The sequence below is a fragment of the Kitasatospora sp. NPDC059146 genome (assembly GCF_042786665.1).
Lineage (GTDB): Bacteria > Actinomycetota > Actinomycetes > Streptomycetales > Streptomycetaceae > Kitasatospora.
The window spans coordinates 1-57,243 of record NZ_JBHZCY010000037.1 but is presented as its reverse complement, the minus strand read 5'-3'; the positions used below and the strand labels follow the sequence as shown (position 1 = coordinate 57,243).

Here is a 57,243-nt window from a genome sequence, read left to right as displayed (position 1 = left end):
GCGGACGGCGGGGGCACCGACGTCTCGGTCGAGGTCGACCGCTTCCCGGCGATCTTCGCCGCCGACGTCGACCCGGCACTCGCCCGGGTCCTCGCGGTCTCGCAACGCCCGCTCGCCGCCGCGGCCTTCGGCGAGGCCGCGCCGGTCGCCGCGTGGCGGAGCAAGCCGTCCTGGGGGCTCGTCTCCTCCGCCGACCGGACCATCAACCCCGAGGTCGAGCGGTTCGGCTACCGGCGGGCCGGGATGACCACCGTCGAGGTCGGCTCCTCGCACCTGGTCATGCTCGCCCACCCCGAGCCGGTCGCCGACCTGATCCGCACCGCCGTCCGCACCGTCACCCACTGACCGGGAGAACCACCGTGACCAGCCAGCCGCGCCTCCACCAGCACACCCCCGAGATCCAGGCCTTCGGCACCGTCACCCAGCTGCCGATCGCGCTCTCCCACGACGCCCGGCTCTACTCGTGCCAGCGGCTCAACCGCGTCCTCGCCGACACCCAGTTCCTGTACGCGCTGTACAAGAAGCACCACTGGGGCATGCGCGGCCCGACCTTCTACCAGCTGCACCTGCTTCTCGACAAGCACGCCCAGGAGCAGCTGGCCCTGGTCGACGAGCTGGCCGAGCGGGTGCAGAGCCTGGGCGGCGTCGCGGTGGGCGACCCCCGCCACGCCGCCGAGATCACCGGCGTACCGCGCCCGCCGGACGGCGTCGAGGACGCACCGGCGATGCTCTCGCGGCTCCTCGACGCCCACGAGGCCATCCTCGCGGAGGCCCGCGACGCGGCCACCCGCACCGCGCGGCTCGGCGACGACGGCACCCAGGACCTCCTGGTCTCGCAGGTCATCCGCACCGGCGAGGCCCAGGTCTGGTTCCTCGCCGAGCACCTCGTCGTCACCCCCGGGCCCGCGGCGTGAGCAGCGGGCGGGGCCCGTTCCCCAGGACGGGCCCCGCCCACGCCTGACCGTCCGGCCCCGCTCAGCCGCGGTAGGCCTCCAGCAGGCGTAGCCAGACCTCGCTGATGGTCGGGTAGGCGGGGACGGCGTGCCAGAGCCGACCTATCGGCACCTCCCCGGCGACGGCGACGGTCGCCGAGTGGAGCAGTTCCGCGACCCCGGACCCGACGAAGGTCGCCCCCACCACGGTCTCGCGGTCCAGGTCGACCACGACCCTGGCCTGCCCGCGGTACCCGTCGGCGTACAGCGCGGCCCCCGCGACGTCGCCGATCCGGTAGTCGACGGCCCGCACGCGCCGGCCGGCCGCGGCTGCTTCGGCGAGGGTGGGCCCGACCGAGGCGACCTCCGGGTCCGTGAAGACCACGTGGGGCACGGCCGCGTGGTCGGCGGTCGCGACGCTGCGCCCCCAGGGCAGCAGGTCGAGCCCACGCCCGGACGCCCGGTCGGCGATCACGGCGCCGAAGACCCGTCCCTGGTACTTGCCCTGATGGGTCAGCAGGGCGCGGTGGTTGACGTCGCCGGCCGCGTAGAGCCAGCCGCCGGTCACGCCCACGGCCAGTCCGGTGTCGTCCACCTCGATCCAGTCCCCGGGCTCCAGTCCGACCGTCTCCAGTCCCAGGTCGTCGGTCGCGGGCCGCCTCCCGGTGGCGAACAGCACCTCGTCGGCCCGCAGTTCACCGTGCTCGCCGAGGTCCAGGACGACCCCGCCGTCCCGGGCCAGGCCGGCCACCGACACCCCGAAGCGCAGCTCGACCCCGGACTCCCGGAGCGCCTCGGCCACCAGCCGGCCGGCGAAGGGTTCCAGTCGGGGGAGGAGGGCCCCGCCCCGGACCAGCAGGGTCACCCGGCTGCCCAGCGCACTCCAGGCCGTGGCCAGTTCCACGGCGACCGCGCCGCCGCCGACGACGGCCAGCCGGCCGGGGGCCTCGGGCGCGCTGGTTCCCTCGCGACTGGTCCACACACCCGTGTGCTCGATGCCCGGCAGGTCGGGCAGGGCGGCACCGGTGCCGGTGCAGACGGCCACGGCGTGACGTGCGGTCAGGGTGCGGCGGCCGGAGCCGGGGAGGTCCACCACCACCCGCCGTTCGCCGTCCAGCCGGCCGTGCCCGCGGACCAGGGTGATCCCGGCGGAGTCCAGCCAGGCCACCTGGCCGTCGTCCCGCCACAGCGAGGCGAAGTCGTCCCGGCGCCGCAGTACCGCGTCGGCGTCCGGCCCGCCGGTGACGGCGGCCCTCGCACCGGGCAGCCGCTGCGCCTCCCGCAGCGCGGCCGGCGGCCGGAGCAGCGCCTTGCTCGGCATGCACGCCCAGTACGAGCACTCGCCGCCCACGAGCTCGCGTTCGACGATCGCCACGCTCAGCCCGCCGGCCCGCGCGCGGTCCGCGAGGTTCTCCCCGGTCGGACCGGCGCCCAGCACCACGAGGTCGAACTCGTCGGTTCCGCTCATCTCTTCGCCCGTTCCCTCACACCATCTGATGGTCATTCGCCGGAAGCCCTGTGGTGAGCAGGTCCGGCTCCTGGACGACGCTAGGCATCCCGACCGCGTCGGCGTGTTCTCTGCGTGCTCGGCACCGTCCCCAGCAGGCACGGAGTGTCCTCGGCGTTCCGTCGTGCCCGGCGGCACCTCGGTTCGCAGTTGTCCGAGGGACGCGCTGTGCGCTGCGAGGCAACCGACGATGCGCTGCGAAGGCATCGGGGGCACCGCGGGCCGCCTAGGTTCGCCGGGAGGCAGCCGCACCCGCCCGCGGATGACCGCGCGCCCCTGCCTCCCCCGCACCCGCCCGTTCCGCGTACCCTCCGGAGACCTCATGGCCCCACCGGCCGCCGTAGACCTGTCCAGGTGGCAGTTCGCCATCACGGCGATCTTCCACATGTCCTTCCCGGCCCTCACGGTCGGCCTCTCCGTGCTGCTCGCCGTCGTGCAGACCGCCTACGTGCGCACCGGCAACCCGCTCTACCAGCAGATCTTCCGCTTCTGGAAGAAGATCTTCGCGGTCGGCTTCGGCCTCGGTGTCGTCGCGGGCACCGTGATGACCTTCGAGTTCGGCCTCAACTGGGGCGTCTTCGCCCATGCCGTCGGACCGGTCATCGGGGTCACCATCGGCATGGAGGTCATCACGGCCTTCTTCCTGGAGGCCGGTTTCATCGGCGTCATGCTCTACGGCGAAGGCCGGGTCCGCCCCCGGACGATGGCCTTCGCCTCCTGGATGGTGGCCTTCGGCACCCTGCTGTCCACCACCTGGATCATGTCCGCCAACAGCTGGATGCAGGATCCGGTCGGGTACACCGAGACGGCCGGCCAGTTCCGTCCGAGCGACTGGACCGAGATCCTGCTCAACCCGGCCTTCACCTACCGCTTCCCGCACATGCTGCTGGCCGTGCTGATCAGCGCGAGCTGGTTCGTCGGCGGCATCTCCGCCTGGTACCTGGTCAAGCAGCGCCGGGCGGCCCTGCCGTTCGCGCGCCGCTGCCTGTCCATCGCCCTCGGCGTGCTCGCCGTCCTGATGCCGGTGCAGCTGTACATCGGCGACGCCACCGCCATCTTCATGGCGCAGCACCAGCCCGCGAAACTCCAGGCTTTCGAGGGGAACTGGCGCACCGACAACAACGGGTACAACCTGGTCGTCGTCCCCGACACCGACCGGGGCACCAACGACCTGCGCGTCACCGTCCCCCACTTGGGCGCGGTGATCGGCCACGACCTCACCGGGGAGGCCCCGGTGCCCGGTCTGCTGGAGACCCCGCCCGACCAGCGGCCCAACATGTGGAGCGCCTTCTACGGCTTCCGCGCCATGTACTTCACCGCCCTGGCCATGTTCGCCACCGCCCTCGCGGGACTGGTGCTGCGCCTGCGCAGGCGGCTGTTCGACTCCCGCCGCTTCCTGCGCTGGATGGTCTGGATGACACCGGCCGGCGTCATCGCCATCACCGGCGGGTGGATCACCGCCGAGACCGGGCGGCAGCCCTGGGTGGTCTACGGCAAGCTGCGCACGGCCGACGCGCTGTCGCACCTGACCACCGCGCAGGCCGCCACCACCCTGGCCGCCTTCGTGCTCCTCTACGCGGCCCTGCTGGCCGTCTGGATCCGCTACATCGTCCGCACGGTCAAGGCCGGCCCGGACCTGCCCGCGGACTCCGCCGCGGTGACCGCCCCCGGAACGGAGACCCCCGTTGCTTGAGTACGCCACCTACGCGCTCGTCCTGCTCTCGCTCGGCATGTACGTCGTCCTGGGCGGCTACGACCTGGGCGTCGGCATGCTCAGCCTGTTCGCCAAGGGGAAGGACCGGCGCGAGTACGGCGAGCTGATCGCCACCGCCTGGGACGCCAACGAGAGCTGGCTCGTGCTGGCCGGCGTCGCCCTGTGGGCCGGGCTGCCCGGGGTGTACGCGACCGTGCTGCCCGGGGTCTACCTGCCGCTGATCGGCATGCTCCTGGCGATCATCCTGCGCGGCATGGGCCTGGAGTTCCAGAGCGCCGCCGCCGGCTACCGGCGCGGCTGGGCCCTCCTCTTCGGCGCCTCCTCCCTCGCCGCGACCCTCTGCCAGGGCCTGGTGCTCGGTGGTGTGCTGACCGGACTGGAGCAACGGGACGGGTCGTTCAGCGGCGGCGCCTTCGACTGGCTGACCTCCTACGGCGTGCTGTGCGCACTCGGCCTGGTGGCGCTCTACCTGGTGGCCGGCGCCGCCTGGCTGCAGGACAAGACCGAGGGCGCCGCCCGCGAGCAGGCGGGGCGGGCCGGGCGCCCGCTGCTGGCGGCCACCGCCGTGGCCGCGCTGGTCCTCGGGTTCGGCCTGGAGGCCGCCGATCCGCAGGAGTTCCGGTTCGACGAGCCGCTGCGCGCGGCGCTGTTCTGGACCGCCGTCGCCGGGGCGGCGGCCGCGGGCGCGGTGGCCTGGCACGGCTTCGGACGGCGGCCGGACTGGCGGCCCTTCGCGGGTGTGGTCACGGCCCAGGCCTGCGGCCTGCTCGCGCTGGCGGCCGCGACCGCCCCGGTGGTCGTCCCGCCCGGACTGACGCTCCACCAGGCGTCCAGCCCGGCCGACTCGCAGGCCTTCCTGGTGGTCGGCGTGGGGCTCTGCATGCCGGTGGTGCTCGCGTACAACGCGTACGCCTGGTGGGCCTTCCGCGGCAAGTTCACGCAGACCCCGGAGGAGCCCCTCGCCCCGCTGCGGGCGCGGACGGGAGGGGGCCGCCCGGTCCGGCCCGAGCCGGGCGGCTTCGTGGTCGTCCTCCGGCGCGTACTGCTCACCGTGCTGGGCGTCGGGCTGGCGGCCGTGTCCCAGGACGTCTTCGGCGGGGTCGCCGACTGGATCGACCCCGTCGGCATCGCCCTGCTCTCGACGGCGGCCCTGGTCGCCTGGCTGTGGGGCGACCGGCGGGACCAGCGGGACGGGGTCTTCGACCTCGACCCCGTCGACCCGGCGGCTCCGGCCGGTCCGGGTGACCCGGACGCGACCCGGGCCGGCGCATGAGCGCCTCGGCCGCCCTGCTGGCCGGGCTCGGTGACGAGCGCGCGGGGAGCCGGGACGACGAGGTGTCGGCCCGCCTGCACGCCTGGTCCGGGCCCGGACGCGGGGAGTTGCGCCGGGCCGGACTGCTGCGCGGGCTGGCCCCGCTGGGCACCGTGCTCTGGGCGGCGGGCCTGGCCTGGGCCGCCCAGCGCGGGCTCACCGGCCGGCCCGGCGGGGGCGTCATGGCGGAGGTCCTGGTCGGTGCCGGGCTGGTGCCGGCCGGCCTCGCGCTCCGGTCCGTGCTGCTGTCCGCCGCCGACGCGGCCGCCGCCCGCGGCGCCCGCCGGGTGCGTACGGCCCTGCGCGAGCGGCTGCTCGCCGCGGCCCTGCCCGCGCACGGGCCCGCCCGCGCCGGTGTCGACGACGCCGCCCTCGCCGAGTCCCTGACCGGCGAGGTCGCCCGGCTCACCGAGTGGCTCACCGAATACGTCCCGGCCCGGACCACGATGCTCCTGGGCAGCGGCCTGACCCTCGCCGCCATCGCGGTCCGCAGCTGGTTCGTGGCCCTGATCCTGGTCGCCGCCACCCCGTTGCTGCCCGCCAACCTGAAGGTCATCGGCCTGGGCACGCAGGTCGCCGTGCACGCGCAGCTCACGGCGGTGCGCCGCCACGGCGCACGCCTGCTCGACCAGCTGCGCGGCCTGCCCACCCTGATCGGACTGGGCGCCCGGGACACCGCCGCGAGCACGCTGCGCGAGGACGACGAGGAGCTGGCGCGCCGCACCCAGGCGGTGCTACGGGTCGCCTTCCTCTCCACCGCCTGGATCGAACTGCTGATCACCGGCACCCTCGCCGTGGTCGCGACCTACTGCGGCCTGGCACTCCTCGACTACCTCCAACTGCCTCTGGTACCAAGCAGGATGGACCTGGACACCGCGCTCTTCGTGCTGGTCCTCACCCCCGCCTACTTCGCCCCCGCGCGCGCCCTGGCGTACGGCTACCACGCCCGCGCCGAGGCCCGGGCCGCAGCCGAGCTGATCGACGGGGTCCTCGCCGGCGGCGCTGCGGATCCGGACCCGCCCGTGCCGGCCCGCCGCACCGGCGGCGCCATCGGCGTACGGCTGGACCGTGCGACGGTCCGTCACCCCGACCGTGAAGACCCGGCACTGGACGACGTGACCCTCCACCTCGCCCCCGGCACCCTCCTCGCCGTCACCGGCCCCAGCGGCGCGGGCAAGTCGACCCTGCTCGCCGTCGCCGCAGGCCTGGCCGAGCCCACCGCCGGAACCGTCGCCCACGCGTGGGAGGGCACGCTCCACCCGCCCTCACCCGCGTCCGTCGCCTGGGTCGGCCAGCCCGCGCACCTGCTGCCCGGCACCGTCCGGGACAACCTGCTGCTCGCCCGCCCCGGGGTCACCGACGCGGAACTCGCCGACGCCTTCCGCGCGCTCGGCTTCGGCGACGTGCTCGACGACCTGCCGGGCGGACTCGACACTCCGCTCGGCGAGCGCGGCAGCGGGCTCTCCTCCGGCCAGTCCCAGCAGCTCTCGCTGGTACGGGCCCTGCTCCGGGACGCCCCGCTGCTCTGCCTCGACGAGCCCACCGCCCACCTCGACCCGGTGGCGGAGGCCCGCGTGCTGACGGCCCTGCGCACGCTGACCCGCGGCCGGACCGTACTGCTCGCCACCCACAGCCCCGCGCTGCTCCCCCTCGCGGACCGCACGATCCGCCTCGACCGGGGGAGGGCCCGATGAACGCCTGGACCCTGCTGCGCCGTGCGGTTCCCCGCCGCGACCTGGCCGTCGGCATCGCGCTGGCCGCGGCGGCCGAGGTGAGCGCGGCGGCGCTGCTGGGCCTGTCCGGCTGGTTCCTGACGACCTGTGCGCTGGTGACGCTGCTGGCCGACACCACCTGGTCGTGGATGTACCCGTCGGGAGGTGTCCGTGCCCTGGCCCTGCTGCGCACCTCGCTGCGCTACCTGGAACGGCTGGTCAGCCACCGGGTCGTCCTCGCCACGACCGTGACGCTGCGCGGCCGCCTGGTCCGGGGCGCGGGCGACCTGAGCGCGCGCGAACTCCGGGCCCGACGCGACGGGGCACTGCTGGCCCGCCTGACCACCGATGCGGAGACGGTGGCCGGGCTGCCCGCCCAGGTCGTCGCGCCACTCGCCGGCTGCGCCGTCACCGCGGTACTGGTGGAGGCGCTGCTGCTGGGGGCGAGCCCGCTGCTCGGCGCGGCCGAGCTCGCGGTGTTCGCGGGCGGCACCTGGTGGGCGGTCCGCACCGGCCGCCGGGCCCGACGCCACCTCGCGAGCGCCGCCGACGCCCGCACCGGCGCCCGGACGGACCTGATCGCCGCCAGGGCCGCCTTCAACGAACTGCGCTGCCTGGACGCGGTGCCGCAGACCCGAGGCGTCGTCGCGACGGCGCTGGAGCGCGAGGAGGCGGCCACCGCCGCCGCGGCGGCCGAGCAGCGGACGGGCCGGCTGGGCCTGCGGCTGCTGGCCGCCCTCGGCCAGGGCCTCGCCCTGCTGCTCGCACTGCGGGCGGGCGGCTGGTCGCAGCCGGTGGCCGACGTCGTCGGCGAGGTGCTGCTGCTCACGGCGGTGTGGGACCTGCTGGACCGCTTTCCGCAGCTGCTCCAGGACCTGGCCGCCGCCCAGGACGCGGCCGCGCGCCTCGGCCCGCTCGCCGCGACCCCCGCCGACCGGCGACAGCCCACGCCCACGGGGGGCGCTCCGGTGCTCACCGTGGCAGGCCTCCCCACTGCCGACGGCGGACGGCCGCTCTCGTTCGCCGTCGAAGCCCCCCGCCTGGTCGTCGTCACCGGTCCCAACGGCAGCGGGAAGTCCACCCTCCTCGGGCAGTTGGCCGGACGGCTGCCGACCGCCTCCGGCCGGGTGCGGCTGGGCGGCGCCCCCGTCGCGGACCTGCCTGCCGAGGCCGTCGCCGATGTGCTCACCCTGGTCGAGGCCGACGACTGGCTCGCCGACACGACCGTCTCGGCCAACCTGTGCCTGGCCGCGCCCCACGCCGACCGAGGGCAACTGCGCGCCGCCCTGGCAGCGGTCGGCCTCGACGGCCTGCGCCTGGACACCCCGGTCGGCCCCGGCGGCCGCGCCCTGTCCCAAGGACAGCGGCGCCGCCTCACCGTCGCCCGCGCGATCCTGCGGCGTCCGCGCATCCTGCTGCTCGACGAACCCACCGCCGGACTCGATCGCCCGACCGCCCGGGCCCTGCTGCGCGAGCTGCGCCGCGCGCTGCCCGACTCGGCCCTGGTCCTCGCCGTGCAGGACCAGGACCTCGCCCTGCTCCCGTGGCGACCGGACACCACCGTCCCGCTGACCGGTGCGAGGGCTCCTCAGCCGGCCTGAGGAACCGACGGAATCCCGCGCGGACCCGGGGGCGTTCCGGATCGGGACGGGGGAACAGGTCGGCCGGGTTCTCAGTCGACGTGCAGGGTGAGCTGGGCGGTGTGCAGCTGCCCGGCCGCCTGGAACTGGAGGAAGACCCGCCAGTTGCCCGGCTCGGGGAGCAGGGCGTGGAACGTCAGCGTCGGCCCGCCGTGATCACCGTCGACCGCGTCGGCCGGGTGGAGGTGGGCCAGTGCCTGGTCGCCCTCGTGGAAGGCGCTGAGGTGGGCGTAGGCGTCCAGGTACGGCTGGAGGTCGGTCAGCGGTCGGCCGTCCCGGCTCACGGTCGCCGTCAACTGGGTGTGCGCCGGACATCGGTCGGGCGTGCAGGGAGACGGTGTAGCCGTCGACCGTGGTGGTGTCGCTCGGGGTGGGCAGGGGCACCGGGACGGCAGGGCCGGGCACCGTGACGGTGCGGCTGAGGACGAGCTCGGCGGCGTGGGCGCCGGTGTTCGGGATGAAGTCGGCGTACAGCCGCCAGCTGCCCGGGGTGAGGGCCGCCAGGTCGGCGGTCCAGGTGCCGTCCTCGGCCATCTCCGGGTGCAGGTGCTGGAAGCCGGTGAGGTCGCTGCGGATCGCGTAGAAGTGCAGCTTCTCGGTCTGGTGGACGGCGAAGTCGGTGACCGGGGCACCGCCCGGGCCGGTGACGGTGAACCGGAAGGCCGTCGGTCGCCCGGCGGGCACGCCGCAGGTCGCGGCGGAGAGCCGGTAGCCGTCCTGCTCGGCGGCGAGACCGCGGGCAGGCCCCGGGGAGGTGGCCGCCGCCGCAACCGGCGGGGGAGCGGGGGTGGCGGCCGGGGCCGACGGGGCGGGCGAGGCCGCGGCCATCCCGAGCAGGAGCAGCACGGGCACGCAGGAGGCGAGCAGCCAGCCTCGGGAGAACGGACGAGCAGGCGGAGCGGTCATGGGCAGGCCCTTCCGGTTGCGGGCGCGTCGGAACGGACGCCGTCCGAGGCCGAAGGGATTCGGCCCCGCTGCACAGGAGAACGCTGCCGCCGCGCGCGATAACCGAAAGTCGGCGTCCGCCGTACCGCCCCGCGGCCACCGGGTGACCCCCGTCCTCGCCCGACGAGAGCCCGGGCCGACGCGAACCGGGGAGCCGAGGGGTGCGGCGTCCGTTTGTGGGCGGAGCGCCGGTGGGGCCTCGCTCGTTCATGGCTCTGACCAGGGAGGATTCGGTTGCGGGGGCCTGACAGGTTGTAGCATCGGGTGCTCGCCGGACGGGTCGGGCGGACCTGAGGGGGAGTGCGTGACGGACGGTGGGCAGGGCCGGGCCCTGGTCGGGCGGCAGCGGGAGACGGAGGTGCTCACCGCGGCGCTGGTGCAGGCGGTCGACGGCCGGAGCGGTTCCACGGTGCTGCTGCGGGGCGAGGCCGGGGTCGGCAAGAGCACGCTGCTCGGCTGGGTCGAGCGGGCGGCGCGCGAGCGCGGGTTCACCGTGCTGCGGGCGGTCGGCACGGAGGCGGAGACGGACCTCGCCTTCGGCGCGCTCCACCAGGTGTTCTGGCCGCTGCTGCGGCGGTCCGGCGCCCTGTCGGCGCACCAGCGCGAGGCGCTGGAGAGCGCGTTGGGCGTGCGGTCCGGCACGCCGACCGGATTCGCCGTCGGTGCCGCCGCGCTCACGCTGCTCGACGAGGCGGTGCGGACGGCCCCGGTGCTGCTCGTCCTGGACGACCTGCACTGGATCGACTCGTCGAGCGCGACGGTCTTCGCCTTCCTGCACCGGCGCAGCGCCGACCTGCCGCTGGTGATCGTCGGGGCCGGGCGGCCGGACGGCCCGGCCGACCGGACCTGGTCGGCCGAGACCTGGTCGGCCGAGGCCCTCGACCTGCGGGCGCTGCCTCCCGTCGACGCCGCGCTGCTGCTGGGCGCCCACCACCCCGACCTCGCGGCGACCACCCGGGAGCGGGTCCTCGCCGAGGCGGCCGGCAACGCGCTGGCGCTGGTGGAGCTGCCGCGCCAGCTGGCGTCCGCACAGCAGCGGGGACTCGCGCCGCTGCCGGAGCCGCTGCCGCTGGGGCGGAAGCTGGAGCGGCTGTTCACGGACCGGCTGGAGACGATGACGCCGGAGGTCGGACGCCTGCTGCTGCTGGGCGCGCTGGCCACCGGACCGGAGTTCGGCGGGGCCGCGTGGCTGCGCGCGGTCGCGGACGACGGCGCGCGGGAGACCCTGGCACGGATCGAGGCGGACGGTCTGGCCCGGCTCGACGAGGCCGGGCAACTGGCCTTCCGGCACCCCCTGGTGCGCGCGGCGGTGGTCTCGGCGGCCTCGGACGCCGAGCGCCGGGCGGCCCACCGCACCCTCGCCGCGGTGCTCGCGCCCGACGACCCCCGGCGGCTGAGCCACGAGGCCTCGGCCGCCTGGCTCCCGGACGAGGACCTGGCACGCCGCCTGGAACGGGCCGGGCGCGAGCTGGCCGGGCGCGGGGGCGACGCGGAGGGCGCGCTCCTGCTCGAACGCGGCGCCGGCCTCAGCCCCGGCTCCTGCGACCGCGCCCGCCGGCTCACCTGGGCCGCGGTGATGGCGGCCCGCGGTGGTCAACTGCGGCACGCCGCGGCCCTGGTGGAGGAGCTGCGGACCAGTACGGTGCCCCCGGACGTCGCCCCGCTGTTCGGGTACGCGGTGGTCTACGCCGACCAGAGCCACCACGTCGACTTCGAGTCCTCCGCCACGCTGCTGCCCGCGGCCCTCGACGCGTTGACCGAGCCGGGCGCCGACACCTTCGGCGGCCTCACGGAGCAGGTCTTCTTCAAGCTGCTGCTGGCCGCCGGCTACACCGACGACCCCCGGATCTGGCGCGCCCTGGAACGGCACCGGGACGGCGTCCCGGAGGTGGGGCGGCTCTGCCTGCGGGCCTGGACCGACCCGGGGCCGGACGCGGCCGCCGCCCTGCGGCGGGCGGCCGAGGCGATGACGGAGGAACAGGAGGCCGGTGCCGCCTGGCTCGTGCTGTGGACGGCGTCGGCGCTCGACTGCCCCGAGAGCGACCTCTGGCAGCGCGTCGCCGGGCTGCACGGCTACGCCACCCAGGGCTCGGTGGCGAAGGCCAAGGCCCACCAGGACTATCTGCTCGGGCACTGGGACCAGGCCGCCGTCAGCCTGCGCGAGGCCGAGATCGCGGACGAACTGGGCTACCACACCAATGCGTTGATGTTCCGCCAGTACCATGCCCACTTCCTGGCCGGGCGCGGCGACGAGGCCGGGCTGAGGGCGGTCGACGAGGTCGTCCGGCCCGTCGCCACCCGGGCCCGGCTGCGGTACGTCCTCGACCGGCTGACCCACCTGCGCGGGCTGGCCGCGCTCGCCCACCGGCGCTACGAGGAGGCGTACGGGCACTTCTGCGGGCTCACCCCGCCCGGACTGCTGCCCGCGGGCCCGCCCTGGTACCACGCGCTGGTCCTCGACCTGGTGACGGCGGCCGTGCACACCGGCCGGCGGGACGAGGCCCGGGCCCACCTGGCGGCGGCGCGCGCGGCCCGCTCCGCGGAGATCTCCGACCGGCACGCCTTCCTGTTCGCGGCCGCGGTCGCGCTGGCCGCCGAGGACGACGAGGCCGAGGAGGCCTACCGGACCGCGTACGCCGTGCCGGGGGCGGAGCGTTGGGCGTTCGAGCTCGCCCGGCTGCGGCTCGCCCACGGTTCGTGGCTCCGGCGGCGCCACCGGGCCGGGGCCCGGGGGGTGCTGCGGGTGGCGCAGCACGTGTTCCGGCGCCTCCGGGCCGACCCGTGGACGCGGTACTGCGAGGAGGAGCTCCGGGCCGCGGGAGACCAGGTGGCGCTGCCGCCGGGCGGCCCGGCCGCGGAGCCCGGCGGCCTCACCGGCCAGGAGCTGCGGATCGCCCGGCTGGCCGCGACCGGCCTGACCAACCGGGAGATCGGGCAGCAGCTCCAGCTGTCGCCCCGCACGGTGGGAGCGCACCTCTACAAGATCTTCCCGAAGCTCGGCATCACCTCGCGGGCCGCGCTCGCGCACGCCCTCGGCAGCGGCTGAGCTCCCGAGTCGCCCGCCGCCCGCCGCAGGACGGCGGACGCCGCGGAACCGGCCCACTCCGTTCTGGGGTGGGCCGGTTCCGGGGAGGCGGGTCACCGGGCGGTGTGGACCTCCGCGAGGTAGCCGCCCGGGAACCGCACCATCGCGCTGTCCCGGCCGCCCGCCGTGACCGGTCCCCACAGCACCGAGGCGCCGGCCGCCTTCGCCCGGTCCAGGGTGGCGCCGAGGTCGGCGACGCCGTAGCCGGTCAGCTCGCGGCCGAACGGGTGCGGCAGGTGGCCGTCCGTCACGGTGACCGTGGTGGTGCCGAAGCCCGAGGTGAGGCGCAGCAGCCGGTACGTCGTCCCGGGCAGTCCGATCGCGGCGCCGTCGGCCCGTCGGTCGTCGGAGGTGATCCGGCCGCCGGTGAAGGCCAGGTAGCTGCGCAGGAAGGAGCCGACCGCGTCGGGGGACAGGTAGAGCCGGTTCTCCGGCACGCTCGCCAGGTCCGGGTAGGACGGCGGGGTGGTGTGCACGTAGAGCTGGGCGCTGATGCCGCCGGGGAACTGGACGACGGCGTCCCGGCCGATCGGGTCGGCGAACGGGGCGACCGTCACCGACGCCCCCTCCGACCGTGCGGCGGCGACGGCCCGGTCGAGGTCGGTGACCAGCCAGCCGGTGCGCTCGGTGCCGAACGGGTACGGGACGGGCGTGGTGTAGTCGAACACCGAGAGCGTGCCGACGGGGGAGAGCACCAGCTCCGAGAGCGTACGGCTGGGGGTCGGCGTCACCTGGGTGGCGTTGGGGCCGATCGTGGTGCCGCCGAAGGTGGCGACCCAACTGGCCACGAAGGCCTGCTCGGTGCCCGGTTCGACGTAGACGTGGGTGGAGTCGTACTGCGGGCCGACGGCGAACTGCCGGTGCGTGCCGGGTGCGCGAGCCGTGTCGCCGTAGGCCGCCGAGGCGGTGGGAACGGCGGTCAGCGCGGCGATCGCCGCCGCCAGTGGGACCAGCCGGCGGGCGAAGCCCTTCATCATGGGGAGGATCCTTCCGGTCGGGGTGTGTCGGGGCGTGTCGGGGTCAGGCCGTCGGCGGTGCCCAGTGGGCGTCCGGGGCGGAGACCCGGTGGGCGGTCAGCGCGGTGGCCAGCAGCAGCAGGGCGGCCAGGGCGAGGGCCGTGGCGGGCCGCCCGTGCAGGACCAGGGCCGCGCCGGCGAGTCCGCCGAGCAGCATCGCGAGGGCGGAGAGGATCCGCCGCCCCGGGCGCGGGGCCGTGCCCCCGGCCGGGGCCGAGTCGGCGGCGAGGCCGGTCAGGGTGAGGGTCAGCACGGTGGTGGTCAGGTCGGGCACGCCCAGGCGCCTGGCCACGGCGTTCTGCAGGCCCATGCCGAGGCCGAGCAGGACGATCAGCGCGTAGTTCTTTTCGTCGCCCGCGCCGCCGTCGGCCAGGGCTGCGGTGACGGCGGCGGCGGCCGTCAGCACCGTCTGGACTCCGGCGGCCCGGGCCAGCAGCCGCCCGCGGTGGCCCGCCAGGCGGCTGCCGAGCCGCCCGCCGGCGAGCGCGCCGGTCAGGAAGGCGGCCAGCGAGACCAGCGAGGCGGGGGCGGACAGCCCCGGGGCGCCCGCGAGCGAGAACCCCAGGAAGACCACGTTGCCGGTCATGTTCGCCACGAAGACGTGCCCGAGGCCGAGGTAGCTGACGGCGTCGACCACGCCGGTGGCCATGGTCAGCAGCAGCATCAGCGGGGGCAGCGGCCCGTGCCGGTCCGTGCGGGGCGGGGCGAGCGTCCGGCGGACGTCAGCCAGCAGTTCGCGCACCGGCCGCCACCCCCTCCGCCGTCGGCGGGCGGTGCAGGACGGCCCGGGTGAGCAGCCCGCTGGCCGGGCCGAGCGCGGCGCACGCGAGCGACAGCCACAGCGGCCAGCCGGTGAGGCCGACCGCGTGGTCGGCGGACCACCGGCCCGGCCCGGTGAGGGCGAGCGACCCGGCGGTGACGACCAGCACCAGCGGGTACTCGTAGCCGTCGTCCTGCACCCACAGTCCGTGCGGCCGCTTGACGGTGATCGCCACCGTCATCACGCCCATGGCGACCATGGCCGCCAGCGGGGTGAGCGCGCCCAGGGCCAGGAACAGGCCCGAACCGATCTGCCCGGCGCCCGCGGCGAGCGCGGTCAGCCGCCCGCCGGCGAAGCCGTCGTGCCGGAACTCCTCAGTCCCGCCCGCCAGGCCGTTGCCGCCCAGGCGGTGGCTCACCTTCTGTACCCCGTGGCCGGCGATGAGCAGGCCCACCACCACGCGGAGGATCAGCAGTCCGGTATCCGTCATGTCCTGTTCCTGGTCCCTGTGTTCCTGGTCGTTGTGTTCCGGCGTCCCCGAGGCCGGGTCAGCCGGCGGCGTGCTCGCCGATGACGGCCTGGGCGTAGACGACCCCGAGGCCGTAGGCGCCGGCGTGCTCCTTGACGATCTCCATGACGGCGCCGTAGGTCTCCGTCCGGGCCCAGTCGCGCTGGAGCTCCAGCAGCACCTGCACCCAGGTGACCGGCACGGCGCCGGCCTGGGTCATCCGCTGGATCGCGTGCTCGTGGGCCTTGGGGGAGACGCCGCCGGAGGCGTCGGTGACGACGTAGACCTCGTAGCCCTGCTCGATCATCGACAGCACGGGCAGGACCAGGCAGACCTCGGTCCACAGCCCGGCTATCACGACCTTGCCGCGCCCGGTGGCCTTGACGGCCTCGACGACCGCCTCGTCCTCCCAGGCGTTCATCGAGGTGCGGTCGAGGATCTTCGCCTCCGGGAAGACCGCGCCCAGCTGCGGCAGCAGCGGACCGGAGAAGGACTCGGCGGCGACGGTGGTGAGCACGGCCGGGACGTCGAAGGCCCGGGCGGCCTTGGCGAGGCCGACGGTGGCGTTGATGATCGCGGTGCGGTCGCCGCTGCCGGTGCCGAAGAACATCTGCGGCTGGTGGTCCACGAACAGTACGACGGCGTTGTCAGGGGTCAGCAGGTCGGGGCTCGGGGTGGCGCTGACCTGGGTCAGGTCGACCATGGTGGTGGTCCTTTCGGTGCGGGCCGGAGGAGTCCGGCGCGTTTCGGGAGGTCCTGCGCACGGTGGTCCGTGGCGGAGGTTCGGGGGGCGGTGCGGTCAGAGCACGAAGCAGGGGTCGAAGGGCTGCTGCCGTTCGGCCGTCAGGCCGCGTTCGACGCGCCAGTGGCGGTGCAGCTCCGACTCGGCGACGACCTGTCCGAGCAGTTCCGCCTGGCGGGCGCCCGCGCCGGAGGCCTGGTAGCCGCCGAAGCGGGCCACCGGGCTCCAGGCCGGGCTGACCGGCGGGAGTTCCTCGTCCAGGCCCTCGTACTCGGCCGCGGCGTGGACGATCCGGCCGCCGACGACGGTCAGCACGGACTCGATGTGCGGGATGTCCTGCTCGGGCACGGTGAAGTAGTCGTCGGTCAGGACCGCCAGGTCGCCGTAACAGCCGTGCCGCAGCACGCCCTTGACGTCCTGCTCGCCGGTGAGCGCGGCGCCCGCCGTGGTGTACATCGCGAGGGCGGTCGCGCGGTCGACCCGGTTCTGCGCCGGCCGCAGCGCCCGGCCGCCGACCGTGCGGCCGGAGACCAGCCAGTGCAGGGCGACCCACGGGTTGTACGAGGAGACCCGGGTGGCGTCCGTCCCGGCGGCCACCGTCAGGCCGCGGTCCAGCATCGCGCGGATCGGCGGGGCCTCGGCGGCGGCGCCGGGGCCGTAGCGGCGCTCGAACACCTCGCCCTGGAAGGAGAGCCGGTTCTGGACGGACAGCGAGCCGCCGAGCGCCGCGATCCGGTCGAGGCTGTCCGGGGAGACGGTCTCCGCGTGGTCGAAGAGCCACCGGTTGCCGGCGGGGAACAGCCCCTCCGCGGCGAGCTTCTCGAAGACCGCGAGGTCACGCCGGATCGTCTCGTCGTAGGTCGCGTGCAGCCGGAAGCCCCAGCCGTGTTCCATGAGCAGCCGGACGGCCTGCTCGAACTCGCCCTCGTAGTAACCGAGTTCCGGGCGCGGCTCGGCGAAGTTCTCGAAGTCGGCGGCGGCCCAGGTGAGGTTCTCGCCGGCGCCGTTCAGCCGCAGCCACGCATCGCCGTCCCCGGGCCGGACGGTCCCGATCCAGCGGGTGAGGTCGTCGAGCTCCTGGCCGGCGGTCTGCGGGAACAGGTGGTAGGCGATCCGCAGCGAGAGCTGTCCGTCCCGGGCGAGTTCGGTCACCGTGCCGTAGTTCTCGGGGAAGTTCTGGAAGCCGCCGGCGGCGTCGATCGCGGAGGTCAGCCCGAAGCGGTTCAGCTCGCGCAGGAAGTGCCGGGTGGAGGTGCGGCGGTCCTCGCCCTCCAGGGCCGGGGCCTTGGCGAGCGTCGAGTAGAGGATCAGGGCGCTCGGGGCGGCCAGCAGCATGCCGTTGGGCTCGCCGCCGCGACCCCGGACGATCTGGCCGCCCTTCGGGTCCGGGGTGCGCGCGGTGAAGCCGGCGGCCTTGAGCGCGGCGCGGTTGAGCACCGCCGACTGGTAGAGGTGCAGCACGAACACCGGGGTGTCCGGCGCGGCCTCGTTCAGCTCGGCGGGGGTCGGCAGCCGCCGCTCGGCGAACTGCTCGGCGGACCAGCCGCCCACGACGCGCACCCACTGCCCCTTCGGGGTGCGGGCGGCCTGCTCCCGGAGCATCGCGAGCGCCTGGCGCAGCGACCGCACGCCGTCCCAGCGCAGCTCCAGCACGTAGTTGAGGCCGCCCCGGATCACGTGCAGGTGCGCGTCGTTGAGGCCGGGCACCACGCGTCGGCCGAGCGCGTCGACCACGGTGGTGGACGGGCCGATGACCGGGGCGACGTCCGCGTCCTCCCCGACGACGGTGATCACGCCGTCGCGGACGGCGAGGGCGCCGGCCCGGGGGCGGCGGGCGTCGCCGGTGTGGATCCTGGCGTTGCGGACGACGACGTCGGCGGCGTCCTCGACGGAGCGGGGCGTCAGCCCGCCGACCGGCATTGCAGGCACCTCGGAGGCCTCCTGTCACAGGGGTTGGGGTGGCCGCCCGGGGGCGGGCGGCGGAGGGCGGCGGCCGGGCGGGCCGGGCGTTGGCCCGGCGTTCCCGATCACATGACAGAACGTTAGATCCGTTGCAGGGCAAGGAGTTTGCGCACAGTGCACCGCCTCCGTTCCGTCCGCGCACCGCTGTCCCCGGAACGGTTCCGTACGGGCCCCGGAACGGCCGGGGCCCCGGCCCCTCCGCCGTCCGGTGGGACGGGGAGGGACCGGGGCCCGGGGCCGGGACCGGCCGTGCGGTCACTTCGCGAGGAAGGCCAGCAGTGCCTCGTTGACCTCCTCGGCGTGGGTCCACAGCAGGCCGTGCGGAGCGCCCTCGATCTCCACGTACTCGGCGGAGGGCAGGGCGCGGTGGAACGGCCGGCCGGTGCTGTCGATCGGCAGGATGCGGTCGGCGGTGCCGTGCACGATCAGGGCCGGCACGTCGATGCGCGGGATGTCCGCGCGGAAGTCGGTGTACCAGGTGGTCGGCGCGGCGGCGGAGGCGTGGGAGCCGCTGGCGGCCGCGGTGTTCCAGCTGTTGCGGACGGCCTCCTCGCTGATCCTGGTCCCGAGGTTCTCGTCCAGGTTGTAGAAGTCCCGGAAGAAGGCGGTGAAGTAGGCGTAGCGGTCGGCCTTCACGGCCGCGACGATGCCGTCGAAGAACTCCTGCGGGGCGGCGCCGTCCGGGTTGTCGGCGGTCTTGAGCAGGCACGGCTCCAGCGAGCCCAGGAACGCGACCTTGGCGATGCGCGCGGAACCGTACGCGGACACGTAGCGGGCGACCTCGCCGGTGCCCATCGAGAAGCCGACCAGGACGACCTCGCGCAGGTCGAGGGTGTCCAGCACGGTCTTGAGGTCGGCGGCGAAGGTGTCGTAGTCGTAGCCGGTCGTGGGCTGCGAGGACCGGCCGAAGCCCCGGCGGTCGTAGGTGATCACCCGGTGGCCGGCGGCGAGCAGCGCGGCGCTCTGCCGCTCCCAGGAGTGCCCGTCGAGCGGGAACCCGTGGATGAGGACGACCGGCTGCCCGGAGCCCTGGTCCTCGTAGTACAGCTCGACGGGTGCGGAGTTCTCCTGGCCGACGGTGATGAACGGCATGGATGGTGCTCACTTTCTCTTGCGTGCAGCGTGCGGCCGACGGTCGGTGCGGCTGCGGTGCACGACACGCTAGGGCCGCTCGCGCCGGGCCGGTTGCCGCTGAGCGCACCGCGTGTTGCCCGGCAGCGCCGCCTTCACCGGCCGTCGGTTCGGACCGCGGTGAGGCACTGGTCGTAGAGCTCGGCCAGGTCGAGTCGGCCCTCGTGTTCGGCCCAGAGTTCGGTCGCCGTGTCGACGCAGGCGAAGACCGTCGCGACGATCGCCCTGGCGCGCGGGTCCGGCGCCTGATCGGGGGCGGCGCCCAGTCGGGCCTGGACGGCCGGGACGAGCTGGGCCTGCCAGTTCAGCCGCTTCTCGATGGAGCGGGCGCGCAGCGACGGAGTGCGGAAGATCAGGCGGCACAGTTCGAGCGCCCGCTCAGGGGTGTGGTTGGCGGTCAGGACGGTCTGGAACCCGGCCCGCAGCGCGTCCCAGGCGTCCACCTCGGCCGGCTGCCCCTCGACGGTCTGCCGCAGGAGTTCGCCGAGCGCGTCCTGGTCCCCGCAGACCAGGTCCTCCTTGGTCCCGAAGTAGCGGAACAGGGACCGCTGGGAGATGCCCGCCTCCCGGGCGATCTGCGCGATGGTCGTCTGCTCGTAGCCCTGTTCGGCGAACAGCCGGAGCGCCGTGTCGAGGATCTCCTGGACGGCGGCCTGTCGTGAGCGGTCCCACAAGGTCGTCATGGGAGTCCAGACTACCCGCCTCTGGACAGTGACCGCCTACCTGGCATTAACTGCCAGGTAGGCAGTGACTGCACACGAGGGAGCCTGTCATGACAGCCGTCGACTACCACGGCCGGACCGCACTGATCACCGGCGCCAGTGCCGGCCTCGGCGCCGAGTTCGCCCGCCAACTCGCCGCCCGCGGCGCCGACCTGGTCCTGGTCGCCCGTCGCCGGGACCGCCTGGAGGCCCTGGCCGCCGAACTGCGCGACCGCCACCGCGTCCGGGTCCACGTCCTGGCGGCGGACCTGGCCGACGCCCACGCCGGGCAGACACTGGCCGACCAGGTGGACCGGCTCGGCCTGGACGTCACCAGCGTGGTCAACAACGCCGGATTCGCCACCTTCGGCCCGTTCCACGAGGCCGATCCGGCGCGGCTACGCCAGGAGATCGCCGTCGACGTGACCGCGGTGGCGGACATCAGCCGGGCGTTCATCGGGCGGTTGCGCGCGGCGGGATGCGGGGTGCTGGTCAACGTGGCCAGCATGGCCGCCTACCAGCCCAACCCGCGGATGGCGGTCTACGGCGCGACCAAGGCGTTCGTGCTGAGCCTCACCGAAGCGCTGTGGGAGGAGTCGCGCGGCACCGGGCTGCGGGTGCTGGCGCTGTCCCCCGGCGCGACCCGGACCGAGTTCTTCGAGGTCGTCGGCACCGAGCGGGCCGCCGGCGGCACAAGGCTCGCCGCGCCCGTGGACGTCGTCCGCACCGCGCTGGCCGCCCTGGACCGGGGGAACCCGCCGCCGAGCGTCATCGCCGGGCGGATGAACCGGGTGCTGGCCGTCCTCGCCCGACTGGCGCCCCGGCGGCAGGTCGTCAGGGCGGTCGGCCGCATGACCGCCGCAGGGGCGTGAAGTACGGCGGGGGCGACTCCTGCTCCGCACGGTCGACCGGAGAGCAGCAGGGAGCTCACCAGGCCGACCGGCCCGCCGCCGATGACAAGGACGTCGGTGTCGGTCACGTGTTGGATGCTGTCGTTCATCGTGCCTCCTCCCCTGGCGAACGGTCGTCGTGGCCCGCGCTGCGGTCGGGCCGGGCGTCAAGGGCGGTGGACAGGGCTGAGAACGCCCGTGCCAGGTCGTCCTGGGTGGAGGGGACGGCGCGGCGCAGCAGCACGAAGGCGTGGACGTGCCCGGCGGCTTCGAGGAAAGTGGTCGGCACGCCTGCCGTGACCAGGGCTGCCGCGTAGGCGCGGCCCTCGTCGCGGACCGGGTCCTCGCCGGCGGTGACCACGACGGCGGGCGGCAGGCCGGTGAGGTCGCCGAGCAGCGGGGAGGCGCGCCGGTCGCGGCGGTCGGGGCGGTAGTGGTCGTAGTACCAGCGTCGTCCGGCTTCGGTGAGCAGCCGCCCTCCGGCGAACTCGTCCTCGGAGGGGTAGCGGCGGGTGAGGTCGGTGGCCGGGTAGACGGCCATGTGCGCCCGGACCGGCAGGCCGGCCGGGGCGTCGCGCAGCGCCATCGCCGTCACGATCGTGAGGGTCCCGCCGGCGCTGTCGCCGCAGAGCACCAGGGCGTCGGCGTGGCAGCCGAGTTCCGCGGGGCGGGTGGCGATCCAGCGGGCGGCGTCCTCGGCGTCCTCCACGGCCGCGGGGAACGGCGCTTCCGGGGCGAGCCGGTAGTCGACGAGCACGACCGGCAGGTCGAGGAGCCTGGCTGCCTCGGCGGCGAACGCGCGATGCGTCTCCAGGTCACCGGTGACGAACCCGCCGCCGTGGTACCAGACGACGACCGGTCCGGCCTCGCGCGCCCCTCGCGGGTCGAGCAGGAGTCCGGCGATCGCTCCGGAGCGGGTCGGTATGGTCAGTGCCCGCTGGACGGCGATCTCGCCGACGGGCCGGTCGGCGGCCTTGACCTGCTCGCGCAGGCCGGCGCGTGCCTGCTCGGGGGTCAGCTCCTCGAGGCCGGGCGTGTCGAGGGCGGCGAGGTAGGCGAGGAGTGCCTCGACTTCGGGACGGGGCATGGCTGCCTCCCTGAGTGATGTCAGTTCCTGACATCGCGGACGCTAGCACTTGACGTCAGAATCTGTCATCACTGGCAGTGTCGAAGAATGAGCCGTTGGGAACCGGGAAGCCGTACGAGACTCCAGGGCGCCGCGCTCGACCTGTTCTCGGAGCGCGGCTGCGCCGCGACGACCACCGCGGCCATCGCCGAGCGCGCGGGCGTGACCGACCGCACGTTCTACCGGCACTTCACGGACAAGAGCGAGGTGCTGTTCGGTGACGAAGGCCGGATCGAGGGCCTGCCGGCCGAGGCGGTGACCGCGTCCGCGATCCAGGACGCCCACGACGCGGTCGGCATCAGCGTGTGATCACCCGTGGACTTCGGTGACGGCGCGCCAGGTCGGTACGGTGGCGAGCCCGGTGGGGAAGCGTACCGACTTCTGGTAGGTGAACTCGCGGAGGGTGTCGATGGCGTGCTCGCGTCCGTAGCCGCTGTGTTTGGTGCCGCCGAAGGGGGTGCCGAGCAGGCCGCGGAAGTAGTTGTTGACCAGCACCATCCCGACCTCCAGTCGCCGGGCGACCCGGAACGCGGTCGCGCTGTCGCGGCTGTAGACGCCGGCCAGCAGGCCGTAGTCCGACTCGTTGGCGATCTCGACGGCTTCGTCCTCGGAGGCGAACACGGTGACCGTGGCGACCGGGCCGAAGACCTCCTCGGTCGCGATTCGCATGGTCCGGGTGACCGCGGTGAACAGGGTCGGCGGGACGAAGAAGCCCCGCTCCAGTGCGGGGTCGGCCGGCAGGTCGCCCTGGGCCGCGATGGTGGCGCCCTCGGCCAGGCCGAGGCGGAGGCGGTCGAGTACCCGCTGCTGCTGCGCCCGCGAGACCAGGGGCCCGACGTGGGTGGCCGGGTCCGCGCCGTGCCCGGTGCGCAGTGCGCGGACGCCGGTGGCGAGGCGCTCGACGAACACGTCGTGGACGTCGCGGTGCACCAGGATCCGGGAGGCCGCCGTGCAGGCCTCGCCCTTGTTGTAGAAGGCGCCGTCGAGCGCGTCGCGGGCGGCGAGGTCCAGGTCGGCGTCGGCCAGGACGAGGAAGGCGTTCTTCCCGCCGAGCTCCAGCAGGGTCGGGGCGAGGCGTTCGGCGGCCGCGTGCGCGACCGCTCGGCCGGTGGTGGTCGAGCCGGTGAACGAGACCATCCGCACCAGCGGGTGGGCGACCAGGGCCCGCCCGGCGACCGGGCCGGTGCCCGGGACGACGTGCAGGACGTCCGCCGGCAGTACGGTGTTCAGCAGCTCCACGATCCGCAGCACCGTCAGCGGTGCCTGCTCGCCGGGCTTGAGGACGACGGTGTTGCCCGCCGCGAGGGCCGGGGCGATCTTCCCGCCGGTGTGGATCGGCGGCCAGTTGAACGGGATGATCCCCGCGACGACGCCCAGCGGCTCGCGCACCGTGGAAGTGTAGACGGGCCCGGATTCGTAGAACTCGCCCGGCAGTTTGTCGGCCAGCGACCCGAAGAACCGGAACACCCCGACCAGGAACCCGACGTCGTGCAACCGGGCGTCGGCGACCGGCTTGCCGTTCTCCCGCGACACCAGCTCGGCGAGCTCGTCGGCGTGTGCTTCCAGGACGTCGGCGCCGCGCAGCAGCAGGGCGGCACGCTCGGCGGCGGGACGCCACCGCCAGTCCTGGGTGAAGGCGCGGTGGGCGGCCCGCACGGCGGCGTCGGTCTCGGGGACGCCTCCGCCCTGGACGGTGGTGATCACGTCGCCGGTGGCGGGGTCCTCGACGGTGAACCGGTCCTCGGCCCGGCCCGAGGACCAGCGGGTGGTGGTGGGGGTCATGGCAGCGGGACCACCTTTCCGTGGGTGTGAAGGGTTTCGACGGGTTCGAAGGCGCGCCGGACCTCGGCCAAAGGGAACCTGGCGGCGATCGGCGGTTCGACCACTCGGTACGCCGCCGACCCGTCGGGCAGATCGGGGCCGTAGCCGTCGAACCGCACCGCACGCATCGTCGTGCTCACCGGGAGCCTCCGGAGGCGAAGGGGGTGGCCAGGAAGTCCGTCACCCGCCGCAGCGCGGCCTCGCCCTCCTCCAGCACCGCGGCGAAGGCCTGGAAGACGTGCGGGACGCCGGGCGTGACCTCCAGGCGGACCAGGACGTCGTCCGTCGCGGCGCGTGCCGCCAGTCGGAGCGCGTCGTCGAGCAGCAGTTCGTTCGAGCCGACCTGGATCAGCAGCGGCGGGAGGCCACGGAGGTCGGCGAAGACCGGGCTGACCAGCGGATCCGACGGGTCGCCGGTTCCCACGTAGTCCCTGGCCCGCACCGCGATGGCCTCGGGTGTGAAGGACGGGTCGGCCGCCCGCTTGGTCGCCATGCTCGTCCCACTGAGCGTCAGGTCGGCGTACGGCGAGAACAGGACGCCGGCCGAGGGCATCGGCAGGTGCTGGGCGCGGGCGGCGACCAGCATGGCGACGGCCAGGCCCGCACCGGCGGACTCGCCGACCACGGCGACGCCGGCCGAGTCCGCGCCCGTCTCGTCCAGCAGCGCGCGGTAGGCGGCCAGGGCGTCGTCCAGCGCGGCCGGATGGGGGTGCTCGGGCGCGAGCCGGTAGTCGACCGAGACGACCCGTCGGCCGGTTCGCCGGGCGACGTTCGAGGCCAGGGCGGCCGAGGTTCGGGCCGAGCCGAGCACGTGGAAGCCGCCGTGGAACCAGAGCAGTGTGCCGATCGGGACGGTGCCGTCGATGGTGATCTCCAGGACGGGGACGCCGCCGAGGCTGCCAGGGGTGAGGACGACGTCCTCGGGCAGCGGGCGGGAGGTGAGCATGCGGGTGAAGACCTCGCGCTGCTCCAGGTGGTCGCCGCCGATGTCCAGCGGGCCGGTACGAAACATGGTGTCGAGCGCGTCGCGCTGTTCTCTGCTCATGCGAGAAGCCTCCTCCGACCTGGAGCTATGCGGCAATGCCATATCCCGCATACGCTCTATGCGTGCCACGCATAGAGTCGGTCGATCTGAACCTGCTGGCCCCGCTGCACGCGCTGCTCGAAGAACGGCACGTCTCCCGGGCAGCCGAGCGGCTGCACACCAGCCAGCCCTCCATGAGCCGGGCACTGCAGCGCCTGCGCGCCACCCTCGGCGACGAGTTGCTGGTGCGCGGGCCGGGCGGGTACCGGCTCACCCCGCGCGCCGAGCGCATCCGGAGCGAGTTGCAACAGGCGCTCCCGCGCCTCGAACACGTCTTCTCCGGCGAGGCCTTCGACCCCGCGACCGCTGCCCGGGCCTTCCGGCTCGCCGGAACCGACTACACCGTCGCGGTGCTCAGCGGGGCACTGCTCGGGCGCCTCCTTGAGCAGTCGCCCGGCTCGACGGTGCTCTTCTCCCGCTGGCACCACGCTGTCTTCGCCGATGCCGAACACGGCCTGGTGGACCTGCTGATCCACGGCGGTACAACGCCACCGCCGCTGCGCTCGCGCGTGCTGTTCGAGGAGGGCTACTCCTGCCTGATCTCCAGTCACCACCCGCTCGCCCAGCGCCCGGCCCTGTCGCTGGCGGACTACCTCGACTGCCTCCACACCGTCGTGGACGTCACGGACGGACGGCAGGGGCATGTCGACCGGCGCCTCGAAGCGCTGGGCCGCCCGAGACGGGCCAGCGTGACCGTTCCGTACCACGCGGCGGCCGCAGCCGCGGTCCCGGGCACCTCGCTGGTGGCGACGCTGCCGACCGAATTCGCGGTCCGGCAGGCGGTTCCGGGCGTCACCACCGTCCTGCCGGCGCCGGAGGAGATCGGCTCGATGAGCTATGCGATGTCCTGGCACCCGCGCCTGGACGACGACGCCGCGCACCGCTGGCTCCGCGACACGATCGTCTCGACGCTGGGCGCGGGCTGACCGGGCTGCCCCGCGCCCCCGGGACCGGATCACACCCGGCCGCCGGTGGGTGCGACGGTCGCCCGGCTCAGCGGGCCGACGGCGACGAGGCGGCGGGGAGGGGCTTGTCGAACATGGCGCAGACGGCCGCGTCGACCAGGGCCTGATGGGCGGCGGCCGCCTGCGGACGGGCCAGGTCGAAGACGGTCGAGGTGAGCACGGAGACCGTGCGCGTGCCGCTGTCATCCGTGTAGGTCTCGCTGGAGTAGCCGGCCGCCTGGCCGTCGTGGCCCCACACCGTTCCGCAGGGGAGGACGACCTTGCGCAGGCCCAGGCCGTAGCCGTCTCCGTTCGGGGTGCCCGGGTCCTCGGGGACGGTGGTGCGCATCTCGGCGAGTTGGGCGGAAGGGAGCAACGTGCCCGAGAGCAGGGCCCTGTCGAAGCGGGCCCAGTCCTCGGCGGTGGAGACGATGCCGCCGGCGGCCCAGAGGGTGCTCTGGTTGACGACTGTGGTGTCCACGTCGGCGGGGCCGCGGTGCGGGCCCGCGAACGACGTCCCGGGCGGGGTGCCCTGGGGCAGCAGCGGGGCGAGGTGGGCGGCATCGGGTTCGTAGCCGTGCGCGAGGTGCGGGCCGGCCGTGTCGGTGGTGGGCAGGTAGGTGCCGTGCAGGCCGAGCGGGCGGGCGATGCGCTGCTGGATCAGGTCCCCGAGGCTCTGGCCGGTGGCCTTCTGGAGGATCAGGCCGAGGGCGATGTAGTTGGTGTTGCTGTACGAGAACCGGGTGCCGGGCGCGAACAGCGCGGGCTGGGCGGTGCCGGCGGCGAGCAGCTCCTCGGGCGTCCACCGGTGGGCGTCCTGGCCGGTGAAGGCGGCCAGGACGGCGGGGGCGTAGAGATAGTTGGCCAGGCCGCTGGTGTGGTTGAGCAGCATCCTCACGGTGATCGCCGACCCGTGGGGGACGAGGCCGGGCAGCCACCGCTCGACCGGGTCGGTGAGGGCGAGGCGGTGTTCGGCGACCAGCTGGAGGACGAGCGTGGCGACCATGGTCTTGGTGTTGGAGCCCATCCGGAACTCGTCACCCGCCGCGAGACGGTGGTCGGCCGTGGACCAGGAGGCCTGATCGGCGATCGTGAGCGGGTGGTGGCCGTCGTCGACACGGACGATCACGCCCGGAACGCCGGCGTCGACGGCGCGCCGGGCGAGATCGGCCAGTGGGCTGCGGGTGGGCGTCGCCGTGGCAGCCGCGCAGGCGCCGAGCGTGACCCCGAGCGCGGCGGTGAGGGCCAGGGCCAGGGTGCGGTATCGGCGCGGCGTGGTCGGGTGGGCAGTCATCGCGGTGTGCTCCTCGTTCGGCGAGAGCTGTTCGGGTACGACAACGAGCCTGCTGGCAGCAGGTGCGAAGCACACGGGTGCTGGGGAGTCGTCCGGGGGTGGAGAAAACCCCACCGGGGTCGGGGGGAAACCCCCGTGTGCGGGGCGGGGATGATCGGCCAGGCTGGAGGCGAGAGAGAAGGAGGTGGCCGTGATGGCCGGATCGGGCCAGGCGTGTACGGTCGCACACCCGGGCACGGCCGGTCGCCTCGCACTGCTGGGCCACGCCCTGCTGTTGTCGCTCGCCTCGACGGTCGGCGCCGTCCTGTGCTGCCTGTGGATCGCGGCGGTGGTACTGGTCCCGTTCGGGCTCGGGCTGCCGATGACCCTGCTCTGCGCCGTCGCGGTGCGCCGGTTCGCCGACCGGCACCGGCAGTGGGCCGCCCGGCGGCTCGGGGCGCCGATCGCCCGCCCCTACCTGCCGACCCCGCCCGGGAACCGGCTGACCCAGCTGCAGGCGGTGCTGCGCGATCCCGCGAGCTGGCGCGACTGCGCCTGGCTGCTCGTCAACTCGGTGTCCTGCTGGTTCACTTCCGGATTGTCGCTGATCCTCTTCCTGGCCGGGCTGTTCTACAGCGGCTACCCGCTGCTGGTAGCGGTGACGCCGTCGGAGGTGTTCCGCGAGCCGTTCGGGTTCTTCGCCGTGCACGGGCTCGGCCAGACGCTTCTGGTCGCCCTGGCAGGGCCGCTCCTCCTTGCCGCCTGGTACCTCTCCGGCGAATGGCTGGCGAAGCTCAACGCCCACGTGGCGCACGCCCTGCTGGCCCCGACCGGCAAGGCCGAACTGCTGGCACGAGTGGATGAGTTGACTGATTCCAGGGCCGATGTCGTGGACGCCGGGGCGAGCGAGCTGCGGCGGATCGAACGGGATCTGCACGACGGCGCCCAGGCCCGGCTGGTCTCCCTCGGGATGAGTCTGGGCCTGGCCGACCGCTTCGCGGACGATCCCGAGACGGTCCGCAGGCTGCTCGCCGAGGCCCGCGCCTCGACCGCCGACGCGCTGGCGGAACTGCGCGACCTGGTACGCGGCATCCACCCGCCGGTGCTGGCCGACCGCGGCCTGGACGGCGCGGTCCAGGCCCTGGCGCTGGCCAATCCGGTACCCACCGAGGTCGCGATCCGGCTGCCGGGAAGACTGCCCGCCCCGGTGGAGTCGGCTGCCTACTTCGTCATCGCCGAAGCCCTGGCCAACGCGATCAAACACGCCGGGGCCAGTCGGATCCGGATCGGCGTCGAGTTCGCCCACCCGCCCGTCCGGACCACCGGCGAGCTGATGATCACGGTGGCCGACGACGGCCACGGAGGTGCGAGGATCGACGACGGCGGCGGACTGCACGGCGTCGCCCGCCGCCTCGCGGCCTTCGACGGCATCCTGACCCTCGACAGCCCCGACGGCGGCCCGACCGAAGTGAGGATGTCGCTGCCATGCGTGTGGTCATAGCCGAAGACCTCGCCCTCCTCCGGGACGGTCTGGTGCGCATCTTCCAGGCCTACGGCTGCGAAGTCCTGGAGGCTGTCCGGGACGCCCCCTCGCTGCGCCGCGCCCTGACCGAGCACCACCCGGACATCGCCGTGGTCGACGTCCGGCTGCCGCCCACCTTCACCGACGAGGGCCTGCGCGCCGCGATCGAGGCCCGCCGACGCGTCCCCGGCCTGCCCGTCCTGGTGCTGTCCCAGTACGTCGAGCAGCTCTACGCCCGGGAACTGCTCTCCGACCGGGCCGGTGCGGTCGGCTACCTGCTGAAGGACCGGGTGATGGAGGTCGACCAGTTCATCGGCGCGGTCCGCCAGGTCGCCGCCGGCGGCACCGTGATGGACCCGGACGTGGTGACCGCACTGCTCGACCACCGCTCCGCCGACCCGCCGCTCCGGGCCCTGACCCCGCGTGAGCGCGAGGTGCTCGCGCTGATGTCCGAAGGGCGCACCAACGCGGCCATCGCCGCCCGCATGTTCATCTCGGAGAAGGCCGTCAGCAAGCACAGCAACAACATCTTCACCAAACTCGGCCTGGAGCAGTCCGAGCAGGACAACCGCAGAGTGCTCGCCGTGCTCGCCTACCTCCAGGCCTGACGGGCAGCCGGATTCGCCGCTACCACGTGACCGAGCGTGCCCGGCGGACGGGCCGTCATCCCAGGAGCCGGGCGGCAGTCTCGCCCGGAAGCGGGTCGGGCCGGGTAGCTGCTCGGTCTTGCCGAAGGCTTACGCCCCTGGTGGGTGCTTGACCCGTCGGCACCAGCTGGATTGACTCGGAGTCACCGACATCGTCGCGCGGGGGCCGACGCACCGCAGGTCCCGACCGGGCATCGCAGCACCGGCTCTCCGCATACCCACAGATCGGGGTGGTCACGGTCATGTCCGCCGTTCAGAACATCGAGTCCCCGCTCCGCCGCACCCGCCGGGCGGCCGCGGCGGGAGCCGTCGCGGTGGCGGCCCTCGCCGCCACGCTGGTGGCCGGCAGCCCGGCACACGCCGCCGGCTACGACGGGATCCTGCGCAGCTGGGCGCAGGGCAACTGCCTCGACATCAAGCCGGGCAGCACCAGCGTCTACACCTCGCCCTGCGTGACCGGCGACAACTGGCAGCGCTGGCGGCTCGAATCGGCCGGCGCCGACGGCGCCGTGACGGTCGTCAACGACCAGACCAGCCTGTGCCTCGACATCCCGCCGGGCAGCTGGAACGGGTCGACGGGGGCGCTCTACGTGTCGACCTGTGTGTTCGGCGACAGGTGGCAGCAGTGGCAGACGAGCTCGATGGTCCGCCCGGACGGCAACCTGGCGGTCAACTTCCGGAACCAGGCCGTCCAGGCATGCCTGGACGCCAACCAGCCGCAGAACCTGCCGTTCATCAACTCGCGCTGCTACTACGGTGGTTACCAGGACTGGAAGCCCGGGTTCTGACCGGACGACGCGGTGTCGACCGTTTGGCCGGGGGACTCCCCGGTGCGGCCGGCGCCGACCGGCACGGCGGGCGCGTCGGTCAATCCTCCCGGGTCAGCCCCTGCAGCAGGTAGTGCAGCCCGGCGTCGATGGCCGCCTCGCGCTCGGCGGGGGAGCGGTGCGGCTGCAGGTCGAGCAGGATCGAGGCCAGGCCGTGCACGGTGGCCCAACTGGCCATGACCGCCGCGTCGGTGTCCTCGGCGGGCAGGCGCCCGACCGCGGTGAGGCGTCGCAGTGCGGCCAGCAGCAGGGCATCGGGCTTCGGGCGGTGGTCGGCGTCGGGGTCCGGCCGGTCCTCCTCGTGGCCCGGGGTGCCGACTCCGGCGGGGTTGCCGTCCATCGCCATCCGGAACAGGCCCGGTTCGGCGAGCGCGAAGTGCACGTACGCGCGCCCGACGTCGCGCAGGTGCTTGGCGGCGGCCACCTGCCGGTCGGCGGGCTCGGTCACCCCGGCGAGTTCGGCGGTCATCGCGGCGGCCATGTCGCGCAGTGCGTGCTGGGAGACGGCGGCCTTCAGCTCGGCCAGCGTGCCGAAGTGGGTGTACACCGCGTTGGGCGACACCCCGACGATCCGGGTGACCTCCCGGAGCACCACGGCCTCCGGCCCGCCCCGGCGGGCCAGTTCGGCCCCGGCCGTGACGAGTGCGGCCCGCAGCTCACCGTGGTGGTAGGTGGAACGGGTGCGCGGTGCCCTGGTGGCCATGCCGTCGATCCTGGCACGGATGATCCGGCCGCGGCCAGCGCCCCGGGGCCTCCGTTCTCGGTTGCCGGGTGCAGCCGGGGGCTGCCGCGTCGCGGCCGGTTCCCGGTTGGGGTGGGGGTCGGTATCGGTGTGCTGATCACGTCGCGAACCTCTGTGCGGGCAGGCGGAGTTGCGCGTGGGGGCGGGGGAGTGCCGCCGGGCGGCGGCACGTCAGACGGGCAGTTCGAACCCGAGGGCGCTCAGCGCCTCCTCGGCGGCCTGCTGGTCCTGCTGGTAGCTGCCGCCGGAGACCCCCAGGCCCCCGACGCACCGGCCGTCGTCGGTGATCGGGTAGCCGCCGCCGACCGCCATCAGGCGCGGGTGGCCGGCCAGCGGTGCGACCTGCGGGTCGGCCAGGTAGCCGTTCCACACGTGGGTCGGGGTGTGGAACGAGGCCGCGGTCCAGGCCTTGTCGAGGGCGACCTCGGCGGTGAGGAACGGCGCGCCGTCGGCGCGGTCGAAGGCCAGCAGGTGGCCGCCCTGGTCGGTGACGGCGACGGCCGCCGTGAAGCCGATCCGGGCGGCGGCCGCGTGCACGGCCGCGATGAGCGCGCCGGCGGCCGCCTGCGTGATTGAGCCGGTCGGGGCCGACTTCTGCAGCAGGTCAGTGGTCATGAACAGTCTCCAGGTGGTGCCGAGCGGTCGGCCAGTGGGCCAGTGGGCCAGTGGGCCGGTGGAGCGGTAGGCCGGTAGGCCGGTGGGTCGGTGGCCCGGTGATCGCGGCCCGGTCAGCGCAGCGGTGAGGCCGGGGTGGGGGTGACGCGGGTGACGACGGACTTCTCGGTGATCAGCAGGCCGTGGACCACCGGGCCGATCTCCTCCGTCCAGCGCTCGCTGCCGTACACCGCCGCGTGGGCGGCCTCGGCGTGGGCCTCGTCCTCGAAGCGCCGGATCCAGACGTAGCCGTCCTCGTCCTCGTCGTCGGTGAAGGAGGCGGTCACATCCATGCCCAGGGAGGCCTGGAACGGGATGACCACGTCCTCCATGTAGCGCACCCACTCGTCCCGGCGCCCGGGCCGGGCCTGGTAGCGGCGGATCTCGTAGTACACGGTCTCACTCCAACTTCGGTGCGGGGAAGGTCAGTCGGTGACGGTCAGGACGAGCTTGCCGCGGGTGCGGCCGGCCTCGCCGCGGGTGTGGGCCTCGGCGACACGTTCCAGCGGGTAGGTGGCCTCGACCTCGACGGTCACCTCGCCGGCGTCGATCAGCCCGGCGATCTCCGTCAGCGCGGCGCCGTCCGGCTCGACCAGGAACGGGGTGACGCGCACGCCCGCGACCTCGGCCGCGACGGCCAGCTCCGGGGAGACGCCGGCCGGGACGGTGACCAGCAGGCCGCCGGGGCGCAGGACCTTCAGGGAACGGGTGCTGCTGTCGTCGTGGGCGTCGCCCACCAGCTCGATGACGACGTCGACGTCGCCGACGACCTCCTCGAAGCGGGTGGTCGTGTAGTCGACGGTCTCGTCCGCGCCGAGCTCCTTGAGCCAGGGGTGGCGGGCGGCGCTGGCGGTGGCGATCACGTGGGCGCCCAGGTGGCGGGCGAACTGGACGGCGAAGTGGCCGACCCCGCCGGCCCCGGCGGTGACCAGGACCCGCTGTCCGGCCGTGACGCGGGCGGTGTCGACGACGGCCTGCCAGGCGGTCAGCGCGGCGAGCGGCACGGCGGCGGCGCGCACGTGGTCGATCGTGGCCGGCTTGCGGGCCCACTGGCGGGCCGGGGCGGTGACGTACTCGGAGTAGCCGTTGGCGACGCGCGGGAACCACGGCATGCCGTAGACCTCGTCGCCCACCTTCAGGGTGGTCACGCCGAAGCCGACCTCCTCCACCACGCCGGACACGTCCCAGCCGAGGGTGAACGGCGGCTCGCCGAGCAGGCCGGCCATGCCGGAGCCGGCCCGGGTCTTCCAGTCCACCGGATTGATGCCGGCGGCGTGCACCCGCACCAGCACCTCGGTGGGCAGCGGCGCTGGGCGCGGCACCCGCTCGACCCGCAGCACCTCCGGGCCACCGAAAGCGTCCTGGACCACCGTGCGCATCATGTCTGCGGACATGCGTCATCTCCTGAAAGTGCTCTCTGCGGAGGGCCGTTGGCGGCCCTCCCTCGACGTCGATGAAGCTATCCCGATGGATATAGTTACCTTCAAGGTCTACTACTTCCCGTTGGGAAGTGACCCGGTGAGGAGAGTGAGCATGACGACCACCTGCAGCAGCGGCCAGCACGCGCACCACGACGTCTACGCCGCCCAGTGCCCCTGCCGGAGCCTGCTCGACCTGTTGGCCAACAAGTGGTCCGCCCTGGCCATCGGCGCCCTCGAGGACGGCCCGCAGCGCTTCGGCGAACTCCAGCGCAAGCTCCAGGGGGTCAGCCCCAAGGTCCTCACCCAGGCGCTCCGCCGCCTGGAGGACTACGGCATCCTCGACCGCACCGTCTACCCCGCCGTACCGCTGCACGTCGAGTACTCCCTCACCCCGCTCGGCCGGAGCGCCGCGATCCCGCTCAACGCCCTCCGCGCGTGGGTCGAGGACAGCATCGACCACGCGCACCGCCCCGAGCCCGTCACGTCGTAGCGGGGCACACCTGTCAGCTGCCGCCGTTCTCGTTCGTGGAGAACTCGCCGGGGTCGGCGTCGCGGGCCGGCTTCCCCGCTGCTCGGGCGAACTCGGTCGGTGTCAGGCCGTACTGCCGCTTGAAGGCGCGGATGAAGTGGCTGCTGTCGGCGAACTGCCAGCGGGCGGCGAGTTCGGAGACAGCGGGACGGCCCTGTGGCGCGGCGAGTTCACGTCGGGCGAGTTCGAGTCGACGACGCCGGACGTACCCGGCGACGGTCTCGTCGGTCGCCCCGAAGGCGCGGTGCAGCGTCCGGACGGAGACGTTGAGTTCGCGCGCGAGCAGCGTGGGGGAGAGTTCCGGGTCGGTGAGGCGGGCGTCCGCCAGGTTCCGGGCCGCGCGGGCCAGGGCGGGTGCCAACTGGGGCTCGGCGGCATCGGCTTGCTGCCGCAGCACTGCTCCGGCCAGTTCGATCAGGGCACGGTGGGCGGACTGCGCACCGGAGGCCGTGAGGTCGGCGAGGTTCTGGCGGACCACGTCCGTGTGGGCCAGGAGCAAGCGCATCTCGGCGGAGTGGGCGGAGGCGGCGATCAGCCGGTCGCCGATCAGCGGCCCGAGGTCGGCGGCCGGAAGGATCAGCACTTTCGCCGCCGCGCTCCGCGCTGCCTCGAACGTCACCGGACCGGCGCGTTGGGCCATGAAGCCTCCTGCCGGTACGGCGATCTCACCGTCGCGTCGCCGAGTGAAGTTCCAACTGCCGTGCCGCACCACGTGCATCAGTACCAGGTCGTCGCAGTGGTCGGGAACGTCGTTGGTGCCGATCAGGGACCGGCTCTCCACCTCCGCGATCACGGAATCGTGCACCCTGACCGCGCGTGCGCTGATCCGGAAGTCACCGGTGGCGCCTGGCGTGAACCGGGGGGCCGGATACTCGGTGCCGACCTGTGCTTCCCAGCCGTCCCGGAAGCGGGCGAATCCCTGGTCCGGGGTGGCCGACGTGGTCACGTCCGCGGTGAAGGCACCACTGGTCCGCGGAGCGTTCGTCGCCATCGGGGCTGCCTCGCTGGTGTCGTGGCGCCGGTGTTCCGTCGGAACGGCGCCGGGATCCAAGCGTAGGGGACAGCCCGCCCCCTGGCCCGGGCCGGCAGGCCCGGGTGTGGGTCGAGGCTGCCCACAGGTGGCCGTCGAGGCCGCGTCGCTCCGGCGGGGCTCTCCGGCACCGAGGTTCCACATGCGTGGCACGGAGGTTCAAGTCCAGGCGCCGTCGGCTCTCCTAGGCTTCCGGTAGGGGCGCGGGTCGCATCCGACGGGACGCCCGGGACGAGGGGAGAGCACGTGATCCACCGTGATTCCGGCCGGGTGGCCGTCATCACCGGTGCTGGTACGGGCATCGGAGCCGCGACCGCGGTCCGGTTCGCCGTCGACGGATACACCGTGGTGCTCGTGGGCCGCACCGAGGCGACCCTGCGCCGGACCGCCCAGCAGGGGCCGGACGGCGCCGACATGCACCCCTGGGTCGCGGACGTCCGTGACCTCGCCGCCGTCACCGCGGCCGTCAACGGCGTGGCCGAGCGGTTCGGACGCCTGGACGTGCTGGTCAACAACGCCGGCACGGCGATCCCGGGCACGGTCGACCGGACCGACCCGGAGGACTACCGGAGCATGATGCGCACCAACGTCGACGGCGCCTTCCACGCCTCGCGCGCCGCGCTGCCCCATCTGCGGACGGTGCGTGGCTGCATCGTCAACGTCGGGTCCGTGGCCGGGCTGCGCGGTGAATGGAACCAGGCCGCCTACAACATGACCAAGGCCGCGCTGGTCGGGCTGACCAACTCGATGGCGCTGGACCACGGCAGGGAGATCCGGGTCAACGCCGTCCACCCGGGTGTGACGCTGAGCAGGCCGGCCCTGCGCGACGCCCTGGCCGAGGGCAGCCCGCTGCACGGGCGGTTCGTCGACCGCGTGCCCATGGGCCGGGCGGCTGAGCCGGCCGAGGTGGCCGCCGTCGTCGCGTTCCTCGCCGGCCCCGACGCCGCGTACCTCAACGGCGTGCACATCCCCGTCGACGGAGGCCTGACCGCGTCGAACGGCCAGGCCGAGCTGTACCGGACCGACGGCTGACGTCGCCGCGGACGAGCGAAGCACCGCGCACCGTCGCAGCCCGCCCCTGAAGCGGGAGGCGGAGGCCGAACTGCCGCCTCCACCTTCCTCCTCGGGATGCGCCCGCGGTCGCGCGGATCGGTGCACCCGGGCCCGGCTGGGCTCTGCCGGTTTCGGTCACCCAGCGGTGAGCGGGGCGAGGCGTCGGCTGAGGCGGTGGACGGCCTCGGCGGTGCGGGGGTCGGTGGCGGCGGGGAAGGGCGCGACCGGCTGTGCCCGGGGGCCGATGACGACGCCGGTCCGGCCGGCCAGCGAGGCGTCGGTCGCGGCGAAGATCGAAGGCTTGGCCGCCACGGAGGCCGGGCCCGAGGTCGAGCGCTCGAACTTCCGCCGGACGAGCGGCCAGAGCAGGCGCAGGCCGGGGGAGACGATCCTGGGGTCGTGCAGGGTGCCGTCGGTCATGTCGGTGGCGGCGCCGCCGGGGTCTGCGGCGAAGACCGAGACGCCCGTGCCGTCGAGTCGGCCGGCCAGGTCGAGCGTGTAGGCGAGGTTGGCGAGTTTGGCGCGGCCGTACCAGTGGAAGCCGTAGTACCCGCCGGGCGGCTCGACGGCGTCGAAGGTCCGCTTGGCGACTCCGACCGCGCCCGAGGTCACGTTCACGATCCGGCTCGGCGCGCCGGACTGCAGCGAGGGCATCAGCAGTTCGGTCAGCAGGTACGGCGAGAGGTGGTTGAGGGCGAAGCTCGCCTCGATCCCGTCGACCGAGTCCCGCCGGTCCGCGAACATCGCGCCGACGTTGTTGACCAGGACGGTCAGTGGGCCCTCGGTGGTGATCCGCTCGGCGAGTGAGCGGACCGCGTCGAGCGAGGCGAGGTCGGCGGCCACGAACCGGGCGGGATGCGCCGGTGCCGTGGCGTTGATCCGTTCCACCGCACGGGCGCCGCGCTCGGCGTTGCGGCCGACCACGGTGACCGCCAGGCCGGCCGCGGCCAGTCCCAGGGCCGTCTCCCCGCCGATGCCGGCGGTTCCCGCTGTGACCAGCGCTGTCCTCCGCATGGCACACCCCTTCCAGCTGTACGAATATGCGGATGACGTATCCGCTTGCTTCACCGTAGCAGATGTGGATGGGCTATCCGTTTATCGATTCGGATGAGCCATCCAGTTAGACTGCTCCGATGACGACCCCACCTCTGCGCAAGGACGCCGCCCGCAACTGGGAGCAGATCGTCGCCGTGGCCCGTGATCTGGTGGACGCGGGTGTGCCCCTGCAGCTCAACGACGTCGCCCGCCGCGTCGGCATGGGCGTCGGTACCGTCTACCGGCACTTCCCGACCACCGAGGCGCTCCTGGAGACCGTCGCCACCCGCAGCCTGGAGCTGCTCGTCGCCCACGGCGAGCAGGCGCTGGACGACGACGACGATCCCTGGCGCGCCCTGGCCGGCTTCCTGGCCCGCAGCATCGAGGCGCAGGTCACCGACGCCTCGCTGTCCGCGGTCACCGCGGCGCCCACGGACGCCTTGCCGTACACCACCGAACTGAAGCGGACCCTGTGGTCGGTCGGTGGGCGGCTGCTCGACCGGGCCCGTGCTGCGGGAGTCGTGCGGGCCGACCTGACCTCCGCCGACCTGGTCCCGCTGATGTGCGGCATCGCCTACGCCGCGACCGTCCACGGCAGCGTGGGCGATGCCGTCGCGCGCACCGACACCGCCCAGCGCTATCTGACCGCTCTCCTGGAGGGTCTCCACACCGGCTGACCCGGGGCCGAGGAGGCGGGCGAAGTGGAGCCCGTAGTAGACGGGCACCGCCCGGTACAGGTGCGGTCCCGAGGAGGTCGCGCAGCCGACCGGGGCGAGCGACGCCGGTGTGCAGTGGCTGAACTTCGGCAACAACGGGCTGGTCTACGGTCAGGACGCGCGGGGGAACCGCGTCCCCGACCGCGGATGCCGCCGTCAGCGCAGGGAGCGGACCGCCGGGCTGGTGGCGACCAGGGCGGCGCAGGTGAGGACGGCGGTGCCGGAGGCCAGGAACAGGGTGGTCGTGCCGTACGGGAGCAGGGCGCCGGCCAGGACGTAGGAGAACGGGTCGAAGGCCACCGTGGCCAGCACGACGAGGCTGAGCACCCGGCCCAACAGGTGCTCGGGCACCCGTTCCTGGAGGGTGGCCACGACGACCACGCCGAGGAACCCGGAGCCGAGGCCGATGAGCGAGGCCACGGCCGTCGCGGTGAGGACCTGGGTGACGGCGGCGAGGCCGACCATGCCCGCGCCGATCGCGGCGACGCCGCCGACCACGGTCCGGCCGCGCCGGGCGGGCGGTCGCCGGCCGGCCGCCAGGGAGCCGGCCAGCGAGCCGGCGCCGAAGCCGGAGAGCACGATGCCCAGGGCGCCCGCGCCGCCGAGGCGTTGGTCGGCGAGGACGGCGCCGCCCACCAGGACGGGGCCGACGACCGCGAGGTTGATCAGGGCGATGGCCGCGAGCATGCCCCGGACCACGGGCTCGCGCCAGGCGTACCCCAGCCCGGTGGTGAGGGCGCGCAGGTTGCCGGGCTGCTCGTCGCCGTCGCCCTTGTCGTCGCGGTCGCCGGTGCGTCGGACCACCCGGGCGAGGGTGCTGAAAGCGGCGGCGGCCAGGGCGGCCATCGCCGTGATCCCGCCGAGCGTGGCGGGGAAGCCGGCCGCGGCGATGCAGCCGGCGGCCACCGCCGGGCCGACCAGGTCGCCGCCCGACTCCGCGCCCTGCACCAGCCCGTTGACCCGGGCGAGCTGCTCGGTCGGCACGACGGCGGGCAGCAGCGCCAGCGCCGCGGGGAAGTACGCGGCGTCGGCGGCGCCGAGCAGGCCGCCGAGCAGCGCGACGGTGGTCAGCGACGGCGCGGCGAAGGTGACCAGGGCGCCGAGGGTGAGCAGCACGGCGACCCGGAGCCAGGCGGCGGCGGCCACCACCCGGTCGGGGCCGAGGCGGTCGACCAGTACTCCGGCGGGCGGCAGCAGCACCGCCCGGGGCAGGGCCACCGCCACCAGGACGAACCCGGTGGCGAGGCCGGGCTGCGCCAGGTCGAGCACGTAGAGGGTCAGCCACACGATGAACAGCGCGTCGGTCACGGCCGCCAGGCCCTGGCCGACGACCAGGCGCCGCAGGTGCGACCGGCCGAGCCGGCCGTGGCGCTCGCCGATCGTCACTCTCCGCTCCTCCGTGGTCGGGACGGTCAGGCGATGTGGGTACCGCCGTCGACGGTCAGGGTGGTGCCGGTGACGTAGGACGACGCGTCGGAGACGAGGAAGACCAGTGCGGCGGCGAGTTCCTCGGGCCGCCCGAGGCGGCCGGAGAGCACCCGGGGCAGCACCGCCTCCAGGTAGCCCTCGGCGTAGCCGTCGGTCATCGGGGAGGGGAACAGGCCGGGGGCGAGGGCGTTGACCCGGATGCCCCGGCCGGGGGTCCACTGCTGGGCGAGGTCGCGGGTGAGCCCGAGGAGCCCGGCCTTGGAGGCCGAGTAGGCGGCCTGCGGCAGGCCGCCGGTGACCAGGGCCAGGATGCTGGAGACGTTGACGACGGCACTGCCGGGCCGCATCACCGCGCCGGCGGCCTGGGCCATCCAGTAGGCGCCGTTGAGGTTGGTGTCGACTACCTCGCGGAACTGCTCCGGGGTCTCCTCCTCCGCAGGTCGTTCGCCGCTGATCCCGGCGTTGTTGACGAGGATGTCCAGCCGCCCGAAGGCCCGTACGGCGGCGGTCACCAGCGCGCGGCAGTCGGCCGGTTCGGTGACGTCGGTCCGTACGGCGAGGGCCCGGCGGCCGAGCGCCTCGACGGTCGCGCGCACGGCCTCCAGGCGTTCGGCGCGCCGGGCGGCGAGCACGAGGTCGGCACCGGCCTCGGCCAGCGCGGTCGCGAAGGCCACACCCAGGCCGGAGGAGGCGCCGGTGACCACGGCGACGCGGCCGTCCAGCCGGAAGCGGTCGAGGACGCTCACCGGCGCCCGGCGACGTAGTCCACCGCGTCGCCGACCGTCCGCAGGTCCTTGACTCGGTCGTCGGGGATCTTCACCTCGAACCGGTCCTCGACCGCCACCGCGATCTCCATCATGGCCAGGGAGTCGACGTCGAGGTCGTCGGCGAAGGAGGTCTCGGCGCTCACGTCGGCGGAGTCGACGCCGAGGACCTCCTCGATGATCTCGGCGATGGCGTCCAGGATGTCGTGGTCGTTCGTCACGGGTTCCTCCGGAGGGTGACGGGGGTGCCAGGGGGCGGTCAGACGCCGAGGCGCCGGCGGTAGTCGACGAGGGTGCGCAGGAAGCCGTCCACCTGCTCCTCGGTGTGGCCCGCATGCGGGAACAGGCGCAGCAGCGCCTGGTTGCGGGTGACCGCCGGGTAGGAGAAGACGGGCACGAGGTAGCCGTCCTCGACGAACCACTCCCGCATCTGCAGGGCGGCGGCGTCGTTCCCGATCGGCACCGAGAGCATGTACGACTCGGTGGGCGTCGTCGCCGTACCGGCCTCGTGCATCCGGCGGCGCAGGCGGGCGGCATGGGCCAGGTAGTCGTCGACGATCCGGGGATCGGCGGCCAGGGCGGCGATCGTGCGGTCGGCCGCGTGGGCGGTCGGCGGCTGGATGGCGGCCGTGAACATCGAGGTGCCGGAGAGGAGTTCGAAGGCGTCGACGGCCGCCGCCGGACCGGCGATGGCGCCGCCCTCCAGCCCGATGGCCTTCGACAGCGACACCATGACGAAGTCGGCCCGTTCCCGGATCGCGGCCGCCTCCCGGGCGTAGGGGCGGTGCTCCGGCCCGTAGACCATGAAGCCGTTCGCGTCGTCGATCATGCTGACGGCGCCGTGCCGGTCGCACTCGTCGAGGATCTCCACGATCGGCCCCATGGTGCCGTCGGCCGAGTAGATGCTCTCGGCGATCACCACCGTCTTGCGGGCGCGGACCCGGCGCAGGATCCGGGCCAGGTCGGCGACGTCGTTGTGCCGGAAGGCGTGCACGTGGCGGCCGTAGTCGAGCCCCTGGAGGCCCTTCCAGATGCTCCAGTGGACGTCCCGGTCGACGACGAAGACGGTGTCGTGGTTGCGGACCTCGATCCCGTCGTCGAAGTGCGCGGAACTGCTCATGGCGTGCACGAACCCGATGTTGGCCAGCAGTCCGGTGGCGAAACTGATGGCGCGTTCCTTGCCGGTGTGGCGGGCGATCGTCTCCTCCAGCACCTGGTGCGGGCGGCAGATCCCCTGGGTCATCCGGGAGCCGCTGGTGCTCAGCCCGTGGGCCAGCGCCCCCTCGGCGAAGTGGCGCCGCACCGGGAGGTGGCGCTCCAGGTCGAGGAAGCTGATGCTGGCGAAGTTCACCAGCTCGCGGCCGTTGCGGACGACGGTCGGCCCGACCGGGCCGTCCACCACCGGCGGGCGGTACGCCGTGTCGTGGGTGTTGGCCTCGACGAAGGCGGCGAAGGCCCACGGGGCCAGGCGGTCCTCGGGCGGTGCGGTGCTGCGGGGCGCGGTCATGGTGAGGTCCCTCCTGCACGGTGGGCGCGGGGCGGCAGGGGTGGTGGCGGTGCTGCTGGTGTTGCTGCTGGTGCGGGCTGTGCGGGCTGTGCGGGCAGTCCGGGCGGTGCGGGCGGTGCGGGCTCCAGGGCGGCGGCGAGGTGGCCGAGCGAGGCCGTTCCGGCCAGTTCGTCCGACGCGATCCCGGTGAGGCCGGACCGGCGGAGCAGCGCCAGCAGACGGGGGACGGCGACCAGGGTGACGCCGTGGTCGGCCAGACAGCGGTTCAGGTCCACGGTGTCCGGGCTGCCGGGTCCGCCTGGTCCGCCGGGGCCACCAGGTGCGGCGGCGGTGGCGACGGCGGCGGCCAGCGCCCGTTCGGCGGCCGTGCCGGGCGGGCGGCGCGGGACCCGCAGCGCTTCGGCGCGGGTCGTGGTGGTGGCGCCGGGCCCGGCCGGGGAGAGTACGTAGCGGCCCGGGGCCAGCAGGCCCGGAACCTCGTCGAGGTGGTCCAGCACGTGGCGGTGCAGGTCCTCCGGGGTGACGCCGGGGGCGGTGCGGGCCCGGGCGACGAGGTGCGGCTCCTCGTCCGCCCCCGTCACCTCCCCGCCGGGCGCCACCGTCACGTCGAGCACCCCGGGGCAGTCGCGCAGCACCGCCGCGACCGCGGCCGGGCGCACCCAGCCCTGCGGGGCGCGCCACCACCCGGGGGCGGCCGGTGCGGTCGGGCGCGCCGGGACGGGGCACTCGGCGCCGTCGGCCGCCGCGCGCAGCAGGGCGCACAGCCGGACGGGCAGGGCGGCGGCCTGCCCGGCGTCGAGCAGGTGGTCCCCGACGGTGACGTCGAGGGTGACGGCCCCCGCGTCGAGGGCGAGGTCGACGTAGAGCGTGTCGCAGGGCTCGTCGGGCGCGCTGCGGAGCCAGCCGTCGCCCGACCCGTCCGGCGCGGTGCCCGGCACCGGCACCGGCGCCGGTGCCGGGGCCGGGACCGGGGGGTCGAGGTACCCCGGGACCAGGTACCCCGGGACGAGGTAACCGCGCGGCCAGGAGTAGCAGTTGTACTCGATGGTGGGCACCGTCCTGACCCCGCGGCGACGGTCCGTCCGCGCCTGGGCGGCGACCAGTTCGGCAGGCCGCCAGTGGCCGTACCGGTAGGCCGTCGCGGAGGCGGCGGCGACCGAGGCGACCACCTCGCCGAAGGCCGCGCCCGGACGCAGGTCGATCTGCACCGGGACGGTCAGGGCCCGGACCCCGATGCTGCCCCGCACGGCGGCCCGGGCCCGGTTGGAGACCACCACCGAGGCGAGGAAGCGGAGTTCGCCGGTACGCGCGGCGACGTCGTGGGCCAGCGCCGCGAGCACGACGACCTCGGGGCTGACCAGGTGGCGCCGGGCGATGTGGCGCAGGTGCCGGTAGGCGCTCACCGAGCGGTGCTGGAGTCGGTGGCGCCCGGTGCCGTCCGGGGACCCGCCGAACGGGGCCAGAACCCCGGTGGGGTTGTCCGCGAGGCGCGTCAGCCACTCCCGCTCCGCCGCGCGGGCCCGCTCCGGCGTCTGGGTGGCGAGCGCGTCGAGCGGCTGCGAGGCCGTCCCCAACGGTGCCGCCGTGCCGCGCAGTTGATCGTGCAGCTGGTCGAGCAGCACGGCCAGCCCCCACCCGTCGATCAGCACGTGGTGGGCGGCGATCAGCACCGCCCGCGGCTGCCCCGCCGTCAGCAGCACCCGGGCGAGCCAGGGCGGGTTCCGCTCGGGGTCGATCGGGCGGGCGGCCAGGGCCGCGGTGGCGGCCTCCAGGGTGGCGGCGTCGACCACCGGCACGTCCAGGTGGTCGACCGGCAGCGGCGCCCAGTGCGCGCGGTGCACGTGCTGGACCGGGCACAGCGGATCGACGGTGGTGCGCAGCGCCTCGTGCCGGGCGGTCAGGGCGGCGAGCGCCGCGTGGACGTCGGCGAGGGAGGCCGACGGCGGGACGTGGCAGTGGTCGGCGAGCGGCGTCGGGTTCACCCGCCGCGCCGGGGGCACGGTGCGCTCGAACCAGTGCCACTCCTGGACCCAGGTCAGCGGCCCGCTGCGGGTGACGGTGCCGGCGCCGGTCGCGGTGCCGGCGGTGGCGGTCTCCGGACGGCGGTGCACGGCCGGCCCTCAGACCGCTCGGACCACGAGGGCGGCATTGTGGCCCCCGAAACCGAAGGAGTTGCTGAGCGCGATCCGCAGGCGCTCGTGGTGCTGCGCCCGGTGCGGCACGAAGTTGATCTCCGGGTCGATCGGCTCGTCGCAGTTGACGGTCGGCGGGACGTCGCCCGTGCGCAGGACCTGGATCGACGCCACCAGCTCGACGGCCCCGGCGGCACCGATCATGTGCCCGGTCATCGACTTGGTGGAGCTGACCGGGATCCGGGTGACCCGCTCGCCCAGCACCCGGCGCAGCACCGCCGTCTCGGTGGCGTCGTTCAGCAGCGTTCCGGTGCCGTGCGCGTTGACGTAGTCCACGTCCGCCCCGGTGATCCCCGCGTCGCGCAGCGCCGCCTCGACGGCGAGGCACGCGCCCCGCCCCTGCGGGTGCGGCGCGGTCCAGTGGTGGGCGTCCGAACTCGCCCCGTAGCCCGCGAGTTCGGCCAGCGCCGTGGCGCCCCGACGCTCGGCCGTCCCGGCGGCCTCCAGGACCAGCACGGCCGCTCCCTCGCTCATCACGAACCCGTCCCGGTGCGCGTCGAACGGCCGGCAGGCCGCCGTCGGGTCGTCGTTGCGCCGGGACAGCGCGCGGGCGTTGCCGCTGCCCGCGAGGTCGACGGCGGTGACACAGGCGTCCGCGCCGCCGGCCAGCACGACGTCGGCCTCGCCGGTGGCGATCATGCGCATCCCGGCGCCGACCGCGTCCGCGCCGCTGGCGCACGCCGTGCTCTGGGCCCGGCTCGGTCCCCAGGCCCCGATGCGCATGCTGATCTCCCCGGCGGCGCTGTCCATGGCGGTCGTGACCTGGGCGAACGGGCTGATCGCCCGCGGCCCCCGGGCGCGCAGGGTGTCGGCGGCCCGGTAGATCGACCCGACCGGGCCGTAGCCGCTGCCGATGACCACGGCGACCCTCGGCGCCAGGCCGTCGTCGACGACCAGTCCGGCGTGCCCGCACGCCTCCAGCGCCGCGGCCAGGGCGTACTGGGCGTACGGGTCGGTGCGACGGCGGACCGCCGGCGGCATGTAACGGTCGGGTACGAAGCCGCGGACCTGCCCGCCGATCCGGACGTCCAGACCGGTCACGTCGATCGCGTCCACGGCGGCGATGCCGCTGCGCCCGGCCAGCATCGCCGTCCAGGTCTCCCCGGCGCTGTGGCCGAGCGGGGTCACCGCCCCGTACCCGGTGACGACCACCCGGCGCCGGTACCGGCCGTACCCGGCGTCAACCCGCGCTCCGGTGCCGGTCATTGGGGCACCGCCCCGGCGTCGCGGACGGCCGGGAGGACGTCGTCGGGGGAGACCGGCACCAGGAGCACGGCGGTGCCGCCCCGGGCGCAGAACCGGCGTGCGGTGCGGAGTTCGGCGGTGAGCGCGGCTTTGTCGCGCAGCACCCGGCAGTGGACGTCCGGCCCGTCCACGGCGGGCGGCGGCGAGCCCGGGCGGGTGAAGGCATGGTGTTCGGCGTCGAGGCCGAGGCGGGCGCGCTGGGCGTCCAGCCAGCCGTAGCCGCCGTTGCACAGCACCACGTACAGCACGCCGCCGTGGCTGCGGGCGGTGGCGGCGATGTCCGCGCGGGCCGCGAGGAAGGCGCCGTCCCCGACGAACGCGGTGACCTCGTGGTCCGGGGCGGCCCGCTTGACCCCGATGGCCGCGGCCGCGCCGAAGCCCAGCGGGGTCTGCTCCGAGGGCACCACGGACCCGCCGCCGACCCGGAAGGGGAAGCCGTAGGACCACATGTCCTGCAGCCCGTTCTCCTGGACCAGCACGCGGGGCCCGTCGGCGGTGGCGTCGAGCACGGCGAGCAGCTCGGCGACGCGGATCCCCGGCAGGGTCGCCGCGCGGGCCAACTCGGCCGCCGCGTCCAGCTCCAGGGCCTTGCGGGCGGCGGCGATGTCGTCCGCCCAGAGGCCGACGGCCTCCGCGCGCCCGGCCCCGCCGTCCTGCTCCAACGCGCGCGTCCAGCCGAGCACGGCATGCCGGGCGTCGCCGAGCACGCGCGGGCCCGGGAACTCCGCCGACAGCCCGGCCGGATCCAGGTTGACCTGGACCACCGGGACCGGCGGCCACGGCTCCCCGCCCTCGACGACCGTCTCCTCCAGCCGGCCGGCGAGCGACACCACCAGGTCACAGGAGGCCCACAACTCCCTTGCGGGGCGCCCGGCGTAGAGGCCCGCCACGCCGCAGAACAGCGGGTGGTGCTCGTCCACGGCGCCCCGGCCGGAGGCGGTGGTGAACAGCGCCGCGCCGAGGCGGTCGGCGAGGCGCTCGACCGCGCCGCCGCCGTTGCGGTGCCGCATCCCGCCGCCCACCAGCAGCACCGGACGCCGGCTCGCGCGCAGTGCCGCCAGGGCCGGGCCCGGCGTCGTCCGGGGGAGCGGCTCGGCGTCGAACAGCGGTTCCGGCAGGCTCGGCCGCGCTCCGGGGACGAGCACCTCGGCCGTGCGGACGTCGTCGGGCACCTCCAGGTACACCGGCCCGGCCGGCGGCCCCACGGCCCGGGTCAGGGCCGTCACCGTCGCGGGGACGACCCGGTCCGGGTGCCCCACCCGGTGCGCCCAGCGGACCAGTGGCGCCGTCACGGCGACCTGGTCGAGTTCCTGGAACCCGCCACTGCCCCGGCGGCGTTCGGGCGTGCCGGCGGCGAGCACCAGCACGGGCGCGCCGGACTCGCGCGCCTCCAGCAGCCCGGTGGCCGCGTGGGTGACGGCCGGGCCCTTGCCCAGCGCGCAGACCGCGAGCCGACCCGACTGCAGCGCGTACCCGGTGGCCATGTACATCGCGTTGCGCTGGTCGCGGCACGGGACGAGGTCCAGGCCGGCGGCGTCGAGGGCGCGCAGCAGCTCCAGGTCGTCGCCGGGCAGTCCGAAGCAGGTGTCCACCCCGTGCGCCACCAGCAGCTCGACGATCGCCGACCAGGCGTCCGGGTGCCGCCGGTCCACCCGGCTCACTCCCCGACCGCCGTGACGGGGACGGCCGTGTCGGGGACCGCTGGGGCGAGGACGGCCGTGTCGGGGACGGCCGTCGGGAGGACCCGCGCCACGGCCTGCGACATCAGCAGCGGCTCGGCGCGCCGTTCGCCGCCGTAGGAGAGGTAGTTGGCGCGCAGCCCGAAGCCGCCGAACGGACGGTTGCCGTCCTCGGCGTCGAGCAGGGTGTGGTTGACGCAGGTGCGGTGACGCCTGGTCAGGACCTCCACCGTCGCCGGATCGTTCCCGTACACCATCGCGCCCAGTGCGCGCTCGCCGAAGTAGGGGCTCGCCAGCCGTTCGCGCAGCAGCCTCGCGCTGGGGTAGGCCACCACGTTGAACACCGGGGCGAACATCTCCTCCAGCGGGAGCTTGTCGTCGAAACCCCAGAGCAGCACGGTCGGTTCGACCTTGCGGGACGGCAGGTCGATGAGCCCGCCGTGCCGGATGCGGCGGGCGTGCCGCACCAGGTAGTCCGAGCAGTCGATCAGCGCCGAGTCGTAGAAGAGCGGGCCGTAGTCGGCGGCCGGGTCGCCGTTCGGACCGAAGCGCAGGGACGCGAGCTCGGCGGACAGCCGGTCGACGAACTCCTCGGTGCGGCCCTTCGGGGCGAACACGACGTCGGGACCGAAGCAGTCCTGGCCCGAATTGTAGAGCCGGATCCGCATGACGTCGTGCACGGCGAGTGCGAGATCGGCGTCGGGCGCGATCACGAAGGGGTTGATGCCGTGGCCGAAGAAGAGGAACAGCTGGTCCTCCGCCAGGCCTTCCCGAATGGTCTCGGCATTGGCGTAGTCACCGGTGAAGACGATCAGGTCGGCCTCGCGCACCGGTCCCGTCACGAACTTGCGCTGGCTGAGCCCGGAAAGGGTGATCGGCAGGCCGTGGACCGGTGCCAGCAGATCGTGCAGGCGCTGCATCTGGCCCCGGATTTCGGAGGACGGCCGGAAGGTTATTCTCTCGCTGTAGAGGGACGCCACCAGCATGTAGAGCGCATAGGAATAGAGCGGGATGTTGGAGGGCGTGAAGACCGCCGCCCGGGGCACGTGGCCGGGCCGGACGCGGCGGACCTCCTGTTCCGCGCCGTCGAGGGCGGCGAGGAAGGAGCGGATCTCGGTGGTGGCGGTGCGGTGGGGCGAGACCTCGGTGAGGATCCGCAGCACCGCGTCCTCGTGGTCGGCCACGTACCGGCGTACCGCGCGCAGCGCGTCGACCCGGTCGGGGAAGGGGATGCGGTAGTCGTCCGGGGTGGTGGGCGGGGCCGTGGTGTCGGCGGTCGTCCGGTGCGACGCGGGCAGCGAGGTCATGGCGATCTTCTCCAGAACGGCCCGGTCGGGCTTTCCCGTGTTGGTGAGCGGCAGCGAGGGAAGCACCACGACCTGGTCGGGCTGCTCGTAGCGGGCCAGCAGCGGACGCAACAGCCCTTTCCAGTGGGCGGGTTGGTGGCCGTCCGGGTCCTCGACCACGAACACCAGGCGGCAGCCCAGGCGGGCGTCGGGCACGGCGACGACCTCCGTCCGCGCCCCGGCCGCCCCGGCCCGCTCGGCGAGGTGGTCGGGGTAGAGCGTGTGCCCCTCCCGGTGCACGGCGTGCTTGCGCCCGATCGGGAAGACCCGGCCGGCGTCGTCGAGCAGCCCGATGTCCCCGGTGCGGTGCACCGCACCCGGGACCGGGACGATCTCGCCGTCCTCGCCGAGCAGACCCGTCATCAGGCCCGCGCTGCGGACCACGAGCTCGCCGAGCCGACCGCAGGGGAGCGGCCTGCCGTGCTCGTCGTGGACCTCGACGACCACCCCCGGCAGCGGGGTGCCGCAGCCGACCGGATCGGCGGGCGGCGCCAGCGCGACGTTCCCCAGCTCCGTCGCCCCGTAGCCGTCGAGCAGGTGCCGGCCCGTACGGGCGTGGAAGCGGGCCGCCAGGCTGCGTCCCAGCGGCGCGCCGCCCACGCACCAGGCCCGTACCGTCCCCAGCGCGCCCACCAGCGCGGGGCGGCGGTCGAGCAGGTTGAGCAGGCTGTAGTAGGTCGACGGCGCCGCGTCCACGACGGTGAGGCCGTGCTCCAGGCCGACCGCGAGCGCGTGGTCCAGACGCGTGCTCGGCCCGTAGACCACCAGCGTGCCCCCGCCCAGCCACCAGCAGAGCACCAGCGAGAGACCGTACTGGTGCGAGTACGGCAGCACGGGCAGGAAGACGTCGTCGGGCCGGTAGCCCATGCGGTCCGCGCTGAGCGCGAGGTTGTCCAGGATCGACCGGCCGGAGCGCACGATGCCCTTGGGGCTGCCCGTCGTGCCCGAGGACCACGAGATCGCGGCATCCCGCCGCCGGGCCCAGCCCGCGGGATCGGGCTCGGCCGCCGTCGCCGTCGCCGCACCGCTCCGCGGCGCCGCCGCCTCGACCGCGCCGTCGCCGAGGTCGAGCACCACCCGGGCCAGCTGCCGGATCCGGGCCCGCTGGGCGGGGGTGGCCCGGTGATCGGCCAGCACCACCGAGGCGTCGAGGTGGACGAGCGCGAGCAGCACGACGACCCATTCCGGCGAATTGGCCCCGCTCATCATCACCCGCGAACCGGGCCGGACATTTCTGTGGGCGAGGAGTTCGGTGGCACCGAATACCCGGGCCAGGATTTCCTCGGTCTCCCAGATGCGCCCCTCGGGCGATATCAAACGCCTGGAAATGGGCAACTCGTGCTCCTTGGTACCAGGTGGTCGAAAGCGACTATCGCATACCCGGAGAACGGTGTCGAGGGCTACTCTGAAACCCGTGGCATGTACGGGGAATCTGAATACCCGAGTGACAAAAGGGATATGTGGAGATTCGATTCTCCAGCGTGGGAATGATTCCAGTCATTTCCCTTTTCCGGATTCTTCGCCACGCGTTCGACGGGGTTCCGACCCGGGGTCGAGGTCGAGGCCGAGGTCGGGCCCGGTGTCGGGTCTGGGGTCAGGGCCGGGCTGTCGGCGGGGACCGTCCACTCGGATGAGCGGCACAAGTTCGGCGGGCAATAGGGCGCGCGTCGGCCGGGGTTGGCGTCGAGAGGGTCGGCGCCGAGCGGGGTGAGGGTGTGCCGCACGGTGCGTCCCCGCCGGGTGGTCGCCACCAGTCCGGCCGCACGCAGCGCCGCCGCGTGCGCCGAGGCCGCCAGGGGCCTGATGCCCAGGCGCCCGGCCATCCGCTCGTAGCGGGCGAGGTCGTTGCGGATGGCGTCGTCGCCGGTGGCGGTGATGTCGTCCAGCTCGTCGTTCAGCCGTTGACAGTGCCCGAGGACGTCCGCGCCGAGGAAGTCCGGCATCCCCTCGCTGCTCGCGTTGACCAGGTCGATGAACGGCGCGGCCTTCGCCGGTGCCTGCGCCCGCACCCGGCGCCACCGTCGTTCCCGGGTGCTCGATGCGCCGACGTAGCGACCCTGCGAGGCCCCGACGGCCCCAGCGGCAGGTGGTCCACCGGAGAACTGCTGAACCGGGTCCGCGCCACGTCCCGCACACCGAGAACGCGCTCGATCACGTCGTTCACCTCGCGCCCGACCAGCCGTGGGGGACGGGTCTTCCCCACTTCGGCCCCGGTCGCAGCCGGTTCTGCGGACTCCGGTTCGCGCGTGGCGCCCGGGGTGGGGGCGGACGGTGCCGCGGGTGTGGGGGTCGGCGGGTGGCCGGATCGCCGGGGTGCGGCGGCGGGAAAGTGACTTGATCGATCGTCACATTCAGTGAAAGCGTGGACGCGTTCTGTGGTGATCGCGTGGCCGTCGGTAGCCCTACGGCCACCGGACGTGAGGTGGCGGCTTGACGGAGCAGCAGCACTTGGCGAAGGTCTACGGCGACCGGGCCTACGTGCACACGACGACGGTGCGGCACCAGGGGAGCACGGTCGCGTTCGCGATGGACGACCAACGGCGCCTCGTCTACAGCGTCCTGGACCTGTCCCGGCACGACGAGGCGAAGGGCGAGGCCGACGCGGCCTACTGGTCGGAGGACCCGCTGACGCTGCGCTTCCCGGCCGAGGTGGCCCGGGTCGGCTACGCGGTGGCGGGCTCGGTGCGGATGCCGGTGGTCAAGCGCGGAGGCCGGGTGGAGGCGGACGCGGCGGAGCGGCTGGAGGAGCAGGAGCTGGACCGGTTCCTGTCCAGCACCGCCCGGCTCGGCGCCGCCGCCCCCTTCCACGTCGTCTCCGACGGCACCCACGTCTACGTGCTGCGCCAGTCGGTGCGGGCCGACCACCCGGACGCGGTGTTCCGGCTCGCCGACGGCACCGGCTCCTCCGGCGACCCCGCCCGCACGGACTACCTGGCCACGGAGGGCGGGCGCAAGGTCGCGGTGGTCGACGCGACCCTGTTGTGCGACCGCTTCGTGCTGGCCGGCGGCGAGTTGAAGCCGGTGCTGGAGGTCCGCTACCGCCGGAGCCGGCACAAGGGTCGCCCGGACTCCGCCAAGGACAGCCTCGGCACCCAGGACATGGAGGGGCGGCCGTTCGTCGAGCCGACCCAGGAGCTGTCCTTCGTCCGCAACCTCTCCGAGGGCCGCTTCGCCGCCCTGCTGGTACCCACCGCCGTGCACGGCCGGGAGCGCTGGCAGGTCTTCGCCCACAACGACGCCACCGGCCGGATCGACGCCTTCAGCGTCCAACGCAGCCGGGACGGCCTCTTCGACACCCGGGGCACCCAGGCCTGGACCAGCCCCGACCCGCGCCACCGGAACGCCGTCTACGAGAGCGCGCCCGGCACCTGCCCGTTCACCGGCCGTCCGCTGGTCCCCGCCGAGGACGGGGGCGGCCGGGCGGGGACGGCGCTGCGCTTCGACGGCGTCGACGACCTGGCCGAACTGCCGAGCAGCGCCCTCGACCTGGCCGACTCCGACTTCACCGTGGAGTTCTGGGCCCGGCGCACCGCCACCGGCGGCCGTGAGGACTTCCTGATCGGCCACGGCGCCTCCAGCGGCGTCCGGCTGCGCACCTTGCACATCGGCTTCCGCCCGGACGACACCTTCACCTTCGCCTTCTTCCACGACGACCTGGACATCCCGCAGCGCACCACCGACACCGACTGGCACCACTGGGCCTGCGTCTTCACCCGGGACACCCGCGAGCAGGTCGTCTACCGCGACGGCGTCGAAGTCGGCCGCCGCACCACGGACATGCCGTACGCCGGCCTCGGCGGCCTCACCCTGGGACGCGGTGCCCGCTCCTTCGGCCGCGGAGAGCTGGACGAGGTGCGGATCTGGCTCCGCCCGCGCGGCGGCGCGGAGATCGCCGCCGACCGCGGCCGCCGGCTGATCGGCAACGAACCCGGGCTGGCCGTCTACTACCGCTTCGACGAGGGCTCCAGCACCACCCTGCACGACCAGACCGACCACGCCCGGCACGCCGCGCTGAGCGGCGGCCCCGCCTGGGTCACCTCGGACGCCCCCGTCGGCGAGGACTCCGGGGTGAGCCGCAGCAGCTTCGCCTTCACCGGGCGCCGGGTGGTCTCCGGCCTGTCCGCGCTGCTGCACCACCAGCAGGAGGCCGCGCCCGCCGGCTACGACCAGGCGTCCAAGCCGGTCAAGCGCCAGGCCAGGGTGCTGCTCGCCTGCACCACCGGCGGGCCCGACCCGGTGACCGGCCGGGCCACCGACGAGGCCTACGTCGCCACCGTGGACCTCGGCGTGGGCCGGGACGGCCGGCTGGCCCAGGTGCCGGAGGAGCTGGCGCTGCCGGTGCTGGCCGCGCCGGAGTCCAGCGGGACGGTCGACGCGGCCGGGGAGGTGGACGCCCAGGTGGCGAAACTGGCCCGGGACGTCGCCGCCACCGAGGCCGAGATCACCCGACTCCAGCTGGAGACCGCCGAGATCCCCGACGTCGAGCGCCAACGCGCCGAGGTGCGCGCCGAGTTGGAGAGCGACTACTCCTACTGGCGCTACCGGCTGCGGTTCAAGCTGCAGAAGGACGGCAAGGACCAGTACCTCGCGGTGCAGGGCGACCGCAAGGACAGCGTCGCCCCGCTGGTGCGCACCGCCGACCGGCAGGCCGCGTCCACGGTCTGGACCTTCGAGCCGACCGGCACCACGATCAACGGCTTCGCCTGCTGCTTCGTCAAGAACGTCAACTCCGGACTCGACATGAACGTCGACAACCGGCGGACCGGCAACGACATCCCCCTGATCCAGTACCGCCGGGAGGCCGACAACGCCGCCACCCACTTCGCGCTCGACGGCTGGAACGGCTACAGCCTGGTGGCCCGGCACAGCCACCAGCTGGTCGCGGCCCGGGACAGCCAGGGCGACCGCATCGTCCAGTACGACTACGCGACGGCGAAAGACTCCGGCGAGGGCGTCCTCATCCTGGAGCGGATCGACAACTCGCTGAAGTCCAACCCCACCACCGACCGGCTCAGCCGGCAGATCTCCGAGCTCACCGAGCGCCTGGAGCTCCTCGGCACCAAGCAGGACCGGCTCGCCCAGCAGCGCCGCGCCCTGACCGCCCAGCAGGCCGCTCTCGCCGCCAAGCAGGAGGAACTGGGCCGACTCACCGGCGGCGTGCGCGGATCCGACGACATCGCCCTGCCGGTGCCGCAGCTGACCGTCGACCGCACCGGCCTGAGCGGCTCCGGCGCGCTGCTGGGCTTCGCCCGCGCCGCCGACCGCCCTTTCCTGCTGGACAGCGCCACCGGCAACGTCGTGCTCTACTTCCGGGGCTCCAACCGCCAGTTCTTCGCCGCCTACTACGACAGCCAGGTGCTGCGCTCCTCCCGGCAGCTGGCCGCCGGCGCGCGGACGGTCTCCTTCACGGCCCGGGACGCGGGCACCGACCTCACCGGGACCGGGATCACCGTCGAGGCCGGGGACGGCCCGACGCAGGTCACCCTCACCATCCGGCACGGCGGGCAGACCGAGAAGTGGTCGCACCTGCCCCGCCGGGCCGAGGACTTCGCCGCCGTGGTCAACGGCGCGGCCGAGCAGCCCGTCACGATCGGCTCGGTCCTGCGGATCGACGGCGACGTGGTGCAGTTCACCGAGGGCACCCTCGCCCCGCTGGCCGGCCCCGGCTTCGTGACCGTCGGCGGCCACGGCTTCCGCTTCGAGGGCAGCCACCCCGCCGGGTCGAAGTCGCTGCGCCTCGGCGCGGGTGCGGAGCCGGCCCTGCTGAAGCCCGGGATGAGCGTGCAGCGGGTGCGCTACGACCACCGCTGGTCCGAGTCCTCGCAGCCCGGCAGCACCCTCGCCGAGGGCTCCCGGCTGATCACCGTCGACCCCGGGGGCCTGGCCGAACTGCCCCTGGGCAGTGCGGACGGCCTGGCGCGCGGCCACGGCGGGCGCTGGCGGGCCGACATGCCGGGCCGGGCCTACGCCTTCGACGGCAAGGGCCGCTTCCTGGCCCTGCCCGCCGGGCAGCTGCCCCGGGCGGCGACCCCGGGCGACCTCACCCTGGAGACCTGGGTCAACCCGGAGCGGGTCGAGGGTCCGGTGCGGCTGCTGCACGCCAACGCCGGGGACACCCCGTACGGCCTCGGCCTGCTCGGCACCCAGGCGACCTCCGGGCTGGTCTTCGACGGCACGGACGACGCCGCCGTGGTGCCCGACGCCTTCGGCTTCGGCGACGGCGACTTCACGGTGGAGTTCTGGGCCCAGCGCACCAAGGTCGACAGCCGGCCGCACATGGTGCTCGGGCACAGCGGTGCCGAGGGGCGCGCCAACGAGAGCCTGCACATCGGCTTCCGCAAGAACGGCTTCTTCACCTTCGCCTTCTACGGCGACGACCTGGACACCACCAAGCGGTTCTCCGACACCAAGTGGCACCACTGGGCCTGCGTGTTCCAGCGGGAGACCCGCCAGCAGGTGATCTACCTGGACGGGCAGGAGATCGCCCGGCGCACCGCCGACGCCCCGTACCGAGGGCAGGGCCGGCTCTCGCTGGGCACCGTGCTGTGCTGGCCCACCGAGTTCGCCGCCGTCCGGCTGGACGAGGTCCGGCTCTGGTCCAAGGCACGCGGCGGCGAGGAGCTGCGGGCCGGCCAGGGGCGGCGGCTGAGCGGCAACGAGGCGGGGCTGCTCGGCTACTGGACGTACTCGGCGCCCGAACCCGGTGCGCAGGCCGTCCTGACCGACCGCTCCGGGAACAACCGGCACGCCGAACTGCGCGGCATGCCGAAGCCCGTCCCGGCCCGCTCGCCGATCGCCGACGGCGGCCACCGGGTCGTCGGGTACGTCGGCGACCGCCGCGTGGTCAGCCGGGATGCCTTCCCGCTGCGCGAGTGGAGCCACCTCGCCCTGGCCTACCAGCAGTCCTGGGCGGTCGAGTTGACCGGCGACGCCTATCTCGACGTCCCGGACGACGACGCGCTGGACATCGCCGACGACCTGACGCTGGAGGTGTTCGCCCGCGTCGACCGCCTCGGCGAGACCCAGGGCCTGCTCTCCAAGGGCCGCACCGCCGACGGCGTCGGCGGCAGCGTGCCCTACCGGCTGGCCGTCCTCCCGGACGGGCGGCTGGAGTTCGCCTTCGAGGAGCCCGACGGCCGGGCCGTGCGCTTCACCTCCACCGAGGGCGTGAAGGCCGGGCAGTTCCACCGCATCGCCGTGGTCCGCAAGGGCGGCCGCTCGATGCAGGAGCAGAAGGGCACCAGGCAGATCACCGCGACCGGCGCCGACGGCAAGCCGGTGACCCAGAGCGTCGAGCTGGTGGAGTCGCTGGCCGTGCGCGAGTGGCAGGACATCCGCTTCCACCTGGACGGCCGGGAGATCGGTGCCGGCCGCTACGAGGGGGCCGGGCCGCGCGGCAACGACGCGCCGCTGGAGCTCGGCCGGGCCCGCGAGGGCGCCACCGTCCAGCAGCTGGCCGGGGTGCTCGCCGAGGTCCGGATCTGGGGCGCCGCCCGGGACGCCGCCCGGCTCGGCAGCGCCGTCACCGCCCGGGACCGCGGCCTGGTCGCGCACTGGCGCTTCGAGGAGAACGCGGGCAGCACGGCCGCCGACGCCACCGGCTCGCACCCGGCGCGGCTGCGCGGCGCCCGGTGGGTCCGCAACCCCGACCCGCGCGGCAGCGTCTTCCGGCTGCACCGCAACGGCGTCGCCGTGGCCTGCGACCCGGCCGACACCCAGGGCCTGCCCGACACCGCCGCCTTCGCCCCCGCCGGTGACGCGCAGCTGACCCTGGGCGCGGTGCTCAAGCGGGGCAAGCCCGTCGAGGCCTTCGAAGGCGTGCTGGAGGAGGTGCGGATCTGGCGCACCGCCCGCACCCACGAACAGCTGCTGGACAACCTGTTCACCCGGCTCAAGGGTGAGAAGGAGGACCTGGTCGCCTACTGGCCGTTCGACCGGGACTCCACCGAGGCGGGCACCGCCCAGGTCCGCGACGAGGGCCTGCGCGGCAACCACCTGGAGTTCGGCCCGGAGGCCACCCGCCCGCGCACCGTGCTCTCCACCGCCCCGGTCTCCAACGACGCCGCCCAGGTCCGCTCCGCCCTGGCCGGCCTGCGCAACGCGTTCCACCAGAGCGTCTCGGCCGCCCCGGCGGTCGCCGAGTACGCCGACATGCAGTACGGCTCGCGCGGTGAGGCCTTCGGCGTCCTCAAGCGCGCCTACAGCTACCTCCAGGACGGCCGCTGGCACCTGGTCACCGGCTACAAGGTCGGCGAGCTGGTCAGCGAGTGGGTCAGCCAGGTCCAGTTCGACCCCCAGCTGATCGGCTACGTCGAGGGCGCCCCGCCGATCCCCTCGGAGAACCTCACCGCGGGCCTGACCGACCCGGGCAGCGACACCTTCGAGGGCGCCTCCACGGTCAAGCTCACCGAGGCCGAACAGGTCGTCCGCTCGCTGTCCTCCGCCAAGGAGCGCAGCGTGGACGCCGCCTTCGGCTTCGCGCTCTCCAACGAGGTGGACGTCGACGTCTGGATGATCACCGCGCCGCTGGGATTCGGCATCGCCAAGTCCATCGCCAAGGGCGGGGTCTCGGCGAGCGTGCGGGGCAACCTGGAGTTCTCCAACAGCTGGGCCGAGGACACCTCCGTCTCCCAGGGCGAGAACACCGCCCGGACCACCAAGGTCTCGCTCACCGGCCACTGGGAGGACCCGGGCCGACTGCTCAACCCCACCGCCGGGCGCAGGTACGTGCCGGCCAACACCGGCTTCGCCGTCGTGCAGTCGCAGACCGCCGACGTCTTCGCGCTGCGCCTGGCGCACAGCGGCGCGCTGGTCGCCTACCGCATCCAGCCCAACCCCGACATCCCCAAGGACTGGAACGTCGTCCCGTTCCCGATCAACCCCCGCTACACCAAGCAGGGCACCCTGGACGGCACCGTCGGCTTCGACGAACGCGGCAAGGTCGCCGACCCCGACTACCGGGGCGGCCGGGAACGGGGCGAGTACAGCTACTTCAAGCCCCGCGAGGCGTACGCGCTCAAGCGCCGCATCCAGCGCGACCAGCAGCGCCTGCACAGCTACTACGACAGCGTCTCCACCGAGACCCACGCCCCCGACCCGCTCGCCCAGAAGGCCGGCCGGGTGCTCGGTGGCGCGATCGGCGCGGACGCCGCCCCGGCCCGCGGCCGGGAGAGCGCCGACAGCGCCACCGGACAGGGCTTCTCCCGCCGGGACCTGGTCAACACCTACGTCTGGACGGCCGCCGGCGGCTTCTTCGCCGAGACCACCGAGACCACCGACGTGGTCAGTGAGACCACGGCCGGCTCGTACTCGCTCTCCGGCTCGGTCGGCACCTCCATCGGCACCTCCTTCCAGATCGCGGGCATCGGCATCGGCGCCCAGCTCGACGCCTCCGTCGGCGGCGGGATGACCGCCACCCGGGCCCGCGGCAAGGAGGCCACCCGCTCCTTCGGACTGGAGGTGGAGGTCGCCCCCAGCAGCAACCTCCAGAGCTACGACACCGACCGCAACCCGGTCTTCGACCGGGACGGGAACCCCGTCAAGGTGCCCGGCAAGGTGGACGCCTACCGCTTCCTCAGCTTCTACCTCGGCGAGGACAGCGAGCACTTCGACAGCTTCTTCCACAAGGTCGTCGACCCGGTCTGGCTGGAGAACGGCAACGACCCCAACGCGGCGGCGCTGCGCCAGGCCCGCCAGGCGGACCGCAAGCCGCCGTGCTGGCGGGTGCTGCACCGGGTCACTTTCGTCAGCAGGGTCCTGCCCGACATCCCGCCGGCCGACGCGCCCCCGCTGGAGAAGGCGATGCGGCAGCTGGACGTGGAGAGCAACTACGAACTCGTCCGCCGCCTCGACCCCTACGTGAAGTCCGCCGCCACCGGCCTGCCCGAACTGGCCGAGGCCACCCGGGCGACGCTGGCCCGGGAGTTGCCGGAGCTGCTTCCGCACGCCGCCGACGTGATCGGCTTCCTCGCCCAGTACTACGGCGTGGACGCCTGAGCCCGGTCGGGGCCCCCCGCCGGGCCCCGCCCCGCCCCCGGGCCCCCCCCGGCCCCCGCCCCGGGGGGCGCCGCCCGCGATGCCCGGGGCGAGGGGCCCCCGCCC

45 protein-coding genes and 1 pseudogene (1 of these 46 only partly in view) are annotated in these 57,243 nt (G+C 74.3%); 17 read left to right on the top strand and 29 right to left on the bottom strand.

Annotated elements, in window-relative coordinates; all coding sequences use genetic code 11:
- Together ACFXPX_RS18295 and ACFXPX_RS18290 are read left to right on the top strand one after the other, a co-directional pair.
- Positions 1–345: pseudogene (locus ACFXPX_RS18295) on the top strand (alpha/beta fold hydrolase); it begins 380 nt to the left of the window's first position.
- Between the two features lie 14 nt (positions 346–359).
- Complete coding sequence (locus ACFXPX_RS18290; protein WP_380521801.1) at positions 360–914, top strand: Dps family protein; 555 nt, start codon at positions 360–362, stop codon at positions 912–914.
- A 61-nt stretch (positions 915–975) separates the two neighbouring features.
- Here the strand turns inward: ACFXPX_RS18290 and ACFXPX_RS18285 are convergent, their stop codons facing one another.
- Positions 976–2,400 (bottom strand): dihydrolipoyl dehydrogenase family protein, encoded by a 1,425-nt coding sequence (locus ACFXPX_RS18285; RefSeq protein WP_380642191.1) that lies wholly within the window; start codon positions 2,398–2,400, stop codon positions 976–978.
- A 361-nt stretch (positions 2,401–2,761) separates the two neighbouring features.
- On the opposite strand from ACFXPX_RS18285, the gene ACFXPX_RS18280 reads away from it, so the two are divergent.
- The 4 genes from ACFXPX_RS18280 to ACFXPX_RS18265 are packed head-to-tail and all read left to right on the top strand — an operon-like array spanning position 2,762 to position 8,778.
- A complete protein-coding gene (locus ACFXPX_RS18280; protein WP_380642189.1) occupies positions 2,762–4,132 on the top strand; it encodes a cytochrome ubiquinol oxidase subunit I in 1,371 nt (456 codons plus the stop codon).
- On the top strand, positions 4,125–5,426 hold the full coding sequence (locus ACFXPX_RS18275) for a cytochrome d ubiquinol oxidase subunit II (protein WP_380642187.1): 1,302 nt from the start codon (positions 4,125–4,127) through the stop codon (positions 5,424–5,426). Before ACFXPX_RS18280 ends, ACFXPX_RS18275 begins: the two co-directional genes overlap by 8 nt.
- Positions 5,423–7,159, top strand: a complete 1,737-nt coding sequence (locus ACFXPX_RS18270; RefSeq protein ID WP_380642185.1) for an ABC transporter ATP-binding protein/permease — start codon at positions 5,423–5,425, stop codon at positions 7,157–7,159. The genes ACFXPX_RS18275 and ACFXPX_RS18270 overlap by 4 nt, the downstream gene beginning before the upstream one ends.
- Positions 7,156–8,778, top strand: coding sequence for an ATP-binding cassette domain-containing protein (locus ACFXPX_RS18265; RefSeq protein ID WP_380521810.1), 1,623 nt, complete (start codon positions 7,156–7,158; stop codon positions 8,776–8,778). The genes ACFXPX_RS18270 and ACFXPX_RS18265 overlap by 4 nt, the downstream gene beginning before the upstream one ends.
- 195 nt (positions 8,779–8,973) lie before the next feature.
- On the opposite strand, the gene ACFXPX_RS18260 is transcribed toward ACFXPX_RS18265, so the two are convergent.
- Positions 8,974–9,723: a hypothetical protein gene (locus tag ACFXPX_RS18260; protein WP_380642183.1), complete on the bottom strand. Its 750-nt coding sequence runs from the start codon at positions 9,721–9,723 to the stop codon at positions 8,974–8,976.
- Between the two features lie 343 nt (positions 9,724–10,066).
- Between ACFXPX_RS18260 and ACFXPX_RS18255 the strand changes: the two genes are divergently transcribed.
- Positions 10,067–12,808: a BREX system ATP-binding domain-containing protein gene (locus tag ACFXPX_RS18255; RefSeq protein ID WP_380642181.1), complete on the top strand. Its 2,742-nt coding sequence runs from the start codon at positions 10,067–10,069 to the stop codon at positions 12,806–12,808.
- A gap of 92 nt (positions 12,809–12,900) precedes the next feature.
- On the opposite strand, the gene ACFXPX_RS18250 is transcribed toward ACFXPX_RS18255, so the two are convergent.
- From ACFXPX_RS18250 to ACFXPX_RS18220, 7 genes are all read right to left on the bottom strand, one after another.
- On the bottom strand, positions 12,901–13,824 hold the full coding sequence (locus tag ACFXPX_RS18250; RefSeq protein ID WP_380523291.1) for a VOC family protein: 924 nt from the start codon (positions 13,822–13,824) through the stop codon (positions 12,901–12,903).
- 43 nt (positions 13,825–13,867) lie between these two features.
- On the bottom strand, positions 13,868–14,605 hold the full coding sequence (locus tag ACFXPX_RS18245) for a YoaK family protein (RefSeq protein ID WP_380642179.1): 738 nt from the start codon (positions 14,603–14,605) through the stop codon (positions 13,868–13,870).
- A complete protein-coding gene (locus ACFXPX_RS18240) occupies positions 14,586–15,113 on the bottom strand; it encodes a DoxX family protein (RefSeq protein WP_380642177.1) in 528 nt (175 codons plus the stop codon). The genes ACFXPX_RS18245 and ACFXPX_RS18240 overlap by 20 nt, the downstream gene beginning before the upstream one ends.
- Before the next feature lie 58 nt (positions 15,114–15,171).
- On the bottom strand, positions 15,172–15,834 hold the full coding sequence (locus tag ACFXPX_RS18235) for a hydrolase (RefSeq protein WP_380523294.1): 663 nt from the start codon (positions 15,832–15,834) through the stop codon (positions 15,172–15,174).
- Between the two features lie 96 nt (positions 15,835–15,930).
- Positions 15,931–17,793, bottom strand: coding sequence for an amidohydrolase (locus ACFXPX_RS18230; RefSeq protein WP_380592030.1), 1,863 nt, complete (start codon positions 17,791–17,793; stop codon positions 15,931–15,933).
- A gap of 297 nt (positions 17,794–18,090) precedes the next feature.
- On the bottom strand, positions 18,091–18,927 hold the full coding sequence (locus tag ACFXPX_RS18225; RefSeq protein WP_380642175.1) for an alpha/beta fold hydrolase: 837 nt from the start codon (positions 18,925–18,927) through the stop codon (positions 18,091–18,093).
- Positions 18,928–19,061: 134 nt separating this feature from the next.
- A complete protein-coding gene (locus ACFXPX_RS18220) occupies positions 19,062–19,649 on the bottom strand; it encodes a TetR/AcrR family transcriptional regulator (protein ID WP_380591980.1) in 588 nt (195 codons plus the stop codon).
- Positions 19,650–19,738: 89 nt separating this feature from the next.
- Between ACFXPX_RS18220 and ACFXPX_RS18215 the strand changes: the two genes are divergently transcribed.
- Positions 19,739–20,539, top strand: coding sequence for an SDR family NAD(P)-dependent oxidoreductase (locus ACFXPX_RS18215; protein ID WP_380642173.1), 801 nt, complete (start codon positions 19,739–19,741; stop codon positions 20,537–20,539).
- Positions 20,540–20,663: 124 nt separating this feature from the next.
- On the opposite strand, the gene ACFXPX_RS18210 is transcribed toward ACFXPX_RS18215, so the two are convergent.
- A complete protein-coding gene (locus ACFXPX_RS18210) occupies positions 20,664–21,644 on the bottom strand; it encodes an alpha/beta hydrolase (RefSeq protein ID WP_380642171.1) in 981 nt (326 codons plus the stop codon).
- An 87-nt stretch (positions 21,645–21,731) separates the two neighbouring features.
- On the opposite strand from ACFXPX_RS18210, the gene ACFXPX_RS18205 reads away from it, so the two are divergent.
- Positions 21,732–21,992, top strand: coding sequence for a helix-turn-helix domain-containing protein (locus ACFXPX_RS18205; protein ID WP_380642169.1), 261 nt, complete (start codon positions 21,732–21,734; stop codon positions 21,990–21,992).
- Here the strand turns inward: ACFXPX_RS18205 and ACFXPX_RS18200 are convergent, their stop codons facing one another.
- The 3 genes from ACFXPX_RS18200 to ACFXPX_RS18190 are packed head-to-tail and all read right to left on the bottom strand — an operon-like array spanning position 21,993 to position 24,549.
- Positions 21,993–23,465 (bottom strand): aldehyde dehydrogenase family protein, encoded by a 1,473-nt coding sequence (locus tag ACFXPX_RS18200; RefSeq protein WP_380642167.1) that lies wholly within the window; start codon positions 23,463–23,465, stop codon positions 21,993–21,995.
- Positions 23,462–23,644, bottom strand: coding sequence for a hypothetical protein (locus ACFXPX_RS18195; RefSeq protein WP_380642165.1), 183 nt, complete (start codon positions 23,642–23,644; stop codon positions 23,462–23,464). The genes ACFXPX_RS18200 and ACFXPX_RS18195 overlap by 4 nt, the downstream gene beginning before the upstream one ends.
- Positions 23,641–24,549 (bottom strand): alpha/beta hydrolase, encoded by a 909-nt coding sequence (locus ACFXPX_RS18190; protein ID WP_380642163.1) that lies wholly within the window; start codon positions 24,547–24,549, stop codon positions 23,641–23,643. The genes ACFXPX_RS18195 and ACFXPX_RS18190 overlap by 4 nt, the downstream gene beginning before the upstream one ends.
- A gap of 62 nt (positions 24,550–24,611) precedes the next feature.
- Between ACFXPX_RS18190 and ACFXPX_RS18185 the strand changes: the two genes are divergently transcribed.
- Complete coding sequence (locus ACFXPX_RS18185; RefSeq protein WP_380642161.1) at positions 24,612–25,514, top strand: LysR family transcriptional regulator; 903 nt, start codon at positions 24,612–24,614, stop codon at positions 25,512–25,514.
- A 67-nt stretch (positions 25,515–25,581) separates the two neighbouring features.
- On the opposite strand, the gene ACFXPX_RS18180 is transcribed toward ACFXPX_RS18185, so the two are convergent.
- Positions 25,582–26,826: a serine hydrolase domain-containing protein gene (locus tag ACFXPX_RS18180; protein ID WP_380642159.1), complete on the bottom strand. Its 1,245-nt coding sequence runs from the start codon at positions 26,824–26,826 to the stop codon at positions 25,582–25,584.
- A gap of 193 nt (positions 26,827–27,019) precedes the next feature.
- Between ACFXPX_RS18180 and ACFXPX_RS18175 the strand changes: the two genes are divergently transcribed.
- The 3 genes from ACFXPX_RS18175 (at position 27,020) to ACFXPX_RS18165 (ending at position 29,762) form a co-directional block, all read left to right on the top strand.
- Entirely contained in the window at positions 27,020–28,306 is a 1,287-nt protein-coding gene (locus ACFXPX_RS18175; RefSeq protein WP_380642205.1) for a sensor histidine kinase, read from the top strand.
- Positions 28,291–28,935 carry a LuxR C-terminal-related transcriptional regulator gene (locus ACFXPX_RS18170; RefSeq protein WP_380591996.1) on the top strand — a complete coding sequence of 215 codons (645 nt, stop codon included), beginning with the start codon at positions 28,291–28,293 and terminating at the stop codon, positions 28,933–28,935. The genes ACFXPX_RS18175 and ACFXPX_RS18170 overlap by 16 nt, the downstream gene beginning before the upstream one ends.
- A 281-nt stretch (positions 28,936–29,216) precedes the next feature.
- Complete coding sequence (locus ACFXPX_RS18165) at positions 29,217–29,762, top strand: RICIN domain-containing protein (protein ID WP_380591998.1); 546 nt, start codon at positions 29,217–29,219, stop codon at positions 29,760–29,762.
- A 79-nt stretch (positions 29,763–29,841) separates the two neighbouring features.
- Here the strand turns inward: ACFXPX_RS18165 and ACFXPX_RS18160 are convergent, their stop codons facing one another.
- The 4 genes from ACFXPX_RS18160 to ACFXPX_RS18145 all read right to left on the bottom strand — a co-directional run bounded on the left by ACFXPX_RS18160 (position 29,842) and on the right by ACFXPX_RS18145 (position 32,591).
- Positions 29,842–30,504: a TetR/AcrR family transcriptional regulator gene (locus tag ACFXPX_RS18160; protein ID WP_380642157.1), complete on the bottom strand. Its 663-nt coding sequence runs from the start codon at positions 30,502–30,504 to the stop codon at positions 29,842–29,844.
- A 210-nt stretch (positions 30,505–30,714) separates the two neighbouring features.
- Positions 30,715–31,158 (bottom strand): heme-binding protein, encoded by a 444-nt coding sequence (locus ACFXPX_RS18155; RefSeq protein WP_380592000.1) that lies wholly within the window; start codon positions 31,156–31,158, stop codon positions 30,715–30,717.
- 113 nt (positions 31,159–31,271) lie between these two features.
- On the bottom strand, positions 31,272–31,592 hold the full coding sequence (locus ACFXPX_RS18150; RefSeq protein ID WP_380592002.1) for an NIPSNAP family protein: 321 nt from the start codon (positions 31,590–31,592) through the stop codon (positions 31,272–31,274).
- A gap of 30 nt (positions 31,593–31,622) precedes the next feature.
- Positions 31,623–32,591 (bottom strand): NADP-dependent oxidoreductase, encoded by a 969-nt coding sequence (locus tag ACFXPX_RS18145; RefSeq protein WP_380592004.1) that lies wholly within the window; start codon positions 32,589–32,591, stop codon positions 31,623–31,625.
- A 139-nt stretch (positions 32,592–32,730) separates the two neighbouring features.
- On the opposite strand from ACFXPX_RS18145, the gene ACFXPX_RS18140 reads away from it, so the two are divergent.
- Positions 32,731–33,108: a winged helix-turn-helix transcriptional regulator gene (locus tag ACFXPX_RS18140; RefSeq protein WP_380592006.1), complete on the top strand. Its 378-nt coding sequence runs from the start codon at positions 32,731–32,733 to the stop codon at positions 33,106–33,108.
- Positions 33,109–33,121: 13 nt separating this feature from the next.
- Here ACFXPX_RS18140 and ACFXPX_RS18135 read toward each other — a convergent pair whose 3' ends face one another.
- Entirely contained in the window at positions 33,122–34,138 is a 1,017-nt protein-coding gene (locus ACFXPX_RS18135) for a helix-turn-helix domain-containing protein (RefSeq protein ID WP_380642155.1), read from the bottom strand.
- Positions 34,139–34,423: 285 nt separating this feature from the next.
- Here ACFXPX_RS18135 and ACFXPX_RS18130 point away from each other — a divergent pair, with 285 nt between their 5' ends.
- Positions 34,424–35,209: an SDR family NAD(P)-dependent oxidoreductase gene (locus ACFXPX_RS18130; RefSeq protein WP_380642153.1), complete on the top strand. Its 786-nt coding sequence runs from the start codon at positions 34,424–34,426 to the stop codon at positions 35,207–35,209.
- A 156-nt stretch (positions 35,210–35,365) separates the two neighbouring features.
- On the opposite strand, the gene ACFXPX_RS18125 is transcribed toward ACFXPX_RS18130, so the two are convergent.
- Positions 35,366–36,244 carry an SDR family NAD(P)-dependent oxidoreductase gene (locus ACFXPX_RS18125; protein WP_380642151.1) on the bottom strand — a complete coding sequence of 293 codons (879 nt, stop codon included), beginning with the start codon at positions 36,242–36,244 and terminating at the stop codon, positions 35,366–35,368.
- Between the two features lie 119 nt (positions 36,245–36,363).
- On the opposite strand from ACFXPX_RS18125, the gene ACFXPX_RS18120 reads away from it, so the two are divergent.
- On the top strand, positions 36,364–36,942 hold the full coding sequence (locus ACFXPX_RS18120; RefSeq protein WP_380642149.1) for a TetR/AcrR family transcriptional regulator: 579 nt from the start codon (positions 36,364–36,366) through the stop codon (positions 36,940–36,942).
- A gap of 195 nt (positions 36,943–37,137) precedes the next feature.
- Here the strand turns inward: ACFXPX_RS18120 and ACFXPX_RS18115 are convergent, their stop codons facing one another.
- From ACFXPX_RS18115 to ACFXPX_RS18075, 9 genes are all read right to left on the bottom strand, one after another.
- A complete protein-coding gene (locus ACFXPX_RS18115) occupies positions 37,138–38,367 on the bottom strand; it encodes an MFS transporter (RefSeq protein ID WP_380642147.1) in 1,230 nt (409 codons plus the stop codon).
- Between the two features lie 26 nt (positions 38,368–38,393).
- Positions 38,394–39,155 (bottom strand): SDR family NAD(P)-dependent oxidoreductase, encoded by a 762-nt coding sequence (locus ACFXPX_RS18110; protein ID WP_380523298.1) that lies wholly within the window; start codon positions 39,153–39,155, stop codon positions 38,394–38,396.
- A complete protein-coding gene (locus ACFXPX_RS18105) occupies positions 39,152–39,394 on the bottom strand; it encodes an acyl carrier protein (RefSeq protein ID WP_380523299.1) in 243 nt (80 codons plus the stop codon). Before ACFXPX_RS18105 ends, ACFXPX_RS18110 begins: the two co-directional genes overlap by 4 nt.
- Before the next feature lie 38 nt (positions 39,395–39,432).
- Positions 39,433–40,680: an aminotransferase class I/II-fold pyridoxal phosphate-dependent enzyme gene (locus ACFXPX_RS18100; protein WP_380523300.1), complete on the bottom strand. Its 1,248-nt coding sequence runs from the start codon at positions 40,678–40,680 to the stop codon at positions 39,433–39,435.
- Entirely contained in the window at positions 40,677–42,791 is a 2,115-nt protein-coding gene (locus ACFXPX_RS18095; protein ID WP_380642145.1) for a condensation domain-containing protein, read from the bottom strand. The genes ACFXPX_RS18100 and ACFXPX_RS18095 overlap by 4 nt, the downstream gene beginning before the upstream one ends.
- 9 nt (positions 42,792–42,800) lie before the next feature.
- Entirely contained in the window at positions 42,801–44,078 is a 1,278-nt protein-coding gene (gene fabF / locus ACFXPX_RS18090) for a beta-ketoacyl-ACP synthase II (protein ID WP_380531719.1), read from the bottom strand.
- Entirely contained in the window at positions 44,075–45,769 is a 1,695-nt protein-coding gene (locus tag ACFXPX_RS18085) for a thiamine pyrophosphate-binding protein (RefSeq protein ID WP_380642143.1), read from the bottom strand. Before ACFXPX_RS18085 ends, fabF begins: the two co-directional genes overlap by 4 nt.
- A 5-nt stretch (positions 45,770–45,774) precedes the next feature.
- Positions 45,775–48,477: an aldehyde dehydrogenase family protein gene (locus ACFXPX_RS18080; protein ID WP_380642141.1), complete on the bottom strand. Its 2,703-nt coding sequence runs from the start codon at positions 48,475–48,477 to the stop codon at positions 45,775–45,777.
- A gap of 65 nt (positions 48,478–48,542) precedes the next feature.
- Positions 48,543–49,151, bottom strand: coding sequence for a hypothetical protein (locus tag ACFXPX_RS18075; RefSeq protein WP_380642139.1), 609 nt, complete (start codon positions 49,149–49,151; stop codon positions 48,543–48,545).
- Between the two features lie 421 nt (positions 49,152–49,572).
- Between ACFXPX_RS18075 and ACFXPX_RS18070 the strand changes: the two genes are divergently transcribed.
- Positions 49,573–57,138, top strand: coding sequence for a LamG-like jellyroll fold domain-containing protein (locus tag ACFXPX_RS18070; RefSeq protein ID WP_380642137.1), 7,566 nt, complete (start codon positions 49,573–49,575; stop codon positions 57,136–57,138).
- Positions 57,139–57,243: the final 105 nt, after the last annotated feature.

Excerpts from the sequence above, each read along its gene's own strand:
- ACFXPX_RS18285 (WP_380642191.1), bottom strand. The coding sequence starts at position 2,400 with ATGAGCGGAACCGACGAGTTCGACCTCGTGGTGCTGGGCGCCGGTCCG.
- ACFXPX_RS18280 (WP_380642189.1), top strand. The coding sequence starts at position 2,762 with ATGGCCCCACCGGCCGCCGTAGACCTGTCCAGGTGGCAGTTCGCCATC.
- ACFXPX_RS18270 (WP_380642185.1), top strand. The coding sequence starts at position 5,423 with ATGAGCGCCTCGGCCGCCCTGCTGGCCGGGCTCGGTGACGAGCGCGCG.
- ACFXPX_RS18265 (WP_380521810.1), top strand. The coding sequence starts at position 7,156 with ATGAACGCCTGGACCCTGCTGCGCCGTGCGGTTCCCCGCCGCGACCTG.
- ACFXPX_RS18260 (WP_380642183.1), bottom strand. The coding sequence starts at position 9,723 with ATGACCGCTCCGCCTGCTCGTCCGTTCTCCCGAGGCTGGCTGCTCGCC.
- ACFXPX_RS18250 (WP_380523291.1), bottom strand. The coding sequence starts at position 13,824 with ATGATGAAGGGCTTCGCCCGCCGGCTGGTCCCACTGGCGGCGGCGATC.
- ACFXPX_RS18240 (WP_380642177.1), bottom strand. The coding sequence starts at position 15,113 with ATGACGGATACCGGACTGCTGATCCTCCGCGTGGTGGTGGGCCTGCTC.
- ACFXPX_RS18235 (WP_380523294.1), bottom strand. The coding sequence starts at position 15,834 with ATGGTCGACCTGACCCAGGTCAGCGCCACCCCGAGCCCCGACCTGCTG.
- ACFXPX_RS18230 (WP_380592030.1), bottom strand. The coding sequence starts at position 17,793 with ATGCCGGTCGGCGGGCTGACGCCCCGCTCCGTCGAGGACGCCGCCGAC.
- ACFXPX_RS18225 (WP_380642175.1), bottom strand. The coding sequence starts at position 18,927 with ATGCCGTTCATCACCGTCGGCCAGGAGAACTCCGCACCCGTCGAGCTG.
- ACFXPX_RS18220 (WP_380591980.1), bottom strand. The coding sequence starts at position 19,649 with ATGACGACCTTGTGGGACCGCTCACGACAGGCCGCCGTCCAGGAGATC.
- ACFXPX_RS18215 (WP_380642173.1), top strand. The coding sequence starts at position 19,739 with ATGACAGCCGTCGACTACCACGGCCGGACCGCACTGATCACCGGCGCC.
- ACFXPX_RS18210 (WP_380642171.1), bottom strand. The coding sequence starts at position 21,644 with ATGCCCCGTCCCGAAGTCGAGGCACTCCTCGCCTACCTCGCCGCCCTC.
- ACFXPX_RS18205 (WP_380642169.1), top strand. The coding sequence starts at position 21,732 with ATGAGCCGTTGGGAACCGGGAAGCCGTACGAGACTCCAGGGCGCCGCG.
- ACFXPX_RS18200 (WP_380642167.1), bottom strand. The coding sequence starts at position 23,465 with ATGACCCCCACCACCACCCGCTGGTCCTCGGGCCGGGCCGAGGACCGG.
- ACFXPX_RS18190 (WP_380642163.1), bottom strand. The coding sequence starts at position 24,549 with ATGAGCAGAGAACAGCGCGACGCGCTCGACACCATGTTTCGTACCGGC.
- ACFXPX_RS18180 (WP_380642159.1), bottom strand. The coding sequence starts at position 26,826 with ATGACTGCCCACCCGACCACGCCGCGCCGATACCGCACCCTGGCCCTG.
- ACFXPX_RS18175 (WP_380642205.1), top strand. The coding sequence starts at position 27,020 with ATGGCCGGATCGGGCCAGGCGTGTACGGTCGCACACCCGGGCACGGCC.
- ACFXPX_RS18170 (WP_380591996.1), top strand. The coding sequence starts at position 28,291 with ATGCGTGTGGTCATAGCCGAAGACCTCGCCCTCCTCCGGGACGGTCTG.
- ACFXPX_RS18165 (WP_380591998.1), top strand. The coding sequence starts at position 29,217 with ATGTCCGCCGTTCAGAACATCGAGTCCCCGCTCCGCCGCACCCGCCGG.
- ACFXPX_RS18160 (WP_380642157.1), bottom strand. The coding sequence starts at position 30,504 with ATGGCCACCAGGGCACCGCGCACCCGTTCCACCTACCACCACGGTGAG.
- ACFXPX_RS18155 (WP_380592000.1), bottom strand. The coding sequence starts at position 31,158 with ATGACCACTGACCTGCTGCAGAAGTCGGCCCCGACCGGCTCAATCACG.
- ACFXPX_RS18145 (WP_380592004.1), bottom strand. The coding sequence starts at position 32,591 with ATGTCCGCAGACATGATGCGCACGGTGGTCCAGGACGCTTTCGGTGGC.
- ACFXPX_RS18140 (WP_380592006.1), top strand. The coding sequence starts at position 32,731 with ATGACGACCACCTGCAGCAGCGGCCAGCACGCGCACCACGACGTCTAC.
- ACFXPX_RS18135 (WP_380642155.1), bottom strand. The coding sequence starts at position 34,138 with ATGGCGACGAACGCTCCGCGGACCAGTGGTGCCTTCACCGCGGACGTG.
- ACFXPX_RS18125 (WP_380642151.1), bottom strand. The coding sequence starts at position 36,244 with ATGCGGAGGACAGCGCTGGTCACAGCGGGAACCGCCGGCATCGGCGGG.
- ACFXPX_RS18120 (WP_380642149.1), top strand. The coding sequence starts at position 36,364 with ATGACGACCCCACCTCTGCGCAAGGACGCCGCCCGCAACTGGGAGCAG.
- ACFXPX_RS18100 (WP_380523300.1), bottom strand. The coding sequence starts at position 40,680 with ATGACCGCGCCCCGCAGCACCGCACCGCCCGAGGACCGCCTGGCCCCG.
- fabF (WP_380531719.1), bottom strand. The coding sequence starts at position 44,078 with ATGACCGGCACCGGAGCGCGGGTTGACGCCGGGTACGGCCGGTACCGG.